Source organism: Bradyrhizobium sp. LB8.2 (assembly GCF_040548035.1).
Lineage (GTDB): Bacteria > Pseudomonadota > Alphaproteobacteria > Rhizobiales > Xanthobacteraceae > Bradyrhizobium.
Window position 1 is genome coordinate 1 of sequence record NZ_JBEPQV010000030.1, and the last position, 57,671, is coordinate 57,671.

A 57,671-nucleotide genomic window follows, 5' to 3' on the forward strand; every position below is an offset into this window, starting at 1 on the left:
AAACCGCCTTCGCGCAAAACAAGGCACGATAACGCATCATGGCAACCGCGCTGTCACCGCAATTACCGTGTCTCATTCCAGGGGTGCAGTCCAGCGGCGAGCCACGCCACGTGTATCCTGCGGCGCAAAATCATGCCGAGCACGAAGGGCCCCAGGAATACGGCCTGGGCCTTCACCGAAAAGGCCAACGCAAATGACACGACGCCATTTCGGTCCCGCATGAACAGCGCCACGGAAACCAGCGTGAAGAAGGTCCAGATCGAATCAGTCTGCCCCCATACTGCCCCGTTGAAGATCACCGTCGGTGCAAGCCAAACGGCACAGAAGCCCAGGGACGCGCGCAATGGCACCTTTGTAGCTTGCCAGACGATCTGGGCCACAGCGATCGCGCAGCCAAACTCGAATACTGCCGAGATCATCTTCAGGAGGGAAAGTGGCTCGCCTAGCCAATCAAATCGAGCGGCAATCAACAGGAGATAGCTGAAAAACGGGGTATAGTTGGTAAAAGCTTCGGCCAGCCCACCAACGCCGTGATCTCGAGCAAAGACATACCAGGGGATCACATACCGAATGGTGTCGTCGGTCGCGTGCTCCCGGGCGAAGTAGCGGAGCACGAGGCCCACAAATCCGCACCCGATCGCAATGGCAATTGCAAGCCGCCAACTCTTTGGCAGCGTCTTGTCCGGATTGACGTAGCGACCGGACTCGCGGCTCGCGTCGTTTCCAACAATCTCTTTTGTCACGGGATCACTCGTGCGGGATTTGTGCGCGACCATCGGCGCCCTCTGGCCGCCTCCATGAAATCAGGAACCATTGGATACCTGAGTTCCGGACGTGGTCGGCTTTCCTTTGCGCTCCGTCAAACACAGAGGCACTCCAAGCTTCGGGCGCGTCCATAGTGACTTCTTCAAGGTCGAAGCAAGCCTCTGGGCTCCAGGTTCGTGACCTAACCTGTACGAGTAACCAATTCATGGCTGGATAATGTCTAGCTTTGCATGTCTTGGGATTGCTACGAAAAGATTGTTTGGTTTGCGAATGCTTTAGAGAGACTAAGCGCGACGAATTGCAGCGATCAAACTTGGGGGCATGACGGCGGAGGCTGGAGTGGCATTACCGCTGCAGATGTCGCGTAAAAATCCGCACGACATGGCCCCTGACCCTCGGCGCCTCGTCGTAGAGGTCTGACGCGAGCCGCTCGATGGTCTCGCGCAGCGACATGAACTGCGCCTGCCGCGCGCTGCTTTCGGTACCCTGCATGCCCGCCAGTTCGTCCATCGCGGCGTCGCTGATCTGGCACTGCACGACCTCGCCGTCGTTCAGCATGGTGAAGAGAAAGGCCAGCCGTTCGAGATCATGGCCAATGATCCTGTCGCGCATGAGTGGCATCAAGTCGTCCCGGTCGAGCCCCCGCGCCGGACAATGCCTGAAAATCTGACGCCTTGTCACCATGCGTGGGGTGCGTTAGCCGAAGGCGCGGCCCACTCCCTGTCCCGAGCTGTCGTCGGAATTGGCGGGTTACGCTTCGCTAGCCCCGCCCTACGGTCTCAATAAACGAGAGCCGTGCCAGTAGGTTTGTCCAGCGCAATCGCCAGAGACTTGTACTCTTCGCAATCGCGGCCGCAGATCGTGGCGATACGACTTAGGTGATACATCGCCTGCTCGCGGTTGCCCTGCTCGAGCTGCCAGAGCCCATAATACTGCCAGGTCAGCACGTGATTCGGATCGGCCCTCAGCGCGCGCTCGTACCAGATCTGCGACTGCTTGTAGTCGCCGAGCTTGCGATAGGAGTAGCCGATGAGGTTGGCGACGTTCGGATGATCGTCATGGTCCAACGCTTTCAACTGCTCGATCGCAGCTGCGTAGTCGTTGCGCTCGTAGATCGTGTCATAGGCCACACGGTAGCCGGCCGCGAATGCGGGGTCACCGATGCGCGACTGGTTGTTCGGCTTCTTGCCTTTCTGGGTTGCCTTGGGGTTGGAACGTTTCGGGTAGGCTGGCTGCGCTTTCTGGTCCGAATAGGCGCCCGCATAGGGATCGGTGGAACTGACGCCACCGCCACCGCCGCCACCACCACCGCCTCCCGCGGCCAGCCCTGGCGAAGCGAATAACGTCGCTGCGAGCATTCCCGGCACGACAAATTTGATCATCGCTGTGATCATTGCTGCCTCCTGTTTCTGACAACGCAACCCAGACGACGTGATAACCCTGCTCCGACGGCGATATTCCGGAATGCTTGCGTTCTCACGGAGACGTCAGTGTCGTGCGTGCGACAGTCTTGCTGCCAGATCCTGCCGGCAATTGGGCGGGACGCGCTACTGGAACGCGACTTCGGCGAAACTGCGGAGCTTTCGCGAATGCAACCGCTCCGATTCCTGCTGCTTGAGCCGTTCCAGCGCCTTCAGGCCGATATCGAGATGCTGGCCGACGCGGCGACGGTAGAATTCACTGGCCATGCCCGCGAGCTTGATCTCGCCGTGCAGGGGCTTGTCGGAGACGCACAGCAGCGTGCCGTAGGGGACGCGGAAACGGTAGCCGTTGGCGGCAATCGCGGCCGATTCCATATCGAGTGCAACTGCGCGCGATTGCGACAGACGGCGGATCACCGCCGGGCCGGAGATCTCCCAGTTGCGATTGTCCACGCTTGCGACGGTACCCGTGCGCATCAGACGCTTCAGCTCGAAACCTTCGAGGCCCGTGACGTCCTCGACGGCCTCTTCGAGTGCGACCTGCATCTCCGCCAGCGCCGGGATCGGTACCCACAGCGGCAGCTCGCGGTCGAGCACATGGTCCTCACGCACGTAACCATGCGCAAGGACGTAGTCGCCGAGCCGCTGCGTGTTGCGCAGGCCCGCGCAATGGCCGAGCATCAGCCAGGCATGGGGCCGCAGCACGGCCACGTGGTCGGTGACGTTGCGCGCGTTGGACGGGCCGGTCCCGATGTTGATCAGGGTGATGCCGCGATAGCCGGGCTCGACCAGGTGAAAGGCCGGCATCTGCGGCGTGCGGGCGGGCGCAACGCCCGTCATCGCGCCGCCGCTGCGCGTGATTACATTGCCGGGAGCGACGAATGCCTCGAAGCCGGCTTCGCCGGACTGAAGCCGCTGCTGGCAGAGCTGCGCGAAGGCATCGACATAGAACTGGTAGTTGGTGAAGATCACGAAGTTCTGGAAATATTCGGGGTCCGTGCCGGTGTAGTGGTAGAGCCGGCGCAACGAGTAGTCGACGCGGGCCGCCCGAAACAGCGATAGCGGCTCGGGCGCGCCGGGCTGGAGTTCGAAAGTGCCGTCGGCGATGGCATCGTCCATGGTGGCCAAATCAGGCACGTCGAACGCATCGCGCAGCGATCCCGCGACGGCGAAGTTCTCGCTGGTGGTGATGGCCGCCTCGATGTTGATATCGCGACGATAGGCGAAGTGAACGGGGATCGGTTCGCCGGATTCGCCGATTTCGACCGGGACGCCGTGGTTCTGAATCAACAATCCGATCTGCTCGGTGAGATAGGTCCGAAACAGATCCGGACGCGTGACGCTGGTCTCGTGCACACCGGGCCGGGCGACGAAGCCGTAGGCGAGCCGCGAATCCAGCCGCGCATGCGTCGCAGTGGTGACGCGGACGAAGGGATAGAAGGCCCGCACCCGCGTCGTGATCGCCTCGCCGTTGACGTAAGCCTCGAACCAGTCGCGCAGGAACTTTGTGTTGCGCTCGTAGATCTCTTCGAGGCGGGCGACGGCGAGACCAGCGTGGGAGAAGGATTCGGTGGCGATGGACGGTGGGGATTGGATGGATTGCATTGTTCGACGCCGGGTTGCTGGGGCTGAATCGAACTATAGCAAGAACGAAGGCTCTCCGTCATTGCGAGCGTAGCGAAGCAATCCAGAAATTTCGCTGCGAAGGCAGACAGGATTGCTTCGCTGCGCTCGCAATGACGAATGGGATGACGCGCTTTCGCGCGTCACTTCTCCCGGAACGCCCGCATGAACTGGTCGTGCAGCGGCTTCATCAGATAGGACAGCATGGTGCGGTCACCGGTCTGGACGAAGGCCTCTGCCGGCATACCGGGGATCAGCTTGGAGTCGCCGAGTTTGGCGACCTCTTCCGCTGGCAACGAGACGCGGATGGTGTAGTAGCTCTGGCCGGTGCGCTGATCGGTGGTGACGTCGGGCGAGACGCGGCTGACGACGCCGTTGAGCTCGGGCGTGGTGCGCTGGTTGAAGGCGGACAGACGCAGCAGCGTCTTCTGGCCGATCTGGAGCTTGTCGATATCGACCGGATTGACCTTGGCCTCGACCTGGAGATCATCGGCCTGCGGCACGATCAGCATGAGTGCGTCACCGGCGGTGACGACGCCGCCGACGGTGTGCACCGTCGATTGCAGCACCATGCCGTCCTGCGGCGCGCGGATGTCAACGCGGCGAAGCTGATCTTCGGCCGCGACCTTGCGCTCGATCATTTCGCCGATCTTGTCGTTGGTCTCGCGCAAATCCTTCGAGACCTCGCTCACCATGTCCTTGTCGACCTGGATGATCTGGAGCTCGGTCTCGGTGATCTTGCCCTTGGCCTGCGCGCGCGAGGCGATGTATTGCGCGCGCTCGCCGTTGAGCCGGGCGGAATCGCGTTCGAGCGTGGTCAGGCGGGAGATCTGCACCAGGTGCTTGTCATAGAGATCGCGGACACCGACGAGTTCCTGCTGCACCAGCGAGATTTCCTTGTCCTTGGCTCTCTCCTGCGCGGAGAGCCCCTCGATCTCCTCGTTGAGCTGCTGGACGCGTTCGCGAAGCTGCGCCTTCTGGCCGGCGCGGCCGTTGACACGGACGTCGAACAGCTTGGTCTCGGCGGAGAGCAGGTTCTTGACATCGGGATCGTTGCCGCGCTCGAGCAGGACTTGCGGAAACTCCAGCTTGTCGATCCCGCGCTGCTCGGCCTGAAGCCGCGCCGTGCGCGCCTGCGCGGCGTCGAGATTCTTGGTGACGATGGCGAGGTTCGCCTTGGTGACGGTGTCGTCGAGCCGCACCACGATGTCACCTGCCTTGACCACGTCGCCGTCGCGGGCGCGCACCTCGCCGACCACGCCGCCGGTCGGATGCTGCACCTTCTTGACGTTGGATTCGACCACGATCTGGCCCGGCGCGATCAGCGCGCCCGAGATCTGCACCGTCGATGCCCAGCCGCCAAGGCCGACGGCCAGGACCAGCACGATCGCGAGACCGAGCATCAGGTGAAATCGGATCGATTCCCGCACCGTTCGCTTTGCGGCAGGCTTCCCGCCGCCGATCGCCATCGTGCTCATGCCTTGGCTCCGCTTTCGCTGACGATCTTGATCGGTGTCGGCGGCGTCACACGCGGCTGGAGTACCTGGGCGAGGACCTGTTCCTTCGGCCCGAAGGCCTGCATGCGGCCGTCGCGCAGCACCAGGATCTGGTCGACCGCTTCCACGCCGATCGGGCGGTGCGCCACCACGATGACGACGGCACCGCGCTCGCGCGCCCCACGGATGGCGCGGGTCAGTGCCTCGTCGCCTTCAGTGTCGAGATTGGAATTGGGCTCGTCGAGCACGATCAGGAACGGGTTGCCGTAGAGCGCGCGCGCCAGCGCCACGCGCTGCGCCTGGCCTGCGGAGAGCGAGGTGCCCTGCTCGCCGACCTGGGTGTTGTAGCCCTCGCGCATCTTGATGATCATCTCGTGCACGCCGGCCTCTTTCGCGGCAGCGATGATGCCGTCGGAGGTGGCGTCGGGATCGAAGCGGCTGATGTTCTGTGCGATGGTGCCGCCGAACAACTCGACGTCCTGCGGCAGATAGCCGATGTGGCGGCCGAGCATGTCCGACGACCATTGGTCGAGCGCCGCGCCGTCAAGCCGCACCTTGCCGCGAACCGGCTGCCAGACGCCGACCAGCGCGCGGATCAGCGACGACTTGCCGGAGCCGCTCGGTCCGATCACGCCGAGGCCGTTGCCGGCTTCGAGCGCAAAGGTGATGTCCTGGACGATGACGCGCTGGTCGCCGGGGGGCACCATGGCGACGCCTTCGACCGAAAGGCGGCTGGTGGGCGCCTGCAACTGGGTCGGCATCGTTTGCGCCGGCATCTGCTCCAAAAGACGGGTAAGGCGGTGCCAGCTCTGACGTGCCGCGACAAAGGATTTCCAGTGCGCGATCGCAAGATCGACCGGCGCAAGCGCACGGGCCGAGAGGATCGAGCCGGCGATGATGATGCCGGCGGTCGCCTCCTGGTGGATGACGAGATAGGCGCCGACGGCGAGCACGGCCGATTGCAGCATCATGCGCAGCACTTTTGCGACCGCGCCGAGACCGCCGGCGACGTCGCTCGCACGCTGGTTGCCGTCGAGATATTTTTCGTTGGCCTCGCTCCAGCGCGCGTTCATCCGGCCGGCCATGCCCATCGACACCATCACCTCGGCGTTGCGGCGGCTGGACTGGGCGATGTCGTTGCGCTGGGCGGCGAGCCCCATCGCCTCGCGCGCCGGCTGGCGGGACATGAACTCGGTGACCAGCGTCAGTCCGACCAGGATGATGGCGCCGATCAGCGCGGTGACGCCGATCATGACGTGGAAGGCGAAGCAGATGGCGAGATAGAGCGGCAGCCAGGGCAGGTCGAAGAACGCGCTCGGTCCCATGCCGCCGAGGAAGGAGCGGACATTGTCGAGATCGCGCAGCGGCTGAAGACCCTCGTTGCGGCTGCCAACCAGCAGCGGCAGGCGCACGATGGTGTCGAACACCCGCTTGTTCAGGGCTTCGTCCAGCGCGGTTCCGACCCGCCCCAGGATCCGGTTGCGGATCATGTCGAGCACGCCCTGCGCCATGTAGAGGAAGCTGGCGAGGACGATCAGGCCGACCAGCGTCGGAATGCTGCGGCTCGGCAGCACCCGGTCGTAGACCTCCAGCATGAAGATAGACCCGGTCAGATAGAGCAGGTTGATCATGCAGCTCATCAAGCCGACGCCGACGAACGCCGCGCGACAAGTGCGCAGCGCGTCACCGAGCTCTGAACGGCGGAGGCCGGGAACGGCTGCCATCAGTCTGATCTCTTTCGGGTGGGAGCCAAAGCCCCTGATTTCAAAGGCGAATTCAGGAGTAATTGACCCGGATTAATATCGCGTTTGCGCTCCTCGCCCAACGCAGCCGAATAATCCGGGACCCCTTTGGTCCACATCACCCCCGACCAGCCTCGCACGCAAGTCCGGAATCTCACGTTCTTGCGGCTTTTTCTTGCAGACATGTCACCTCTCCCCGGGCGGGGACAGGTCAAAAGTTCGATCAATTGAACTCGGGCGCCATTAGAACCGGCCGCCGCCGCGTACCAGCCGCACCACCAGCAGCAGGATGACCGCGCCGATCGCGGAATAGACGATTTCGGATATCAGCCCGGTGCCGATGTGAATGCCGAGCTTCGGGAACAGGAAGCTTGCGACCAGCGCGCCGGCGATGCCGACCACGATGTCGCCGATGATGCCGAACCCGGTTCCGCGCACCACCTTGCCCGCCAGCCAACCGGCAATCAGGCCGACGAACAGGATGACAAGCAGGCCTTCGTTGGAAATGTGCATAAGTGCGATCCCCCTCCGTGAACGGCCCCATGGAACTGGAGCCGGGATGAATGAGGTGTGAATGCTGCTCCCCGTTCCCCGGTCCAAATATTAGGACAGCGCGGTGACCGGCTCCGCCAGCACACACCTAGCCGCCCTGCCCGCTCCCACTTCCACATTCGCGGGCAGTTGCTCCATGCAGCGAGGCTGGGCCACGGCGCAGCGGGGGGCAAAAGAGCAGGTGTTGGGCTTTTCAGCCAGCGAGGGCGGCGTGCCGGGGATGGTTTCAAGCCGCTGCCCCCGCTTGGCGCCGTGGATGGTGGAGGCAAGCAGTCCCTTGGCATAGGGATGTACCGGCGAGCGGACGATGTCGCGAAGCGTGCCCTGCTCCACGATCTGGCCGGCATACATCACCGCGACGCGGTCGCAGATCTCGATGGCGACGCCGATGTCGTGGGTGACGAAGATGACGGACATGCCGAATTCACGCTGCAACTCGCGTAGCAGCAGCAGGATCTGGATCTGCACGGTGGCGTCGAGCGCCGTGGTCGGCTCGTCCGCCAGCAGGATCTTCGGCCGGCAGGCGAGCGCCAACGCGATCATCGCGCGCTGACGCATGCCGCCGGACATCTCGTGCGGATAGGCATCGAGACGACGCTTGGCGGAAGGAATGCGCACGACCTCGAGCATGTCGAGTGCTCTCGCGCGTCCCTCCGCATAGCTTTTGCCCTCGTGCCGCACGACGCTTTCGGCGATCTGCGCGCCGATGGTGTAGACCGGATCGAGCGCGAGCGCGGGCTCCTGGAAGATCATCGACACGGTCTGTCCGCGGAACGACGACAGCTGCTCGTCGTTCATGGCGAGCACGTCGCGGCCCATGACGTTGACCTTGCCCGCGATCTGCGTGCGCTTCTTCGGCAACAGCCGCATCAACGCGCGCAAGGTCACGCTCTTGCCCGAACCGGACTCGCCGAGCAGGCCCAGCACCTCGCCATCGCCGAGCGAGAGACTGAGATCGTTCACGGCATAGACCGTGCGCTCCCCGGTAAAGCAGATGTTGAGGCCTGAGATCTCGACGAGCTTTGTCATGACGGAAGTTTCGGCAGCCTATCGTGATAGTCGGTGACGCGCTGGAATGCCGCGCCGATGGTGATCAAGGTCGCCTCGTCGAAGGAGCGGCCGATCAGCTGCATGCCAATCGGAAGACCGCTCTTGGTGAAGCCTGAGGGCACGGTGAGCGACGGCAGGCCGAGAAAGTTCACCGGACGGGTGAACAGCGTCAGCCGCTGTAACAGCGCCGGCGCGTTCGGCCCGCCGCCGACGTCGCTCTCCTCGATCGTCGGCGCCGGCACGGGAGAAGCCGGTGCGATAATCGCGTCAACGCCCGCGGCCGCCGCATTGTGCGCGGCGAGCGCCGGGCCGCGCCAGCGCATCGCCTCGAGATAGGTGATGGCGGGAACGGCAAGACCGTTCTGAAGCCGCATCAGGACCTGCGGGCCGTAATCCTGGGCACGCTCGATCATCCAGCGCTTGTGGAACGCGGCCGCTTCGGCCGCGAGAACGAGCTGGCTTGCCGCGGACAATTGCCGCTGGTCCGGCAGCTCGATTGTGACGATGTCGGCGCCCTGGCGCTTGAGAACGGCGATGGTCTCGTCGAGCACGCGCGCGACCTCGCTATCGAGATCGTCGACATAGAAGGACGAAGGGACGCCGATTTTGAGACCTTTCAGCGAGCCCTTGGTCGCGCCGACATAGTCGGAAAGCGGCTCGTGGCTGCAGGTCGAATCCTGGGGATCAGGGCCGGCCATCAACGCCAGCAGCAGCGCGCAGTCCTCCGCGGTGCGGGCAAGCGGGCCGACCGTGTCGAGCGACTGCGACAGCGGCATCGCGCCGGCGCGGCTGACGCGGCCCACGGTGGTCTTCAGCCCGGTGACGCCGCAGAAATGCGCGGGCATGCGGATCGAGCCGCCGGTGTCGGAGCCCAGCGCCGCATAGGTCAGCCGCGCCGCGACCGCCGAGCCGGAGCCCGACGACGAGCCACCGGTGATATGCGCGACGTTCCAGGGATTGCGCACCGGACCGTAATGGGCATTGTGGCCGGTCGGCCCATAGGCGAACTCCGCCAGATGCAGCGTGCCAAGGCGGACCTGGCCGGCGTCCTTCAGGCGCTGCAAGGCGGTGGAGGTCACCGTCGGCACGAAATCGCGACGGATCAGCGAGCCGCAGGTCGCGACGCGGCCGGCGTCGTAATACATGTCCTTGTGCGCGAGCGGCACGCCATGCAGCGGCCCGCGGACTTCGCCTTTGGCGAGTTCGGCGTCGGCAGCGTCGGCGGCCTTCAGCGCGGCCTCCGATTCGATCGACATGAAGGCGTTGAGATGCGGCTGCCATTGCGCGATGCGGTGCAACAGCGCGCGCGTGACCTCATGCGAGGACACCTGCTTCATCGCGATCGCACGCGCGACCTCGGCGAGCGTCATCAATGCAGGCTCGGCACTCATTTCGACACCTTGTGCGTCTGCGCGATCGGATACAGCGAAGGCTCGAGGTCGAACGGCAACGTGCCGGCGATGGCCGCAAAGCCTTCAAAGGCAGGTCCGATGGAATTGGAGATGCGCGTCGCGATCTCGTCGTCGACGGGAACGCCCGCGACCTGTGCCGTCGCCTTGATCTCTTTTGTCGTCGGTCTCGTCATGCGGTTTCCTCCTTCGGCGAGCGGCTATGGCCTGAACCCGGGATCGCCATGTAGCACGCGGCCTCGTGGCCCATTGTATCGAGCGCGGTGAGCTTTGGTGTCGCATTTGCGCAGAGCGGCTCCGCAAACGGACAACGGGTATGGAAGCGGCAGCCGGACGGCGGATCGATCGGATTGGGCGGATCGCCCGTGATCGGCGGCGTCTCGGTTCGGCTATCAGGATCGGAGGACGGCATCGCGGCCAGCAGCGCACGCGTATAGGGATGCGCGGGCCTGTCCCACACCCGGTCGACCGGACCGAGCTCGACGACCTCGCCGAGATACATCACCAGCACGCGATCGCTGATGTAGCGGACGACGTTGAGGTCGTGGCTGATGAAGAGATAGGTCAGCCCAAACTCGCTCTTGAGATCGGCGAGCAAATTGAGCACCTGCGCCTCGACGGACTTGTCGAGCGCGGAGACCGCTTCATCGAGGATCACCAGCCGCGGCGACAGCGCCAGCGCACGTGCGATGTTGATGCGCTGGCGCTGGCCTCCGGAGATCTCGTGCGGGTAGCGATTGGCGAAATTTGCAGGGACCAGCCCCACCTTGCCCAGCAGCTCGCGCGCCAACGCACGCGCCGCGCCGTCCGCCATGTCGTGCACCTTCGGGCCGAAGGCGATCGATTCCTCGATGGTCAGGCGCGGATTGAGCGAGGCGTAGGAATCCTGGAACACCATCTGCATGCCGCGGCGCAGTTCGCGCAAGCTTAGCGACTGCCCGACACTCATGCCGTCATAGATGATGTCACCGGTATCGCGCGGCATCAGGTGCATCAGCAGCCGCGCGGTGGTCGACTTGCCGCAGCCGGATTCACCGACGATGCCGACGGTCTCGCCCTTGGCGACGGAGAAGGACACGTTGTCCACCGCGCGCACGGTGCGCTTTGCGGCGAACAATCCGCCACGAACCGGAAAATGCTTGGTGAGGCCATTGACCTGAAGCAGCGGCTGCGCGACGCCGCCGCGGTCCTCGACCGGTTCCAGCATCAAGACGGAAGCGTTGGTTTCGCTCATGGCTAGTTCCTGATGTCCATGGCGCTACGCAGGCCGTCCGAGAGCAGGTTGAAGCAGACCGAGACCGCGAAGATCATCGCACCGGGGAGCGCGGCGACCCAGGGGTTGACGTAGATCGCGGTGCGCAAGGTGTTCAGCATCAGGCCCCATTCCGGCTCCGGCGGCTTGGTGCCGAGGCCGAGGAATGAGAGGCCTGCCGCTAGGATCATCGAGACCGAAATCAGGCTGGTGGCATAGACGAAGATCGAACCGAGCACATTGCCGAGGATATGTACGCGCATGATGGTGAATGGACCGGCACCGGAGGCACGCGCGGCGTCGACGAAGTCCATGTTGCGCACGCCTGTCGTGACGCTTTCGGCGACGCGTGTGATCTGCGGCACGAACACGACGGTCAACGACACGATGGAATTGAGGATGCCGGCTCCGAGTGCGCCGGAGATCGCAATCGCCAGCAGCACGGACGGAAACGCGTAGAACACGTCGATCGTGCGCATGATCGCGGTGTTGAGTTTGCCGCCGACATAGCCGGCGACGAGGCCGAGCGAGGTGCCGATGCAGAAGGCGAGGATCACCGGCAAAATGCCGATGAGGAGCGACAGCCGCCCGCCATAGATCAGCCGCGCCAGCATATCGCGACCGAGCTCGTCGGTGCCGAGCGGGTAGCCTGATGTGCCGATGTGGCGCAGGCGCCGGATCATCGAGCCCTTGTAGGGATCTTCCAGACCGAGCCACGGCGCAACGATCGCAGACAGGAAGATCAACAGCAGCACCAGCGCGCAGACCATGCTGACCTTGTCGCGCCGGATGCGGCGGCCGACGGTCGCCCAATAGCCGCGCGCCCTGGTCGCGGGCGCGGCCTGAAGCGCCGCATTGCTTGTGACGGACAAAGGAAGCTCGCTCATCGCTAGCCCCGCTTGATGCGCGGATCGATCGCGGCTTGCGCGATGTCGACCAGCAGATTGAGAAAGACGAAGAACAGCGCCAGGATCAGGATCGTGCCCTGCAGCAGCGGCAGGTCGCGCTGGAAGATCGCGGAGTTGAGCAGGAAGCCCGAGCCCGGCCAGGAGAACACGGTCTCGATCAGGATCGAGCCGCCGAGCATGTAACCCAGTTGAAGCCCCATCACCGCGAGCGCGGTGGGCGCGGCGTTCTTGATGACGTGGCGGAACACACCGCGCTCATGCAGGCCTTTTGCACGCAGCGCCTCGACAAAATCCTGGCTGAGAATATCGCCGGTCAGCGCGCGCACCGTGCGGGTGACGATGCCCATCGGGATCACCGAGGTCGTTATCGCCGGCAACACGAGATATTTGAGATGCCCCCAATCCCAGGCCCAGGCGGTGGAGCCGCCGGGCCCGGCGCCGACCGCGGGCAGCCAGTTCAGCTGGACCGAAAAGATGATGACGAGCACCATGCCGAGCCAATAATGCGGCACCGAAACACCGGCGATGGCAAAGGACGTCGCCAGCTTGTCGACCCAGGTCTCGCGGAAATAGCCGGCGATCAGGCCGAGCAGGATGCCCATGGTAAAGCCGATGATGGCGGCGGCAACCGCCAGCGTGACGGTGTTGCTGACCGCGCGCATGACCTCGGCAAGCACGGGACGCCCGCTGGCGATGGAATTGCCGAGATCGCCATGCAGCGCGCGCATCAGCCACAGGCCGAACTGCACCGGCAGCGGGCGGTCAAAACCGTAGGCGGCGCGGAGTTGTGCGGCAAGCTCCTGCGACGCATCGGCCGGCAGCACCGCGACGAGCGGATCGCCCGGCGTGATGTGCACAAGCAGAAAGCACACCAGCGCGACGCTGATGACGATCGGGACGACATAGACGATGCGTCTGGCGATATAGGCAAGCACGTCGGATTCTTTCTTCCCTTCTCCCCTTGTGGGAGAAGGTGGCATAGGCCGCCTCAGGCGGCCTTTTTTTTAAGACGACGCCGAAGCAGAGCTTCGGCTACGGCGCCGGACGAGGGCTTGTTTCCGCGGATGATACTGCGTTGAGAGGTCCGCATTCGCGGAGAGAGACCCCTCACCCGGCTTCGCTAAAGCGAAGCCACCCTCTCCCGCAAGGGGAGAGGGTACAGCGAGTACGTTGCTAGCAGCTCACTACTGAATCGACACCAGCGAGAAGTCGATGAACCAGCTCTTCGGCTGCACGACGCCTGTCACCTTCGGGCTGATGGCGCGGGGCCCGACGTCGTGGGCGACGTAGAGGAAGGCGGCGTCGTCGACGGAGGCCGCGTGCAGTTCGGCGAGCGCGGCGTCACGCGCGGCGGGATCGAAGGTTTGCCGCGCCTTCTTCACCAGTTCATCGAACTTGGGATTGTTGATAAAGCCCCAATTGTTCGAGACCGGCGGCGCCATGCCCGATTGCAGGAAGCGCACCAGGGCGAAGAACGGATCCATCGCCGCATAGGTGACGTTGGTGGCATTCGAGCTATTGGCGCTGGGATCCTTGGCGCCGCGGCGCCAGTTGGTGAACAGCGTATTCCATTCGATGACGTCGAGTTGCACGTCGAAATAGCATTCGGCCAGTGCTTGCTGGATATATTCGTTCATCGGCAGCGGCTGCATCTGGCCCGAGCCGGACGCAGAGGTCTGGGTCTTGACCGTCAGCTTCTTGTTCGGACCGAAGCCTGCCTCCTGCATCAGCTTCTGCGCGGCAGCCTTGTCATACTTGATCTCGAAGGTCGGCTTTCCGCGCCAGGGATGGCCGGGTTCGAAGGTGCCGGTCGCGGGCACCATCAACCCTGCAAGCAGACCGTCCTTGAGACCTTCGCGGTCGATGCAGAGGTTTGCCGCCTTGCGCACGCGGATATCGTTCCAGGGCGAGCCTTCGACGCGCGAGAACTGCCATGGCCAGACATGCGGCTGCTCGTTGGCGTAGAGCTTGAAGCCGCGCTGCTTCAATTCAGGCAGCGCGTCCGGCGCCGGCGCCTCGATCCAATCGACCTGTCCTGAGAGCAGCGCCGCGGTGCGTGCATTCGCTTCCGGCATCGGCAACAGCACCATCTTGTCGACCTTGGGCACGCGCGCCTTGTCCCAATAGCTCGCGTTCTTGACCAGTTCAAGCCGCTCGCGCGGGGTGAAGGCCGCCATCTTCCACGGGCCAGTGCCCGCGGCGTCCTTGGCAAAGGCGGTCCATGCGGCCTGCGACTTCGCCTTGGCGTCGGCGCCTTCCGCCTTGTCATAAAAATGCTGCCACTTCGCCGGGCTCGCCATGAACAGGTTGGTGAGGTTGATCGGCAGGAAGCTGTCGGGCTCCTTGGTGGTGAGTTCGACCGTCATGTCGTCGATCTTCTTCGCGGACGCCAGCGTCGGCATACGCGACGCCGTAACGCCGACTTGGCTGGCATCGAATTGCGGCGCGTCCTGCTTCAGCACTTTCTCGACATTCCACACCACGGCATCGGCGTTGAACGGAGAGCCGTCATGGAAGGTGACGCCCGGGCGCAGCTTGAATGTCCATTTGGTCTTGTCGGCGTCGTCGACCTTCCACTCGGTGGCAAGACCGGGGATCACTACGCTGGCCTTGTCGGCCGAGGACAGGTCCCAGCCGGTCAGCGCGTCATACATGGTGAGGCCGGTGAAGCGGTTGCCTTCAAATCCCTGATCCGGCTGGCCCAGCGTGCGCGGAATATCGGCAGCGGTCATGCCGATCCGCAGCACAGTGTCGGCGCTGGCCACGCGCGGCCACGCTGCCGCACTCGTCAGAGCCAGCGCAGCCATCAGTGCCGCCCGCGTAGTCTTCTTGATAAGCATCGACTCAATCCTCTTCGTCTTTCGATGATCAATTTTGATGCAATCGTATGCAATGGCTGTGCCAATGGGGAAACTTATTCTGCGAATTGTCCCTGCGACGACAAGTCCTTGTGATCGGACGTCGGCGAGGGCCGCCCGCTGCCTATTCTGGCATCAAGATTGCAAGTTTGGCCCCGATTTCTCCCTGGGAGCTATGGGCCATGCGTATCCGACTGCCGACCTGTCTCGCCGTGCTTGCGCTGGCGTTTTCCGCAATTTCGGCGCGTGCCGAAACGGTGGTGCGCTACGGCATCTCCATGGCGGATATTCCGCTGACGACGGGCCAGCCCGACCGCGGTGCCGGCGCCTATCAGTTCACGGCCTACACGATCTACGACCCCTTGGTGGCCTGGGAGATGGACGTCGCCGACCGGCCCGGCAAGCTGGTGCCGGGACTGGCCACGGAGTGGAAGGTCGACGACACGAACAAGACCAAGTGGCGCTTCACCTTGCGCAAGGGCGTGAAGTTTCACGACGGCAGCGAGTTCGATGCCGATGCGGTGATCTGGAATCTGGACAAGGTGCTCAACGACAAGGCGCCGCAATTCGACAAGCGGCAGAGCGCGCAGGTGAAGACCCGCCTGCCCTCGGTCGCAAGCTACACCAAGATCGACGATTCCACAGTGGAGATCACCACCAAGACGGTCGATTCCTTCTTTCCCTACCAGATGCTCTGGTTTCTTGTGTCGAGCCCCGCGCAATACGACAAGCTCGGCAAGGATTGGGACAAGTTCGCGAGCCAGCCCTCCGGGACCGGCCCATTCAAACTGACGAAACTGGTGCCGCGCGAGCTCGCCGAGCTCACGAAGAATCCGGATTATTGGAACAAGAAGCGCATTCCCAAGGTCGACAAGCTCGTGCTGGTGCCGATGCCGGAAGCGCTGACGCGCACCAATGCGCTGCTCGCCGGGCAAGTCGACCTGATCGAGACGCCGGCGCCGGACGCCGTGCCGCAGCTCAAGGCGGCCGGCATGAAGCTCGTCGATAACATCACGCCGCATGTCTGGAATTATCATCTGAGCGTGCTGCCGGGCTCGCCCTGGACCGACATCCGCCTGCGCAAGGCGCTCAATCTCGCGATCGATCGTGAGGCAGTGGTCGGCCTGATGAACGGCCTCGCAAAACCCGCCAAGGGCCAGGTCGATCCATCCAGCCCGTGGTTCGGCAAGCCGAGCTTCGAGCTGAAATACGATGTCGCCGCGGCGAAGAAGCTGGTCGAGGAAGCCGGCTACTCCAAGGCGGAGCCGCTGAAGGCCACCTTCATCATCGCACAAGGCGGCACCGGCCAGATGCTGTCGCTGCCGATGAACGAATTTTTGCAGCAGAGCTTCAAGGAGATCGGCATCGACATCGATTTCAAGGTGGTCGAGCTCGAGACGCTCTATACGCATTGGCGCAAGGGCGCGGCCGACGAGATCAACGCCGGCATCACCGCCAACAACATCGCCTACGTCACCTCGGATCCCCTTTACGCCATCGTCCGCTTCTTCCATTCGAGCCAGATCGCGCCGGTCGGCGTCAACTGGGGCGGCTACAAGAACCCGAAGGTCGACGCGCTGATCGACGAGGCCAAGCAGACCTTCGATGCCACCAAGCAGGACGAACTGCTGGCCCAGGCGCATGCGCTGATCGTTGACGACGCCACGCTGGTGTGGGTGGTCCACGACACCAACCCGCATGCACTGTCGCCCAAGATCAAGCAGTTCGTGCAAGCGCAGCACTGGTTCCAGGATCTGACGACGATCGGGGTGGAGTGAGACGGCAGCTCAACCCTCTGCCGTCGTCCTGGCGAACGCCAGGACGACACCTCTTGTTGGGCGGCAGCGAGAGCCTCTCGCCCCCCTTACTTCGTCAGCAGCGCATACGCCCCGGTCCAGCCCTCCGCCGGCGGGTTGATCTGGAAATCCTTGATGCGGGCTTCGTACAGCCCGAACAGCTTTTCCAGCGTGTCGGCATCCTCGCTGCGACGACCGCGCTCGATCGCATCCAGCGCGCCCTGCCAGTCGCGGCCGCGATAGCAGGCAAGCATCTCGATGGTGACGTTGCGCAGGCGCTGGAACGGTCCAGAATGCAACACGTCGCCGCGGCCGGCGATGGCGTAGATCACTTCCGGCTCGGTCTTGCCCTTGACCATGATGAAGTCGAGCTCGAGGATTGCGAACTTGTCCTTGGCGGCGAGCGCGGTCCTCGAGCCGACGATGATGGGAAAGCCGTACTCTTTCGACTGACCTTCCAGGCGCGAGGCCAGGTTCACGCTGTCGCCGAGCACCGAATAGTTCTTCTTCAGGTCGGAGCCCATGTTGCCGACCACGCCGATGCCGGTGTTGAGACCGATACCGACATTGAGCGGGATGTAGACGTGGCCGCCATCGGCGGCTTCCTGCTCGCGGTCCTTGTTCACCGCGTCGATCTTCTCGAGCATCTGGATCGCGGCCTCGCAGGCGTTGACCTCATGCGCGGCATCGTCGAGCGGCGCGTTCCAGAACGCCATGATGGCGTCGCCCATATATTTGTCGATATAGCCCTTCTGATCGATGATCACGTCGGTCAGCGGCGTCAGGAAGCGGTTCATGAGCGCGATGAGCCCCTGCGGATCGTGCTTGTAGGTTTCCGATATGGTGGTGAAGCCGCGCACGTCGGAGAACATGATCGTCATCTCGCGCTCCTCGCCGCCCAGCACGAGCTTTTCCGGCGACTGGGCGAGCTGCTCGACCAGAACCGGCGACATGTATTGCGCGAACATGCCGCGGATCTGCACGCGCTGCCGCTGTTCGCGCACGAAGCTGGCGAAGATCAGCGTCAAATAAATCGCCGTGGTCGAGAGCAGCGGATAGGTGAAGTCGATGAGATAGCGATATTGCGCGTAGAAGAACCAGGACACGCCGATCAGGATCGCGGCGAACGTCGCACCCGCAAGCACGAGGCGTACCGGTCCGAGATTCGGCGTGAAGATGATGACCAGAATTCCGATGACGAGCGCCGCGAGCAGCTCGACGCCAAGCGCGTAGTTCGGCTGCGAGATCACGGCGCCGCTCAGCACGTTTTCGAGCACCTGCGCATGGATCTCGACGCCCGGCATGGTCGAGGACACCGGCGTGGTCTTGATGTCGTTCAGTCCGACCGCGGAAGTGCCGACCAGCACCAGCTTGCCGGAGAACTTGCCCGGCGGCACCGTGTTGTCGAGCACGTCGGCGGCCGAGACGTAGATCGAGGGATCCTGGCGGGCATAGTGCACCCATAGCTGACCGTTCCTGTCGGTCGGAATCTCCACACCCCTCAGACGCACGGCCCGCACACCAGTCTTGTCGGTCCTGACAAGCAGCGTCGGCGTGCCCGTGACGACGCGCAGAATCTCGAGGCTGAGCGAGGGCATGATCATGCCCTGGGCGCGCATGATCATCGGCACGCGGCGGATCAGGCCGTCGCGCTCGGTCCTGATCGAGAACAGGCCGCGGCCGGCAGCGACCTTCTCGATGACGGGCACGTTGCGCAGGAGGCCCGGGAATTCGAACAGGAAGCGTTCGGCGCCCTCCTCACCGACCGTCGCGACGCCGGTGAAGGGCAGCGACTTGTCGACCTCGGAGGATATGGCGTGCTGCCCGGTCTCGCCCAGCACCACGCGCGAGCGCTTGATCGCTTCGGACAGGATCTGGTCGTTGCTCGGCAGCTCGCGCAGCTTGGCGCGGGTGGCATCGTCCAGATCGCGCATCTGGCTCGCGACGATATCCGGGTTGAGCCGGTCGGCCTCCGAGAACACCACGTCGAAGCCGATCGCGACCGCGCCGTTATTGGTGAGGTTCTGGATCAAATCGGCGATCCGCGTCCGCGGCCACGGCCACTGGCCGAGCTTGGCGAGGCTCTTGTCGTCGATGTCGACGATGGTGACCGGCCGCGCCGTCTTGTGGCGCGGATCGATCAACTGAAACATGTCGAAGGTGCGGAGCCGCAATTCCTGGATCGGCGGCGGATCCCAGAGCCGGGCGCCGGCAAACACGACCAGCAGCCCAAGGCACATCAGCCGCGCAAACCCGAACTTCCGCGTAAACCACCGCCGCAGGATTTTGAGACGTTTCATGCCGGTCGGACTTCCTGGCCTGCATCATGCCGTGCGCGCCGATCATGGAGCGTCCGCGTGCAATTGGCCATCACCTGCATGCACAGGATTATGGATTTTTTGCCCCGGTCAAGGCGCAGGCCGGGCGCTCGTCAGGTGACATGGAAGATGAAATCGCTGGCCTTGAGATTCGCGGTCACATTCTGCAGCAGCAGCGATTCGCTCTCCAAGACCGGCTCTCCCTCATGCTGGCCGATCTCGTGGGTCCACGAAACCAGCATCTCGCCAGATTGCGATGCGATGGTGATATTGCTCCAGTCCACGTCAGAGAACTGCCGCAGATCGATCTTGTCGAGGCCGGCCGCAAAATCGGCGATGATGTGCTGGCCATCGGCCCCCGATGCGTTCGGCGAGAACACGAACTGATCCTTGCCACCGCCGCCGGTGAGCGTGTCGCCGGTCTCGGTCGCGAAGATGACGTCCTTGCCGCCGGTGCCTTGCAGCGTCATGCCCTGGCCGCTCGCGCCCTCGACGAAGATGAAGTTGATGGTGTCGTTATGGCCGGCGGAGTCGGCAACGGTCAGAGTGATCTGGTCGGTCGCGGGCGGCTGCAGGCATTCATCGGTGCTGGCGCCGGCCGGATCGTAGGTGATGCCCGCGCCGCCCGCGAGGGCCGCGTTGATCTGCGCAAGCGTACCGGACGCCGGATAGACACTGACGGTGCTGATATCCGGATTCGCTGTCGACACCGTGACGGTGAACGTGTCCGTGCCGGCGTCGGAATCGGTATCGGTGACCACGAGATCGGTGATGATCTCGTTGCTGTTCTCGATGATGTGCTCGACCTGGAAGCTCTCGGTGTCGATGACCGGACCGGTGGCGTCGCTGGCCCCGGTCACATCCACCGTGAGCATGGCCGTGCCGATCGCACCGTGCACGTCCGCGGTCTGGACAGTAAAAATATCCGCGTAGGATCCTTCCGCCAGCGCGTTGATCGCGGCGGCGCTCGGAACGTAGCTGTAGCTGCCGTCGGGATTGACCGTCAGCGTCCCGTACAGTCCCCCGGCTGTCGTCGCAGCATGGTGATCCGCATTGAGAACGGAATAGGTCAGGGTCGCCGTCTCGCCGGTATCGACATCATTGCCCGTCAGCGTCCCGATGAAATCGGAGAAGGTGTCGGCAGCGGCCGTATCCGTGAGCGCGCCGATGTGGAGATCGGACAGCGTCGGCGCGTCGTTCGTGCCGGAGATGTTGACGGTGACGACTGCGCTCGTGCCCGCGCCATCAGCATCCGACGGAACGATGGTGTATTGCAGCGACAGCGTCTGGCCGGCCGCGAGGAAATCGAAGGCCTGACCGCCCGAATTGAACTGCCACGTAAACTGGGTGCTGGTGGCCGTGCCGTCGAGGATCTCGCCGGGCGGGACGGTGAGGTAGTTCAGCAGGTCCGCATGCGACAGCCCGCCGACGCTGCCGGTTTGCAGCACGCCGTCGAGAGCAACCTGCATCTGGCTGACCGACACCGTGACGTGATCGATCGCGTCGACGTCGGAGACCGCCAACACGCCATGCGAAAGCTGGCCGGCATTGGTTTCCATCAGATCGGCAAGGTCGATATTGAGGCCTTGGGCAGGGTTGACCGAATTGGCGGCCGTGATCCCGCTGTCGTCGCCGAGCTGATAATACGCGGCCAGACTCGCCTCGCTGCCGGTGAGCGTGGTGAAATCGATCGTCTGGATCTGCGTCTGCGTGAGCGCGGTGGTCCAGACGCTGACATCGGCGATCGAGCCGAAGAAGCCCTCCCCTCCAAAGCCCGCTGCGCCTGGCTCGCTCGCGGCGCCAATCATCATGTAAGACGCCGACGGACTGCCGTCGATCGGGTTGACGCCCCATGACTGCGAATATTCGAGGTTTCCATCGAGATAGAGCGTGAAGGTGCCGTTGTCGCGGGTCAGTGCGATGTTGTGCCATTGCGAGGCCGTAAGCGCGACACCGGTATCCTCGATGTCGACGCCGCCTGCGAGAATCTGCAGCTCCAAGGTACCATCGACGTTGACGGTGCCAAGCATACCGAAGCCGGCGGTCGAGGTGTTGCCGTTGTAGAACAGGATCTGGCCGTGACCCGGATCGGCGCCCCCGCTCCAGTTCACCCGGCCGTCCAGCGTCACGTCATTAGTCGCGACCGTCGGCACGTCGCCGACCGCGATGGTCTTGCCGTCGAAGTTTATGTAGTCCGACGTGACATAGGAAACGGCCGGCGCATCGTTGGTGCCGGTGATCGTGACCGTGACGTCCTGGCTGACCTTGCCGCCCTGCTGGTCGTCGAACGTGACGGTGTAGACCTGAGTGATGGTCTGCCCCTCCGCCAACGACTGCAGCACGGGATCGCTATTGTCCAAGGTGAAGTGCCAGCCAAGTGTCGCAGCGGCGCTGGTATCGCTTGCGGATTCGGACACCGCGTCGATCGTGAAGGTGCCGATATTCGTGCTGTCGTCCTCGAAGCCCGGCAGGGCCGAGCTGACGGACGACGATTTGAACGACCACTCGGTCGTGTGGGTGTCGATCAGGTCGATGTCCTGGATCGCCAGCGTGCCGCCGGTCGATAATGACAAGCCGTCATCCTCGGTGACCGTACCCGTCGCCGCAGCAGTGTCGCTCGTGACCGTCGGCGCGTCGTTGGCGCCGTTAATCGTGACGGTCACGTCCTGCGAGACATGCGCGCCGTGATCGTCGGTGAAGGTGACGGTGTAGACCTGGGTGATGGTCTGGCCTTGGGCCAGCGATTGCAGCACCGCATCGTTGTTGTCGAGGCTGAAGTGCCAGCCCAGCGTCGCTCTGTTGTCGGCATCGGTGCTGAATTCGTACACCGACGGATCGATCGTGAAGCTGCCGAGCGGCGTGTCGTCATCGAAACCCGGCAGATGCGCGCTCGATGTCCACGACTTGAACACCGCCTGCGCCGTATGGGTGTCGATCAGGTCGAGATCCTGGATCGCCAGCATACCGTCGATCGACAGCGTCGCGCAGGCATCCTCGGTCACAGCTCCGGCAGCATCGGCAGCGTCACTCGTGATCATCGGCGCGTCATTGGCGCCGTTGATCGTGACGGTCACGTCCTGCGAGACGTACGCGCCGTGATCGTCGGTGAAGGTAACGGTGTAGACTTGGGTGATGGTCTGGCCCTGAGCCAGCGATTGCAGCATCGCATCGTTAGTGTCGAGGCTGAAGTGCCAGCCCAGCGTCGCACCGTTGTCGGTGTCGGTGTTGAACTCGGCGACGTCGGAATCGATCGTGAAGCTGCCGAGCGGCGTATCGCCGTCGAAGCCCGGCAGATGCGCGCTCGATGTCGCCGATTTGAACACGGCCTGCGCCGCATGGGTGTCGATCAGGTCGAGATCCTGGATCGCCAGCGTGCCGTCGGTCGACAGCGTCGCTCCGGTGTCCTCGGTCACAGCTCCGGTGGCATCCGCGGCACTGCTGGTCATCGTCGGCGCGTCGTTGGTGCCGGTGATGGTGACCGTGACGTCTCGGGTGACCGTCCCACCATGATGATCGTCGACCGTGACGGTGTAAACCTGCGTGATGGTCTGGCCCTTGGCCAGCGACTGGAGCACCGGATCGCTATCGTCGATCGTAAAGGTCCAGCCGACTGCCCCTCGCGTGCTGACGCCGGGACTCTCGCTCACCGCCGTGAGCGCGAACGTGCCGATATGCGAAGTGCCGTCGCTGAAGCCGGGCAGATGCGCGTTCGAAACCGTCGACTTCAGATCGAAACTCGCGGTGTGGGTGTCCGTGAGATCGGGATCGTTGAAGGTAACGGTGCCATTGGCGGCGAGCGTGGCCGCACTATCCTCGGTTACCGCACCTGTCGGGGTGGTGGAGTCTTCGACGATCGTCGGGAGGTCGTTGGTGCCCTCGACATTGACGTCTGCACCATTGATGGACACGGTGATCGGCGTGCTGACGACACCGCCGTGCCCGTCATCGACCTGCACCACATAATTGAGGGTCAGCGTCTCGCCTTCGGCGAGGAAATCGAAGAGATGGTCGGGAACGCTGTAGGCCCAGGTGGCCGAGCCGTTGTTGCCGTTTCCGGCGCCCTGCACCACGGTCAGCGGCACCTCGACGGCGGCGATCGCGGCGCGCTGCTCCGGCGTCAGCGTCGCGGTGATATCGCGCCCTTCGACATCTAGATATTTGAACGGCTGGGTGGACGAAAGCGCCGCGCTCACGATCGGCCGGTCCGTCAGATCGACATCGCTGAAGATGACTGTGCCCGTGATGGTGTCCAGAGCCTCGTTGCCGGTCCCGACCTTCTCGATGACGGTGCCACCCGACGTCGCGACGGTGGGCTTGTCGTTGGTGCCGGTGATCGTGATGGTGATCGTTCTGGTGGCGGTGTCCGGGCTCACGGTGAAATTGTTGGCGATGCGGACCGTGTAGGTCAGCGTCAACGTTTCGCCAGCCGCGAGGAAGTCGAAGACGTGGTCGGGGATCGTGTAGGTCCAGACCGCCGAGCCGGTGTTGGTGTTGCCGCCCTTGGCGACCACGTCGATGTTGATCAGCGTCGCCGCGATGTCCTGCTTCTGGAGCGAGGTGAGCGATGCGGTGACATCGTGCAGTCCGGCGTCCTTGTAGACGTAGTTGGGCGCGTCGCCGAGGCTCACGCTCACCGTCGGCCGGTCACCCAGGTTCTGGTCGAGGAAGGTGATCAGGCCGGAGATCGTGTCGGAATGCGTCGTGTCGCCAGTTGTGTTCGCGCGCTCGGTCAGCGCGAATTCCGACGTCACATTGCCGTTGAGATCGAGGGTGCGCGCGTCGGGCGGGCCGGGAATACGGTTGCTGGTCGACGTGGATGTGCCGGGGCCCTGCGGTCCCTGCGGATTGAGGTTCGCGAAGGTCGCAATCGCGGTGGCGCCGGTTGGCGTCTTGAGCAAGATATCGTAGCTGGTCTGTGTGATCGAATCGGTGAAGTTCGTGGTCAGCTTGGTGTTGGTGTTGTTGTCGGTGAACTTCAGCGTGAACACGTCCGTGATCAGCTTCTGGACGTCCGGCGACATCAGCGCATTGCTGATCGAGACGTTGCCGCCGCTGATCTGGATCATCTGGCCGGCCTGGTTGACCGTCGCGATCGGCAGCAGCGTGACCTTGTCGAACAGGATGTAGGAGCCGGTCGTGCCGTTCGGCTCGACCAGCACCTGGAAGCTCGCCTCCGGCTGCGGTTCACCGCCCCCGGCGGGAACGACGAAGTGGATCTGGCTCAGCACCGCCGTGCCGCGGATGCCCATGGTGGCGACCGGGGTGTCGATCTTCATGTCGCCATGCTTGGCGGTCTCGCCGGCAACGAAGGTGATGGTGCCTGCGACCAGACTAAGCAGCGAGGAATTGTTCGACCCGTTGGGGTCGTAGACCATCTCGTTCAGCACCATCCGCGCATTGGAGGACAGGCCGAACACCGTACCGTCGATGAAGGTGATGCCGAGCGTCGAGTCGCCGCCGGTCGAGACCACGTCGCCCTTCTCGACGTTGTCGCCGTTGTTCAGGATGATGGAGACTCCGTTGCGGACCGCGGTCGCGCTGCCGGACAGCTTGGTGACGTGGCCGATGACCTGGGCGGCGGCAATGCCGGACGCGGCCTGCGCATATTGGACGTGGCCCGTGAGCGCGTTGACGATGTCGCCGCTGAGGTGCGCGCCATCCGGCGACGAGAGCGCCGCGCGCTTGTCGCCCCTGAAATAATCGGGAACGATAAACTCGTGACCGTCGTGGGACAGCACGAGATCGCTGCCTGCGCGCTTGTACTCGCCGTTGAAGATCAGGTTTGGATCGGGAACAACGAACGCGCCCTCAGGCACGTGACCCTGCGCCTTCGCGATAAAAGGCTTGCCCGTAAAGGAATCGACATGGGCGTCGGAGGGCGAGTGGGAACCCGCGCCATCCAAGGAAATCGCGGCGTTAAATATGCCAGCGTAATTCAATCGGGCACCAAAAAAGGGTTAAAATCTAAGTAAGTATCGATCGCCTAAGCTTGCTTATCATTACCAAGTCCCTAGCGAAACCATCTATTGCTTGTGTGATTTCGCATCACCCAGCGGTCGACGCCCCTACCAGGCCCCGCCACCTTAGAGGAAGCAACGTATTTATCGAAATATCTGTAAGTATATGATTGCTTATCCGAGCCCATTTTCGGTACCATCTGTATTCGCTTGTATAAATTTTACAACGAATACTTGAGTTATCTATCGTTCGTGGTGCCCCGCAACATACTGCGGCAAATACGGAGCCAAATCTGTGACCCAATTAACAGAACCCGTGAAATAGCGGGTCGTTAGCCATAGGGCGCGGAATCGGCCGCGGCACAACCAGTACCTGCAATTCGTCCGATTTCGCGGCAGGCGGCCTCTTACCTAGTCCCCGATTCGTAAAATTTTACGCAATTGGGCCAGACCGGTTTCAGCCTGTTATCCGGTTTTGGGACCTCAGCCGGGCGCGTTAAGCAGAACAAAACAGCCCGTCTCGCACTATCTCCGCGAAAGCAACAAAGCCCGCACGACCAGATCGAGGGGGACCTGGCGAAGCCGGAAGGGGATGTCAGATGGAGACCGCTGCTCGCTCGCGCGCTTGGCGCGCAATTATTGTGCTGTGCGGATTGATCCTGCTCGGATCGGCCGCCGAGCTTCGCGCCGGCACGCTGCTGTCGCCGGGGGCCGGTGTCCTCGTGCGCAAATCCGCCGAGCCGTTCGGCGTGTTCGCCTTCGCCACCTCCGCCGGCGGCCTGCAACAGAAATGGTTCGCGCTGAAGTCCAGGCTCGATGACGACATGGTGCAGCTCGCGCTGTGCGACGGCGACCGGGACAATTGCGCTTCGCCCGCCGCGCTGAAACTGATCGCCATCGTCGACCAGGCCCGCAGCCGTGACGGCCGCGCTCTGCTGGGCGAAACCAATCGCGCCATCAACCTGGCTATCCGTGCCGCCAACGACGGTTCTGAGGACGTCTGGAGCTCGCCGCTCGCGACCTTCGCGCGCGGCGCCGGCGATTGCGAGGACTATGCCATTGCCAAGCTCGCCGCCCTGCGGCTCGCGGGCGTTGCCGCCGAAGACCTTCGCATTGTCGTGGTGCGCGACGTCAGGGCCGGCGAAGAGCATGCGGTTGCCGCCACACGGCTCGACGGCCATTGGCTGATGCTCGACAACCGCCGCATGGCAATGGTCGAGGACGACGCTGCACGGAGCTACCAGCCGCTGTTCGTGCTCTACCAGTCGGCCGTGATGAAATATGTCGACGAACCCGTGCGGTTCTCGATGGTCGCCGCCGAGACGCATTGATTGATGTTGTAGCCCGGACGGAACGCAGCGAAATCCTGGCTACGAGCCCAACCACCCCGCCACAAAGCCATTTCGCCGCGCGATCCGGGACGCTAGCATGGCCGCGGCTTTGCGGGGGCGACTGAAATGCGGTTCATCGTGCTGACTTTGCTTGCGCTGCTGGCTTTGCCGGCGGCACCGGGCTTCGCGCAATCAGGCACCTCCGACCGCTCCGTCGCCGACAGGCTGCCGCTGTTCGCCAGGAACAACTGCCAGCAGATTCGCGATCCCGGTAATCAATTGTTCTGCGGTGATGCCGAGCTTGCCGCCGCCGCAGAGAAGCTGAGCACGGGAATCGAGGCGCGGCTTGCCCGCCTGCCCGATCGCCTGCCTGGAATCGAGGAGAACGCGATCTGGATCCGCCAGCGCAACCTCGGTTGCGGCATCGTCGGCCAGACCGCAATCCGCACCGACGATTTCGACCGGGTGAAGGCATGCCTCCTCAAGGTGACCGAGGAGCGCGCAGCGATCGTGCGCGATCCGGATTTCGACTGTCTCGCGGCCAACACCGCAGCGGGTGCGCTGATCTGTGCGGACCCGTCGCTGGCGCTTGCCGAGACCGAATTGAACAGCCAGGTGCTCAGCCTGATCGGCAAGCTCGATCCGACAGCGGCACGCTTTGCCTTCGCCGAATATGGCCGGTGGACGCGGGAGCGCGATCGCAAATGCAATCTGGTCGGCAAGGAGAACGTGCCGCTCGGGGAGCTCGAGTCGGCGGAGGACTGTCTCGCCGGCTATCTCAAGCACAAGGCCGGCGAGATCGGCGCGGCGAAAGGCGATCCGAAAAAGGTGTTCGGCCGACAGGTCGTAGCCCGCTTGCCCGACACCGACGCCGTCGACTTCTGCGCCGCGCGAATCCACGCGGCCAATTCCTGCGGTAACTTCCTCCGCATCAACCGCGTCTACGCGCTCGACAGCCAGGTGACCGAGCAGGAGGCGCAGGTCACGGGCGAGATCGAGATGGTTGTGCTGGCGCCCTTCACCATGTGCAGCAAGGTCGCGTCCGCCTGCACGGGCACCTGCTGGGACGCCAGGACGGGTCGTCCACAGCCTGGCGGCGGCAACAAGGAGCGCTCCGCAGACGCCTTCAACGTCACACGCCGCCTCAGGATCCAGCGCACTTTTGCGTTTGTGAAAGCCGCCGACGGCTGGCGCTGCCGGGAAGACGAACTGGCCCCGGTGAATTCCGGCACCGCGGGCGGGGGATCGTGAACCGTCCTTAAAGAACGCCGACGCTTCGCATCGGCTATGGTGCCGGATGAGGGCAAGACTGTTCGCGAGGAGGGAACCTCTCACCCGGCTCGCCGCTTCGCGGCGATCCACCCTCTCCCGCAAGGGACGAGGGTGCACCGTTAGCGCCGCAAGAGCGATCCGATCAAAACATCAGATTGTCCTTCACCAGGACCCAGCGGCCGCCCTTGACCTGCTGCACCTGGGTGATGGTGTTGGCGAGGTGGTCGGTCTTGGAGAACTTGGTCGGCGGCGAGTTGAAGATGTCGAGGAACTTGTCGCCCGATTCCAGCGCGTCCAGCATCTTCTGGCCGGTCAGATCCTTGCCCGCCTTGTTGGCGTAGAACGCAAACGTCGTCACCGCGTTGTAGCCGATGATCGCCTGGGTGTTGGCATCGGTGTTGAACATCTTCTTGTAGTTGACGAGCCAGTCGTGGACCTTGCCCTTGGCGGTGTCCTCGTACGGAATCTCGAAGCCTGACGCTGCATAGAGGCCCTCGACGGCGTCCTTGCCGAGCGCCGGCACTTCCAGCACGTTGGTCGGCGTCGCCCCCAGGAAGGTGACGTCCCAGCCGAGCTTCTTCGCCTCCGTCATGGCACCGATGGTTTCGCGGATCACGGTGCCGAGCACGACGAGATCGCAGCCGTCGGACTTCATCTTGGCGATCTGCGCGCTGAAGTCGGAGGCGCCGCGCTTGTAGCTCGTCACCGACGCCGGCTGCAGCTTCATGGCCGTCAATTGCTGGGTGAAGCCGTCGAGCACGTTCTTTCCGTACTCGTCGTCCTGGTGCATGATGCAGGGCTTCCCAAAATTCTTCCACTCCACCATGTATTTCAGCGCGGCGCGCGTGCTCTCGACATAGGGCAAGAGGTTGTTGAACTTCAGCCGCTCCTGCGGCTTGGCCGGGTCGAACTTGAAGGTGAACTCGGCGGCGGTCAGCGGGAAGAGCTGGAGCACGCCGGCATCGAACAGGATGTCCTGCGCGGCCAGCGTCGGCGCCGATCCCATCGAGCCGATCATGACGAAGATCTTGTCGCGCTCGACCATCTTCTGCGAGGCCAGCACGCCCTTCTTCGGATCGTAGCCGTTGTCTTCGAGGATCATCCTGATCTTGCGTCCCTGGACGCCACCGGCCGCGTTGATTTCCTCGACGGCCATCTTCATGCCGTTGGAGACCGGCACGCCCCAGACCTTGATCGGCCCCGACAGATCCTGATGGGTGCCGATGACGATCTCGGAGGCCGAGATGCCTTCATTGGTGACCTTGGTCTGCGCTGCGGCGGGCAGACTGGTGAGCACCACCGCGCCTACCGCAAAGCCGAACGCTCTCGACGATCTCGACATTGACGTCTCCTCTCCTTGGGGCCCGCATGATGCGAAGGGTGGGGGCCATCACTCCTTCGCTGTTTTCGAACGAGATTGGTCAAGCCACCGCCCGCGCGAGGTACATCGCCTCGATATCGGCGGCATAGCGCTTGTTCACGAAGCCGCGCTTCAGCTTCATGGTCGGCGTCAGCTCCTCGTCCTCCGGAGTGAGCTGGCGTTCGATCAGATAGAATTTCTTGATGGTTTCGACGCGGGCGAAATTGGCGTTGACCGCTTCGATCTCACGCCAGATCAGGTCCTGGATCTCCGTCGCGCGGCACAGGCTAGCATAATTGGTGAATGGGATGTCGTGGTCCTGGGCGAATTTCTCGACATTCTCCTGGTCGATCATCACGAGGCAGGTGAGGTACGGCCGCTTGTCGCCGATCACCACGGAATCCGAGATGTAGGGCGAAAATTTCAACTGGTTCTCGATCTCGGACGGCGTGATGTTCTTGCCGCCGGAGGTGATGATGATGTCCTTCATCCGGTCGGTGATGCGGACGAAGCCTTCATTGTCGATGGTGCCGACGTCGCCGGTATGCAGCCAGCCGCGATGGTCGATGGTCTCGGCTGTCCTCTCCGGCTGGTTCAGATAGCCCATGAACAGGAAGTCGCCCTTGATCAAAATCTCGCCGTCGGGCGACAGCGCGACCTCACCCCACGACACAGCCTTGCCGACCGAGCCAAGCTTGATCCGCTCCGCCGGCATCATGGTCGCGACGCCGCAATTCTCGGTCTGCCCGTAGAGCTCGTGGATGTCGATTCCGAGCGCGAGATACCAGCGGATCAGATCCGGTGCGATCGGCGCCGCGCCGGTGAAGGCGACGCGGCAACGGTCGAGCCCGATCATGCGGCGGATGTTGCGGAATGCGAGCCGGTAAGCGATGCCGTTGGCGATGCGCAACGACAGCGGCGGCGCCTTTCCTTCGATCCTGCAATCGACCATGCGATAGCCGATGCCGATGGCGCGGCGGTAGACCCATTGCTGGAACGGCGTCGCATCCTTTAGCGCGATGGTGATGGCGGAATAGAATTTTTCCCAGATGCGCGGCACCGCGAGGAAGATGGTCGGCTGCACCTCGCGCAGATTGTCAGGCACGGTCTCCGGACTCTCGGCAAAGTTCATCACCGAGCCGAGCGCGACCGAGATGTAATAGCCGCCGATCCGTTCGGCGACGTGGCAGAGCGGCAGAAAGATCAGCCGATCGTCGTCCTCCCGCGCCGGGATGAAATCGTTGGCGTGCCGCATCTGATGCGTGACGCTGCGGTTGGCGTGCATGGCGCCCTTGGGCGGACCCGTAGTGCCGGATGTATAGACGAGGACCGCGAGATCGCCCGCGCTGCGGCTGTCGACCATCTCCTGCCACAGCGCCTCGCGGCCCGCCATGTAGTTGCGCCCGAGCGCGCGAAACTCGTCGAGCGACATCACCATGTCGTCGGAGAACCCGCTGAGGCCCTCCATGTCGAACACGATGACCTTTTGCAGAGACGGACAGCGCGCGCGGCAGGCCAGCACCTTGTCGAGCTGCTCCTCGTCCTCGGCAAAGATTACTTTGGTTCGGGAATCGTTGACGAGATATTCGACCTGGGACGACGCATCGGTCGGATAGATTCCGGAGGAGACGCCGCCGGCGCATAGAATGCCCATGTCGGCATGGACCCATTCCGGCACGGCGTTAGCGATGATGGAGGCGACGTCGCCGGGCCTGAAGTCGATGGCGTGCAGCGCGTAGGCGATCTCCTTCGATATCTCCAGCCATTCGCGCCAGCTCGTCGGCTGCCAGATCCCGAATTTCTTCTCGCGTATAGCCGGCCTGTCGCCCCGCGTCTCCGCGGCGCGCAAAAAGCTTTTCGCGATGGTGTCAGCGACCGTCAGCACCGCCTGTCGGGCCATGCACCTCTCCTCCTTGTCGCGTTCCCCTCCGCTGCCTGCCTTGCCGGCGGTCTATTGTTACGGACGGGTATCCTGCTTTAACGCCAAGTCTTGCTTTAACGCCAAGTCTTCTTCTTTTTCCAGCGCCGCTCGCCTCGCGCGCCCGCTTCCTTGGCGCCAAGGTAGAATTCCTGGATGTCCTGGGAATGCATCAAGCGGTCGCAGGTGTCGTTCATCACGATCCGGCCGATCTCCAGCACATAGCCGTAGTGCGCCGTCTCCAGCGCAACCTTGGCGTTCTGCTCGACCAGCAGGATCGACATGCCCTGCTCCTCGTTGACCCGGCGGATGATGGAGAAGATCTCCTTCACGAGTAGCGGCGACAGGCCGAGCGAGGGCTCGTCGAGCAGCAGCAGCGTCGGCCGGTTCATCAGCGCGCGGCCGATCGCGAGCATCTGCTGTTCGCCGCCGGAGAGCTGTCCGGCCGGTTGGTTGATGCGCTCCTTCAAACGCGGGAAATAGCCGTAGACACGCTCCAGATCTTCCGCAACGCCGTCACGATCCCTACGCGGATAGGCGCCCATCATCAGATTCTCGCGCACGGAGAGGAACGGAAACACCTCGCGCCCCTCCGGCACGTGGCTGAGGCCGAGCCGCACGATCCTGTCCGCCTCCATGCGTTGGATCGGCTTGCCCATGAACTCGATGGCGCCCTTCTGCGGATCGAGAATGCCGGAGATGGTCTTCAGCACCGTGGTCTTGCCAGCGCCGTTGGCGCCCAGCAGCGTGACGATACGGCCGCGCGGCACCTCCAACGAGATGCCGCGGATCGCCATGATCGGCCCGTAATAGCTCTCGATGTTGGAGAGCTTCAAGATGATATCGGGCGTGACGGCGGCGTCCATGCGTCAGGCTCCCAAATACGCGGCAATGACGTCAGGGTGCTGCTGCACTTCGGCGGGGGAGCCCGTGGCCAGCACCCGGCCGTAGTTCAGCGCAATGACGCGGTCGGAGACGCGGTTGACCAGCGACATGTCGTGCTCGACCATGAGCACGGTGACGCCGAGATCGTTCTTCAGGTCGCGGATCCAGAACGACATGCCGTCGGTCTCCTCGACGTTGAGGCCCGAGGACGGCTCGTCGAGCAGGATCAGCTTCGGCTCCGAGCACAGCGCACGCGCAAGCTCGATCACCTTGCGCACGCCGTAAGGAAGGCCCGAGATCAGCTTGTCGCGATAGGGCTCGAGATCGAGGAACTCGATCACCTGCTCCACCCTGCGGCGATGCACCTTCTCGTTGGCGCGCACGCTTGGCAGGAACAACAGCTCCTGCCAGAGCTGCGTGGTCGAATGCCGGTGGCGGCCGACCAAAAGGTTCGACAGCACGGTGGCATTCTCGAACAGCTCGATGTTCTGGAAAGTGCGGGCGATGCCGAGCCTTGCGATGTCGTAGGGCGGCTGCTCGGTGATGTCCTGGTCCTCGAAGAAGATGCGGCCCGAGGTCGGCCGGTAGATCCGCGAGATCAAATTGAAGATCGAGCTCTTGCCGGCGCCGTTGGGTCCGATGATCGAGAGGATCTCGCCCCTCTCCACCGCGAACGACACCGCATCGACCGCCTTCAGCCCGCCGAAATGCAGCGACAGATTCTCTGCGCGAAAATAGCTCATCGGTTGCGATCCGACTTCACGTAGATCTTCTGCCGCTTGAAGGTGGCGCGCTTGTAGAGTGGGAACAGCTGGAAGAAGAGTTTTATCTTCAGCCAGCGGCCGTAGAGCCCGAGCGGCTCGAATAGCACGAACAATACGATAATGATGCCGTAGATCGCGCCTTTCAGGCCGTTGAGCGAGGCGAAGGCCGCGACCTTGGACTGGATGTTGGCCGCGCCTTGCGTGCCTGCTCCGAACGTCGCGGCAATGCCGGCGATGATGCCGGGCATGTCGTCCTTGAGGTAGGTCAGGAACGGATCGATCATCACGATGAAGATCGCCCCCAACACCGCGCCGTGCAGGCTGAAGGTGCCGCCGATCAGGATCACGATGATGAACTCGATCGAGAGCTGCAGCGTGAACATCTCCGGTGAGATGAAGGAGAGCTTGTGCGCGAACAGCACGCCGGCGAAGCCGGTGATCGCCGCCGAGATCGCAAAGGATTTGACTTTGTACAGCGCGACATTGACGCCCATGCTGCGCGCCGCGGTCTCACTGTCGCGGATCGCGACGAAGGCGCGCCCGGTCGGCGAACGCAGCAAATTGAGGGTGCCGACGATGGTCAGCACCAGCACGGCAAGGCAGAGGAAATAGAAGGTCGGGCTGTCGCGCGAGACTGTGACCCCAAACAGCGCCACCGCCTTGATTCGCATGCCCTCATTGCCGTTGGTGACGCTCTCCCAGCGCGCCAGGATCTCTTCGACAATGAAGGCGAAGGAGATGGTGGCGATGACGAGATAAATGCCTTGCAGCCGCAGCGCGGGGAAGCCGACCAGCGCACCGATCAGACCGGTCAGGAGCCCGGCAGCGAGGAAATAGACCGGGAACGGCACTCCATATTTCTGCAAGTACGCCGCCGTATACGCGCCGATCGCGAGAAACGCCGCATGGCCGAGCGAGGCCTGCCCGGTGAAGCCCGTCAAAATCAGCAGCGCCACACCGACGGTCGCATAGATGCAGACGAAGACGAGCTGGCTCATCAGATAGCTGGAGAGCACATAGGGCGCGATCAGCAGCACGGCCAGCAGGAGACCGTATGAGACGAAATAGCCCGAGTGCGGGAACAACTTGATGTCGTCTTTATAGTCGGTCTTGAACAGGAAGCGCATGGCGTTCAGACCTTCTTGCGGACGTGACGGCCGAACAGGCCTTCGGGCTTCAGCAGGAGCACGGCGAGCAGCACGATGTAGGGCGCGACGTCCTTCCAGCCCTCGACCAGATAGAAGCCGGCCATGCTCTCGATGACGCCGATCAGGACGCCGCCGACGACGGCGCCGGGGATCGAGCCGAACCCGCCGAGCACGGCGGCCGGGAATGCCTTCAGGCCAAGCACCAGACCGACATTGGAATGGATGAAGGTGATCGGCGCCAGCAGCACGCCGGCGCAGGTCGCAACCGCAGCGCTGATCGCCCAGACGATCGACACCACGCGCTTGACCGGGATGCCCATGTAATAGGCTGCCAGCATGTTCTCGGAACTGGCGCGCATCGCGGTGCCGAGCATGGTCTTGTTGAAGAACAGCCAGAGCAGCGTGCAGAGGATGACGGTGGCCGCGATCACCGACAGCTTGTCGTAGGCGAGCACCAGCGAACCAATGCGCAGCACGCCCTGGCTGAACGGCGTGTCGATCTTGAAATCGTCGGTGCCCCAGATCATGCCGGCGACCGAGCGCAGGAAATAGCCGAGCCCGATGGTCGCCATGATGATGGAGAATTGCGGATAGCCGAGTATCGGCCGCACCACCACGCGCTCGGCCAGCATGCCGAACAGCGCCATCGCCGCCACCGCGCCGGCAAAGCCGACCCAGTAGTTCAGGCCCAACATGCCGATGAAGGTGAAGGCGAAGAAGCCGCCCAGCATCATCAAATCGCCCTGGGCGAAATTGACGACCTCGGTGGCCTTGTAGACGAGCACGAAACCGAGCGCGATCAGGCCGTAGACGCAGCCGAGCGCAACACCGCTGACCAGCTGCTGAACGAAATCCAGCATCGTCGCGCATCCTCCCGATACAACCGGCGGTTCTTCCTGACCGCCTTGCCGCATCTTGTGTTCAGTCGCTACGCAGTCGTTTCGCCGCGTTCGCGCCATTCGTCCCTTGGCCAATTCAAGCCTGAACCGCCAAGCGCTGTCAACAAACGGTGACTTGCCTTTAGTCCAATCCGGATGACGGAATTTGCGGCAGCGCGATTCACGGTGCCGAAACATCTTCGGATCATGGTCGCGAGCGATGCAAAACCGCAAAGTGTGGCCGTCATGAAGCCGGACGACTCGGCGCTCGAAGTCCTGGGGTTAACGAAGCGTTTTGACCGCCTGGCGGTCGATAGCCTCGATCTCACCATCCATGCCGGCGAATTCTATGCGCTGGTCGGCCCCAATGGCGCCGGCAAGACCACCACTTTGCGCATGGTTGCCGGCTTGCTGCGGCCCGATGCCGGCGCGGTCTCGATCTTCGGCATCGATGCGCTCCAAAACCCCGTCGCCGCCAAGCAGGTGATGGCGTGGGTCTCCGACGAGCCCATGATCTACGACAAGCTCACCCCGCTCGAATATCTCGAATTCGTCGCCGGTCTGTGGGGCATCGCACCATCGGTCTCGGAACCGGTCGCCGAGGGGCTGCTCGCCTCGCTCGGGCTCGAGCCGCACCGGCACGAACGCTGCGAGGGCTTTTCCAAGGGCATGCGCCAGAAGGTCGCTCTCGCCGGCGCACTGGTGCACGATCCCCGCCTCATCATTCTCGACGAGCCGCTGACGGGACTGGACGCCGTCTCCGCCCGCCACGTGAAGGGATTGCTGAGCGATCGCGTGCGCAGCGGCTGCACCGTCATCATGACCACGCATATCCTCGAGGTCGCCGAACGCATGGCCGACCGCATCGGCGTGATCGCAGCCGGGCGCCTGGTCGCGGAGGGCACGCTGACCGAGCTGCGCCAGCAGAACGGCCACGCCGACACCAGCCTGGAAGATCTCTTCATCGCGCTGGTGACGCTCCAGGAAGCCGCATGAGTTCGGCCACCGCGCTCTCCTGGTTTGCCCGCCACGAGCTCCGGCTCGCCTGGCGCGAATGGTTCGCCATGATGACCGGCGGGCGGCGGAAACGGGCGCGTGTCGCGGTGATCGGCCTGCTGTTGTTCGCGGCGCTGCTGCACGTGCCAGCCTGGGCGGTGATCGGCCGCTTCGCGGACCTGGAACTGCCGCTCGACAAATCCTCGCTGATCGTGATCTCGGCGACCATCTTTCTCGCCTGGACGCTGATGCTGTCACAGGCGATCGAATCGGTGACGCGGGTGTTTTACGCCCGCGCCGATCTCGACCTCATCATGTCCTCGCCCGCGACGCTGGCCAATCTGTTCTCGGTGCGCATTGCCGCGATCGCGCTCACCGTCACGGTGATAGCGCTGCTGTTCTCGACGCCCTTCATCGACGTGCTGGTGTTCGGGGGCGGCGCGCGCTGGCTTGCGGCGTTCGGCCTCGTCGTCGCCATGGGCCTGTCGGCAGCGGCGATCGCGATTGCCGTCACCATCCTGCTGTTCCGCCTGATCGGCCCGGCGCGGACACGGTTCGTCGCGCAGATCCTCGCCGCGATCATCGGCGCCGGCTTCGTGATCGCGCTCCAGGTCGCGGCAATCATGTCCTACGGCACGCTGTCGCGCTTCACCATCCTGACCTCGGGTAGCGTGGCTGACCATGCCCCCGACGTCGATAGCATCTGGTGGTGGCCGGCGCGCGCGGCCATATGCGACAGCGAAGCGCTGCTGCTGCTTCTGGCGCTCGGCCTCGTGCTGCTCGGGAGCGTCATGGCGATCTTCTCGGGCCGCTTTGCAGACACCGCGATCGATGCCGCCGCCTATGGCGCGTCCGGCCGCACAAGCGCGAAGGAGCGCGCGTTCCGCGGCGGGTCGCGGCAGCACGCGCTGCGGCGCAAGGAGTTTTCGCTGCTGTGGCGCGATCCCTGGCTGATCTCGCAGACCCTGATGCAGCTGCTCTATCTGGTGCCGCCGGCGCTGCTGCTCTGGCGCAGCTTTGCCGACAGCTCCGCGGCGCTGACGCTGATCACGCCCGTCATCGTCATGGCGGCGGGACAACTCGCCGGCGGGCTCGCCTGGCTGACGATCTCGGGCGAGGACGCGCCTGATCTGGTCGCGACAGCGCCGCTAACTTCGTCCAGCGTCATCCGCGCCAAGATCGAAGTGGTGCTGATCGCGATTGCCGGCATCTTCTGCCCGCTGATCGCCGCGCTCGCTTTCGTCTCGCCGTTCCAGGCCGCGGTCAGCGCCGGCGCGGTCATCGTCAGCGCGGCGTCCGCGACCGCGATCCAGCTCTGGTTCCGGGTGCAGGCCCGGCGCAGCCAATTCCGCCGCCGCCAGACTTCCTCCCGGCTTGCGACCTTCGCCGAGGCGTTCTCCTCGATCGGCTGGGCTGCCAGCGCAGCGCTGCTGCTCGCGCTGCCCATTGCCGGTCTCGTCAGCGGCCTGATCACCGCAGGCCTGGTCGCCATCACCTGGAAGTTCAGCCCGCGGCGGGAGTAGAGCCGGCTTGGCCTACCTAGCGCTCACTTGAAAGTAAGGCGATATTGCCTTACTTAAGCTTATCAGCGAGCGAGGATCCCTCATGGGCACGCTTACCGTCACGGTAAAGGGACAGGTCACGTTGCGGAAGGACCTGTTGGAACATCTCGGTGTGCATCCGGGCGACAAAATCTCGATAGAAAAGCTTCCTGGGGGGCGAGTTGAGGTGAAGGCAGTTCGGCCCACCGGAAAGATTTCGGATGCCTTCGGCTTCCTGAAAGGAAAGACGAACGGTCGATCGCTCTCGATCGAGGCGATGAACGCGGTCATTGCTGACGGCTGGGCCGGCAAGCGATGAAGATAACACCCGACACCAACGTCTTGGTGCGGGTGTTGGTCGGAGATGATGCCGAACAGGGCAAGTTGGCCGAAGCCCTTCTGGAGAACGCGGACCTAATAGCCATCTCGATCCCCGCATTATGCGAGTTAGCTTGGGTCCTCTCACGAGGCTACAAAACCTCTGCTGGAAATATCGCGGCTTCGATCCGGCACTTGATCAATGCCTCCAATGTAGTTGTCAACCGGCCCGTAGCTGAGGCTGGATTAGCGCTCCTCGACGCCGGGGGCGATTTTGCCGATGGCGTCATCGCCCACGAAGGCAACTGGCTTGGGGCCGATACTTTCGTGTCGTTCGACAAAAAGGCCGTGAAACTGATCGAGGCGAGCGGCGGAATGGCGCGGCTCGCCAGCACCACATGACGCGAGGATAATTCGTAGATACACTCATCAGATCGTCGATAAGCGGCGGACGGTTCCTGATGTCTCGACTATTGCTGACGGTCTGTGCGCTTCTCGGTTGGCTGGTAACATCTGCCCTCGCCCAGCAGCAACCACCCCAGCGCAGCGAGTGCCTGGCGATGGCGAATGCGGCCCCCCGCGTGACACCCGTCGCGTTCCGGCAGGCCGCGGCCTCGGCTGAAGTCCAGATCACCTATGCCGGCCATTCCACCTATTTCATCGACACGCCCGGCGGCTTGCGCATCGCCACCGATTATAGCGGCGCCTATCAGGTGGGACGGCTGCCCACAGCACGCACTACTCTCTATATCCCGACAGGCGCATTCCTCATGTGCTGCATGGCTGGGGCGAGGACGGCAAGCCGGCGCTGGTCTCGGAGCGCATCGGCGACACCTTCATCCGCAACGTCACCACCGACATCCGCCGCTATTTCGGCGACGATTCCGGCGCCGACATGATCCGCGACGGCAATTCGATCTTCATCTTCGAGGTCGCGGGCCTCTGCATCGGCCATCTCGGCCATCTCCACCACAAGCTCGACGACAGCCATTTTGCCCAGATCGGGCGGCTCGACATCGTAATGGTGCCGATCGACGGCACCTACACCATGTCGCTCGACGGCGTCTCCGAGATCACCAAGCGGCTGCGCGCCTCGGTGGTGCTGCCGATGCACCGCTTCGCGACCCCGCTCGACGAGTTTATGCGCCTCATCGGCCAACAGTTCGAGATCGACCGGCGCATGGAGCGAAGTTTCCGGATGTCGCGGGATGCGCTGCCGTCGAAGCCGACGGTGATTATCCTCGACGGCGTCTGACGCGCAATTTTCTCCAAGCCGGCCATCGGCCGGCCGTGCTGGTCTCCTGAGCAGAGGAGATCGACATGACAGACTTTGCGAGATTATTGCATGCGGACGGACCGAACCCCGAGCACGCGGCGGCGCTCCAGCTTTATGGCCGCTTCGTCGGCGATTGGGATGCCGAGATCAGCGCCCATGGCCCCCACGGAACGAAACACACCGCGCCCGGCGAAATCCATTTCGGCTGGGTGCTGGAGGGCCGCGCCGTGCAGGACGCCTGGATCATTCCGCGCCCGACCGGCAGCCCGGCCTTGCCGATCGCCGGCAATTGGTACGGCACCACGCTGCGGGTCTACGATCCGACCATCGATGCATGGCGGATTTCCTGGTTCGATCCCGGCCGTAGCGTATTCCGCCAACAGATCGGCCGTCCGCGCGGCGAGGACATCGTGCAGGAAGGCACGACCGAAGCCGGCGACCTGACGCGCTGGAGTTTTACGGAGATCACCGCCGATTTCTTCCACTGGCTCGGCGAGGTCAGGCCGGCCACCGCAACCGATTGGCGACTGGTAGTCGACGTGAGGGCGAAACGGCGCAGGTTTTGAGGACGGCGCCGCTGTGCCCGCGATGACGGGTGCGGTTGCGCAACGCGCGCTGCTGCGTGCGAGGACAAGGTGCTAGGCTCCCAGAACAAGAAGCATACATAAGGGGAGCGAACGCCGATGGCTGCAAGCAGTCTGCCCGCCAACACGAGCGGGCTATTCGTCGAGCCGCGCGAGGACTGGCTCGCGCTGCATCGGGAGGAGATCATCGATCCCTTACGGCCGATCGTCGATCCCCATCACCATCTCTGGAATCGCGGACACCGCTATCTGATCGAGGAGATGGCAGCCGATGTCGCCTCCGGCCACAACATCATCGCCACCGTCTATGTCGACTGCCGCTCGATGTATCGCGCGCACGGGCCCGAAGCATTCCGGCCCGTCGGCGAGGTCGAGTTCGCCAACGGCGTGGCCGCGATGAGCGCGAGCGGCGCTTACGGCAAGGCCGCGATCTGCGCCGGCATCGTCAGTCACGCCAATCTTCTGCTCGGCGACGCCGCAAAGCCGGTGCTGGAGGCCGAGATCGCCGCGGGCAACGGTCGCTTCCGCGGCATCCGGCATTCCTCGGCCTGGGACGAAGACCCCGCCGTCGCCGGCATGTATGCGAACCGGCCGAAGGGATTGTTGCAGGACCCCACGTTCCGCAAAGGCTTTGCCTGCCTCGCGCCGCTGAACCTCAGCTTCGATGCCTGGCTGTTTCATCCGCAGATCGGCGAGCTGACCGAACTTGCCCGCGCCTTCCCCGGCACCAGGATCGTGCTCGACCATTGCGGCGGTCCGGCCGGAATCGGCCGCTTTGGCGGGCGGCGCGAGGAGGTGTTTCCGCAGTGGCGCGCCTCGATCCGGGAGATCGCGAAATGCGAGAACGTGGTGGTGAAGCTCGGCGGGCTCGCAATGTGTTTGCTCGGCCACGACTTCCATTTACGCGACAAGCCACCGTCGTCCGAGGAGCTTGCCGCGGCATGGCGGCCCTATGTCGAGACTTGCATCGAGTCATTCGGGGTGAAGCGCGCAATGTTCGAGAGCAATTTCCCGCCGGACAAAGGCCAGTGCAGCTACCAGGTGATCTTCAACGCCTTCAAGCGCATCGCCGCGCCCTTGAGCGAGACCGAGAAGACGGCGCTATTCTCGCAGACCGCGAGCGACTTCTACCGGCTCGATTTGCCATGAAAAGGTTTGCGCCACGACGAAAAGAGGGGCCGGGATGTTGATCCCGACCCCTCTTCCGTCGTAGCCGCTGGGAAGCGTCCTTGAAACTGTTTGAGCTCTAACCGGCGCCCATCAGCGAGGCGGGGCCGCGCTCGCCGGCGGAGACGAACATCCGCTTGAGCCTGTTGACGACGCGGATCAGGAAACCGATCATCGCGGGATTGGTCTTGCGGCAGAAGGCGATCTTCTTGACGTGGCCTTCGACGTGCCACTTGGCATGCGCGCCGTCGCGGAAGAAAATGACGTCGCCTGGGCCGTAGCGCTTCGGCGGCATGCCGTCGCTTTCGAGCACGATCGATCCTTCCATGATCATGATCGTCTCGTCGATATCGTAATACCAGTTGAAGCGCCCCTCGGTGCAAGCCCAGATGATGGTCGAAGCGGTACCATCGGAGCTGGTGGACAGGACGCGCGAGCGCGACACCGGATTGCCCTCGATGATCCAGGACGGCTCGATCGGCCGCAGCTCGAGATCCACACTGCAACTACCGATTTCAATCAATGAGCGCGACATCTTTTTCCCCAGGAAATATAATATGACCGGCCGGGCTCGGCCCGGATTGTTTCAAAAGATGTTGGAACGCTAATAGCCGGCTTTTAATTCTTTCTTACGCGGGCCTCGACAATCAGCCGCAAGTTGCAGACCCGAAGCGGTTAACGTCGCGATTCCCCTGCATTTTCGTGCACATGAACCCATCTTTTCCGGGGTGCGACAAAGTGCGCGAACGTGACAATCGAAGGAGCCATGCCGATGCCCCTCACCCCGGAGGAGCCCTGGTTCACCGTCGACGGCATCGACAGCCCCCGGCAGATCGGCAGTGACGGCTCCGGCGGCGCGTTCGTGCTGCTGCCGTCGCAGAATGTGCTCTACGTCTCATCGGAATGCCGCGCGGGAATTATCGCGGAGAGTTTCGAGGCTTTCGTGCAGCTCGTCATCGCGCGCCCCTATTGGCTCGACATCCTCAAATTTTCCGCCGGCGGCGATCTCCCGGAGATGCGGCGTGCGGCCGATGAGCTGGAGGCGACGCTCGACGACCAGGACGACGTCAACGAGGCCCGCGAGGAAATCCGCAGGGGCCTCGACCTGCCCGACTCGAGCGATCCGGTCGGTGCGCTCTACGACGCGGTGGCGGCTTCCGACGCCATCGTTCGGGCCACCGACGGCAGCCCGTTCACGACGCTGTTCAACCGCTTCAGCATCGACAACAGCCCGATGCTGCGCAACGCGGCGGCGTGAGAGGGGCTTGAGGGTACTTGTCCGGCCTGCATGGTTCGAGACGCGCCGTAACGCGGCGCTCCTCACCATGAGGGTCTAAGATGTCGCAACGAAGCAAGACCTCATCCTGAGGAGCCCGCCAATGGCGGGCGTCTCGAAGGATGGGCCGCAAGACGCGTTACTTCGCCCATTCGCCCTTGCGAAACACCGGCACCTTGCTTCCGTCGGCGAGAATGCCGTCGATGTCGGTCTCGGCCGAGCCGATCATCCAGTCGATATGGATCAGGCTCTGGTTGCCGCCTTGCGCGGCGATTTGCTGCGGCGTGAGCTGCGCGCCGTTGACGAAGCACTTCGAATAGCACTGGCCGAGCGCGATGTGCGAGGCCGCATTCTCGTCGAACAGCGTGTTGTAGAACAACAGCCCGCTCTGCGAGATCGGCGACGAATGCGGCACCAGCGCGACTTCGCCGAGACGGCGCGCGCCCTCGTCGGTGTCCAGCACCTTGTTCAGCACCTCCGCGCCGCGCGAGGCTTTTGCGTCGACGATCCTGCCGTCCTCGAAGCGCACCGCGATGTTGTCGATCAGCGTGCCCTGGTAGGACAGCGGCTTCGAGCTCACGACATGGCCGTAGACCCGCCGGCAATGCGGCGTGGTGAAAACCTCTTCAGTCGGAATGTTGGCGTTGCAGCTGATTCCGTTCTTGGACAGCGAGGCCCCGCCCTCCCACTCGTGTCCGTCGGCAAGCCCGATGGTGAGGTCGGTGCCGGGACCTGAATACTGCAGCGCGCGAAAATGCTGGCCGTTGAGCCAGTTGGTGCGCTCACGCAGCACCGCATTGTGGCTCGCCCAATTGCCCATCGCGTCCTCGCGGTCGACGCGCGAAGCGGCAAAGATCGCATCGGCCAGCTTGCCGATCGCAACGTCTTCCGGATCGTTCGGAAACACCTGCTTCGCCCAGGACGGGCTGGGATAGGCGATGATGTTCCAGTTGGTGTCGAAATTGACGATTTTCTCCAGCGCCGGCTGATAGGCCATCGAATTGGCCTTGCTGGCGCGTGCCACCTTGGACGGATCTTCGTCCGACAGCAGCATCGGATTGTCCCCGACGATGGCGAGCCGCGCCGTGTTATTGGAGAATGCCTTCGCCATGCCATCATAGAGCCAGTTGGCGGCGCGATCGAAGCTGTTGTCGTGGCCGTGGCGGTAGCGCGCCAGCGTCATCTCTTCGTCCGAGAGTATAGGCGTCACGATGCCGGCGCCGGCTTTGTAGGCATGCACGGCGATCCGCCGCACCAGCGGCAACGCGATCGCGGGCGCCGTCAAGAGCACATCCTGGCCCGGCCGCAAGCCCAGGCCCACCTTCACCGCCACCTCGGCCAGCCGGTCGAGCTTCACGGGATCGATGGGAGGGGAGGTGATGCGTTGATCAGTCATGCCAGATCCTCTGCCGAACGTCTCTCACTCAATCTAAGTCTAGCATTGCGAGACACAAGTGTGCGAGTGCCTTGCGACACGCCAAAGATACGCAGTTTCATGCATTTTGGTTTTCAACGCGTTGCCGATTTCAGCACCCGGTCGACCATGGCGGGAGCAAGGCCGAGGTAATTTTTCGGTGATGTGAGCGCCTCGATCGTGGCACGGTCGATTCTGGCAGAGACACGGGCGTCGGACGAGAGCGCGTCCGCCAGCGTCAGGCCGTTCTCATTGGCGAGCCGGCAGGCGTCATAGACCACGTCATGCGCCTCCTGCCGCCCGATCTGCGGCGCGAGCCCCATCATGACCGCTTCGGCCACGATCAGACCGCGGCTGACGCCGAGATTCTCGTTCATCTTGCTTTCGTCCACGATGAGGCCGGCGAGCGCGAACTTCGCCTGGTACAAGGCGCCGGCGGTCAGCACGAAGCTTTCCGGAATCGCCATCCATTCGGCGTGCCAGGGCCCGGTGGCGCGCTCGAAATCCTGCACCATGGCATCCAGCATGAGGCCGGCGTGCTGGCGCACCGCCTTGGACGCAGCGAGCATCAGCTCCGAGGAGATCGGGTTGCGCTTCTGCGGCATGGTCGAAGAAGCGCCGCGCCCCTTGACGAAGGGCTCGTAGACCTCGCCGAATTCCGTCGAGGCCATGATCATGATGTCGAGCGCGATCTTGCCGAGCGAGCCGGTGACGAGTGCGAGAAAGTTCACGGTCTCGGCAAAGCCGTCGCGTGCGACGTGCCAGGTCGAGGCGGGAACGCCGAGCTTCAGCTCGGCGCAGAGCGCTTCCTGCACGTCAAAGCCCTTGTCGCCGAGCGAGGCCAGCGTGCCGGCCGCGCCGGCGAACTGGCCGACCAGGACGCGCGGCTTCAATTGTGCCAGACGTTCGGCGTGGCGGTCGAACATCGCAAGCCAGATCGCGGTCTTGTAGCCGAAGGTGACCGGCAGTGCTTGCTGGAGATGAGTGCGGCCCGCCATCGGCGTGTCGCGGTAGCGCTTCGAGATGTCAGCGAGGATCTGGCGCAGGGCGGCGATGTCCTGTCCGACGATCTCAAGCCCGGCGCGCAGTTGCAGCACCACGGCGGTGTCCATGATGTCCTGCGTGGTCGCACCCCAATGCACATAGCGGCCGGCCTCGCCACATTGCTTCACCATCTGATGCACCAGGGGCAAGATCGGATAGCCGACGACATCGGTCTCCTGCCGCAACAGGTCGAAATCGAGTGCGGCAACATCGGTCCGCGCCGCGATCTGATCGGCAGCATCCTGCGGGATCACCCCGCACTTCGCTTCCGCCTTCGCCAGCGCCACTTCGACCTCGGCATAGCGCGCGACCGTCGCAACGTCGGAAAACACCTCCCGCATCTGCGGCGTACCGAAGGCATCGCGGAACAAGATGGAATCGAGCACGGTGGTCGAGGCGGGAAAAGCGGGCATGAGCGTTTCTTCGTGGTTTGTGTTCTGTGTGAGGCAGCTTACGCAGACGGAGCTGTTCGGCAATGGACAAAGCCCCCTACTCCCGTCATTCCGGGGCGGGCGTAGCCCGGTGCATCCGGTCGCGACCATCCGGCTTCAATCGCCACATTCTCGTTGAAGTTGCATTCCTCCTCATAAACCGCATGGCAGCCATCACGCGATCGTGGTGAACCGGGCAGGCCCCTCGGCGGACTCACAGACTTCAGTCGAAATCCGTTTTGATTTTATTATTGCCGATGTCATTGTAAGGTCTGAGTCTTCGACGTGCAGTTTCTGTTCCGGGATCATCTGCTCGATACCGACTTGCGCGAACTGAGCCGCGAGCAGGTTCCCGTTGCCGTGGAGCCGCAGGTCTTCGATCTCGTCGTCCACCTCATGGAGAACCGCGACCGGGTGGTCAGCAAGGACGAGCTTATCGACAAGATCTGGCACGGGCGCAGCGTCTCCGAATCCACTCTGACCAGCCGGATCAATGCGGCACGCAAGGCGGTCGGCGACAGCGGCGCGAGCCAGGCACTGATCCGTACCATCTCACGCAAGGGTTTTCGTTTCGTCGGCGATGTCGAGACCAAGCGTGGGGCGACCGCGCCGGAACCCGGTTTCGGCGCGAAGGTTCTACAGGCCCCGCTCGCACTACCGGACCGGCCGGCGATCGCGGTGCTACCCTTCACCAACATGAGCGGCGACCGCGAGCAGGATTATTTCTCCGACGGGATCAGCGAGGACATCATCACAGCGCTGTCGAAGCTGCGCTGGTTCTTCGTCGTCGCGCGCAACTCCTCCTTCGTCTACAAGGGGCGCGCCGTCCACATGCACGAGGTCGCGCGAGATCTCGGCGTGCGCTACGTGCTCGAAGGCAGCGTGCGGCGGAGCGGCGATCGCGTGCGCATCTCCGCGCAGCTCAACGACGTCTCGACCGGCAGCCATCTCTGGGCCGAACGATACGACCGCGAGCTTGCCGACATCTTCGCCGTGCAGGACGAGATCACCGAGGCGATCGTCGCCGCGATCGAGCCGCAGCTCTATACCGCCGAGAGTTTTCGCGCCCAACAGAAGCCGCCGGGAAGCCTGGATGCCTGGGACCTCGTGATGCGCGCCTTGTCGCATTACTGGCGCATCACCCGCGAGGACAATGCCGCCGCGCAAGAACTGCTCGAAAAGGCCGTCGCGCTCGATCCCGCCTATGGCAAGGCGCTTGGCCTGCTCGCGACCAGCCACATCTTCGGCGCGCATATGGGCTGGGCCGGCATGGCCGCGACCGTGCCGGTCGCCGAGCGCGCGGCGCTCGCGGCGGTGGAGGCAGATCGTGAGGATGCCTGGGCCCATCACGGCCTCGCTTATACTTATCTATTCCGCCGCCGCTTCGACGACGCGCTGGCGGAATTCGAGCTGACGCTGGAGCTCAATCCGAACTTTGCGATGGCGCACGCCTTCCACGGCGTGACGCTGTGCTACGCGGGACGATGGCAGGACGGCGATGCCGCCGCGCGCCGCGCGCTGCGGCTCAGCCCGCGCGATCCGCTCGCGGCGATCTATTGCGGCGTTGCCGCCTATGCCCGTTTCATCGGCCACGACTACGAAGGCGCCACGCAGATGGCGCGCGAATCGATGCGGCAGCGCGCCGATTTCGTCGGCGCGCATCGCGTGCTGACGGCCGCCGCCGGAATGTCAGGGGATCCCACGCTCGCGGCTTCCGCACTGGAAGGCCTGCGCCGCGCCCAACCCGGCATCTCGCTCGCCTGGGTCACGCGCGAGCTGCCGATGCTGCGGGAAGAGGATCGCGAGCATTACCTCGAGGGATTGCGGCGCGCAGGGATGAGGTAGCTAACCTCTCCTCTCCCGCTTGCGAGGAGAGGAGAGGAGAGGAGAAGGGCACCGCTACTCCTGCATCATCTCGCCGCTGCCGCCGAACTCGGCCGGAAAATCCTTCAGCTTGGGCAGGCCGTCGCGCATCGGCAGCACCGTCTCGGCGTAGTTGACGTGAACGCCGGGCGCGAATGCCAGCGTAGGGATGGTGGCGGTGAAGACATCGACCAGGCCGAGCGGCGGATGGTTGGTCATGAGATGGCCGCCGCACTTCCGGCAATATTTGCGCTGGCTGAGCGGTGTCTTGGTAAAGGTCTCGACGTTCTGTGCGCCTTCGGTGATACGCACGGCTTCGGGCTTCCACAGGCTGAAGGCGTTCACCGGTCCGCCCGACCACGAGCGGCAGGAGCGGCAATGGCAATAACCCATCGCCTCCGGCGCGTTCGTGACCTCGATTGTGACCGCGCCGCAGAAGCAGCTTCCGACATGTTTCATTTGGTCGTCTCCGATGATGAAGGTTTAAATTCCTCTCCCCGCTCCTGTTTGCCGGTAACTCGGCAAAACGGATGCGGGGCCGCGACGAGCTTTGCTCGCACTGATAGCGTCGGGGTGAGGGGGATTCACCCCGAGAAACGTTGAAGGCCGGGTCGGCAAGCTCCGTTACGCGCCTCGGCGCCGCCGCGCATCCTCCGTTCGGCCGACGCGGCGGAAATGCGCGCCAACTATACTGACTTGCGCCAGGGAATAAGCATCGACACACGTTGTTTGTACTGCCGATACTCGTCGCCGAAGAGATCGACGAGGTCGTGCTCCTCCAGCGCAATGCCGACGAAGATGTAGAGCGTGGTCACGGCGGCGAACAGCAGATGGCCCGCGGTCATGACCGGCGCCGCCCAGAACGCGATGATGAATCCGAGATAGATCGGATGACGGACGAACTTGTAGAGCAGCGGCGTCTTGAAGCGCGGCGGCGACGCCTCCCTGCCGACGAGATGATTGGTCACCTGATGCAATCCGAACAACTCGAAGTGATTGATGATGAAGGTCGAGGTGAACACCAGGACCCAGCCCACCAGCGACAGCGTGACGATCGTCACAGCAAGATCCGGGTTCGCGACGTCCCATATGACCGTGGGCAGCGGACGCCACTGCCAGAACAGGAGGAGCAATGACAGGCTCGCAAACAGCACGTAGGTGCTGCGCTCGACCGGCTTGGGGACGTACTGCGTCCACCACGCCTTGAATTGCTGGCGCGCCATCACGCTGTGCTGGACCGCAAACAGGGCCATCAGGAGCAGATTGATGATGACGGCCTCGGCCGCGGGCGTGTCGGTTCCGGTGTCGATAGTCTTCGGCACCACCAGCCCCATGACGAAGCCGATGGCGTAGAGAATGGTGACGAAAAAAACGAGATACGCCGCAATTCCGTACAGAAAGGCGATGAACCTGAAAATGCGTGAGCCCGCAACCGGGCCGACGGGATGAACCTGATGATCAATTTGGGTCATAAACAGCTCCGTTGTGCCAAAACGCCGGCACTTCATTGGTCGCTGCACCATGCCGCATCGGAGTGCCGAAGACTTTTGCGGACGGTTGATTTTCGCCTGAGACGACTTTGATTTTTGCTTGAGACGACAGAAACGTGCGATTTCGCTTTGAAAACAACCTGCTCGACGGCGACCTGCGGGAACTGACCTGCAGCGGAGCCGCCGTTCCGTTGCAGCCGCAGGTGTTCGATCTCCTGCTCTATCTGGTGGCGCAGCGCACCCGTGTGGTCAGCAAGGATGACCTGATCAGCCAGATCTGGAGCGATCGGATCATTTCGGACTCCGCCCTGAACAGCCGAATCAACGCCGCGCGCAAGGCGCTCGGTGACGACGGTGCGAGCCAGCGGCTGATCAAGACCATTCCGCGCAAGGGCTTTCGTTTCGTCGGCGAAGTCCGGGAAGAATTGGCAGTCGCCCCGCCGTCCGCTGAGCCCGTCGCTGCCCTGCCGCGTGCCCAGACGGAGCGTCCGGCGATTGCAGTGCTCGCTTTCGAGAACATGAGCGGCGATCCCGCACAGGACTATTTCGGCGACGGGATCAGCGAGGACATCCTCACCGCGTTGTCGAAGCAACGCTGGTTCCTGGTGATCGCCCGCAACTCGTCCTTCACCTACAAGGGACGCGCGGTCCACATCCGGCAGATCGCCCAGGAGCTCGGCGTCCGCTACATCGTCGAAGGCAGCGTGCGCAAGGCGGACAACCGGGTGCGCATCACCGCGCAGCTCAACGACGCCACAACCGGCAGCCATCTCTGGGCCGAGCGCTACGATCGCGAGCTGGTCGATGTGTTCGCCGTGCAAGACGAGATCACCAACGCGATCGCCGCGGCGATCGAGCCGCAGATTCATGCAGCGGAAAGTTTTCGCGCCCATCGCAAGCCCCCTGCGAGCCTGGACGCCTGGGACCTGCTGATGCGGGCGCTGTCGCATTACTGGCGCGTGACGCGGCGGGATCACGAGACCGCGCGGACGCTGCTGGAGCGTGCGGTCGAGATCGACCCGAACTACGGCCAGGCGCTGTCGGTGCTCGCGGCGAACCACATGTTCGGCGTGCATCTCGGCTGGACCGAGCTTGCCGTGGTGGCGCCGGCGGCGGAGGCCGCCGCGCTCGCCGCGGTGCGCTGCGACCATGAGGATGCCTGGGCGCATGCCGCGCTCGGCAGTGTCTGCTTCTCGACACGAAGACTTGCGGACGCACTGTCCGAGTTCGAGCAGGCGCTCGCGCTCAATCCGAACTTCTCGCTGGCGCAGAGCTATTACGCGCTGGCGCTGTCCTATGCCGGGCGGCCGAAGGAATCGTTCGAGGCAGCGCAGAGGGCAATGCGGCTCTCGCCGCGTGATCCGTCCCTGGCGATCTATCACGGCATCGCCGGCTATGCCCGCTTCACGGAGCGGCGCTATGGCGAGGCCATCGCGCTCGCGCGCGAGGCGATCCGCCACCGCGGCGACCTCACCGGCGCCTACCGCGTGCTCGCGGTTTCTGCCGGCATGACCGGCGACGGCGTGCTTGCGGAGATGGCGCTGAGCGAGCTCCGCCGCACCCAGCCCGGCATCTCGCTGCATTGGATCGCGACGCAATTGCCGTGGGCCAACGAGGCCGATCGCGAGCACTATATGGAGGGATTCCGGCGAGCGGGCTTGCGTTAGACGATCCGCATGCCGGGTCTACGTCGGGCTTCCGGCGCAGATGGACGACGACGTCGAGAGCCGCGCAATCTCGTGGCCCGGGAGCGCCTCGGGCATTTTGGTGAAGGTCTGGCCCTGGCCTGAGGCGCAGATGCGCTCGCGCGACGGCCCGCAGCGCTCGAGCCGGATGCGGGCGCGGCCATCCTCGACCAGCCGGGTCCCGCTCGGATCGGGCGGCGCTGCGGCGCCGGCTTGGCCGCCAAACGCCATCACGGGACGCGCTGTACATTTTTTGTGCGAACACTGTCGAGACTTTCATCTTGCGGCGCCGAATGGGACTATGTGAGCCTCGATAGCGGATGGGGACTGGGATGGGCCGGCCGCAGCTTAGCGCGCCACGACGTGCGAAGCGTTCGCGGCTGGTCTCGCTTGAGAAAGATACGACATGTCGAAACGAGTGTTGCTTGGACTCCTCCTGGCCTGCGGCCTCACGGCCCCGGCGCTGGCGCAAGAGCCGAAAACAGGGGGCGCGATCAATGTCGTGATCCAGCCCGAGCCGCCCGGCCTGATGATGGCGATGGTCCAGAACGGCCCGGTGCAGATGGTGGCGGGCAACATTTTCGAAGGCCTGCTTCGCTACAGCCCCAAGCTCGAACCGCAGCCGGAACTCGCCGAGAGCTGGAGCGTCAGCGAAGACGCAAAAACCTACACCTTCAAGCTGAGGAAGGGCGTGACCTGGCATGACGGCAAGCCCTTCACCGCCGCCGACGTGCTGTTCTCGGTCGAGATGCTGAAGCAGACTCATGCGCGCGCCCGCAACAACCTCGCGCAGGTCGACAAGGTCGAGGCACCCGACGACACCACGGTGGTGTTCACACTGAAGCAGCCGTTCGGTCCGTTCCTCGGCATCTTCGAGGTCGGCTCGATGCCGATGGTACCGAAGCATCTCTATGAAGGCACCGACTGGAAGACCAATCCCTACAACAACGCCCCTGTCGGCACCGGCCCCTTCATGTTCAAGGAATGGCAGAAGGGCTCTTTCATCCGCCTGGTCAAGAACCCGAACTATTACGAGAAGGGCAAACCCTATCTCGACGATATTTACTGGCAGATCATTCCCGATGCCGCGGCGCGCTCCGTGGCGTACGAGACCGGCAAGGTCGACGTACTGCCCGGCGGCTCGGTCGAGAATTTCGACGTGCCCCGTCTCTCCAAGCTGAAGGACACCTGCGTCACCGGCGCCGGCTGGGAGTTCTTCTCGCCGCTGGCTTGGCTGTGGCTCAACAACCGCCAGGGTCCGCTCGCGGACAAGCGGGTGCGGCAGGCGATCATGTATGCGATCGACCGCGAGTTCGCCAAGGACGTGATCTGGAACGGGCTCGGCAAGGTTGCGACCGGCCCATCGGCCTCGACCATCAAATATTACACCGACGACGTGCCGAAGTACCCCTACGATCCCGCCAAGGCCAAGACGCTGCTGAAGGAGGCCGGCTACAAGGGCGAGAAGATCCGCCTTCTGCCGCTCGCCTATGGCGAGACCTGGCAGCGCTGGGGTGAAGCCGTGAAGCAGAACCTTCAGGACGTCGGCATGAACATCGAGACCATCGCCACCGACGTTGCCGGCGGCAACCAGAAGATCGGCGACTGGGACTACGACATCGCCTTCACCTATCTCTACCAATATGGCGATCCCGCGCTCGGCGTCGGCCGAAACTACGTCTCAAGCGCCATCGCCAAGGGCCAGGTGTTCAACAACGTCGAGGGCTACTCCAACCCGGAAATCGACAAGCTGTTCGCCGACGGCGCGGTGGCGACGCCCGACTCCAAGCGCAAGGAGATCTACGAAAAGGCGCAGAAGATCCTGGTCGAAGACGTGCCGGTGGCTTGGATGCTCGAGCTGCAATTCCCGACCATTATGCGCTGCAAGGTCAAGAACCTGATCACCACGGGCGTCGGGGTCAATGATGGCTTCAAGGACGCGTGGCTCGACAAGTGAGGAGACGCGCTCCGAACTCCCCTTACCTCTCCCGCTTGCGGGAGAGGTCGCTACGCTCGAAGAGCGTAGCGGGTGAGGGTTCTCTCCACCTGGCAATCCCTCTGCGGAAGCACCCCCTCCCCTGCCCTCCCCCGCAAGCGGGAGAGGGAGCGCACCGCCGCTGCGGCTGCGGCCACGCCGATCTCATCGCCATTTGATCATGCTCTCCTTCATCGCTCAGCGTATCCTGAAGGGCGTGATCGTCCTGCTCGCGATCGTCGTCCTCAATTTCTTCCTGATCCGGCTTGCGCCCGGCGACCCCGCGGTCGTGATGGCGGGCGAGGCCGGTGCAAGTGACCAGATCTTCGTCCAGCAGCTCAGGCAGAAGTTCGGCCTCGACAAGCCGCTGCCCGAGCAGCTCTTCGTCTACGTCAAGGGCGTCGTGACGCTCGACCTCGGCTTCTCCTTCCGCCAGCAGGCACCAGTGTCGAAGCTGATCCTGGAGCGGCTGCCGGCGACGCTGTTGCTGACGCTGACCGCGTTCGCGATCTCGCTGATGCTCGGCATCCTGTTCGGCACTTTCGCGGCGCGCTTCGCGGGGACGTGGCTCGACACTGCCATCACGATCTTCGCGCTGATCTTCTACGCCATGCCGCTTTTCTGGGTGGCGCTGATGGGCATCCTGTTGTTCTCGGTCGCTATCGATTGGCTGCCGAGCTTCGGCTACGAGACGGTCGGCGCCAATTTCACCGGTCTTGCCCATGTGGTCGACGTCGCAAGGCACCTGATCATGCCGGCGATGACGCTCGGCTTGTTCTTCATGGCGACCTACACCCGCATGACGCGCGCCTCGATGCTGGAGGTGAAGCGGCTCGACTTCGTCAAGACCGCGCGCGCGAAAGGCCTGTCCGATGCCGTGATCCAGCGCCGCCACGTGCTCCGCAACGCGCTGCTGCCCGTCGTGACGCTCGCCGGCGTCCACTCCGGCACGCTGATCGGCGGCGCCGTCATCACCGAGACCGTGTTCGCCTGGCCGGGCATCGGACGGCTGATGTACGACGCCCTGCTGCAGCGGGACTACAATCTGCTGCTTGGTGTCTTCGTGATCTGCTCCGCCATGGTCCTGACCTTCAATCTCATCACCGACCTGGTCTATCGCCTGGTCGACCCGCGCATCGAATTCACCACATGAAACAGTTCTGGAAATCGATGTTGATGAGCCCGAGCGGCGTCATCGGGCTCATCATCCTGCTCCTTGCGATCGGGGTCGCAGTGTTCGGCCCAATGCTGTTCCCGAACTCGCCCTGGCGCATGGTGCAGCGGCCGTTCTTGCCGCCGTTCACGCTCTCGACCGTACCGCTCGGCACCGACGCGCTCGGCCGCGACGTATTCGCCGGCATGATCTTTGGCGCACGCGTCTCGCTGCTCGTGGGCTTGGTCTCCACACTGGTGGCGCTGGTCGTCGGCCTGCCGATCGGCGCCATGGCCGGCTATTTCGGCGGCAAGGTCGACGACGCCTTGATGCGCTTCACCGAATTCTTCCAGACCATTCCGAGCTTTGCGCTCGCGATCGTGCTGGTCGCGATCCTGCAGCCCTCGATCTATTCGATCGTCGCCTCGATCGCATTGGTGAGCTGGCCGCCGGTCGCGCGTCTCGTCCGCGGCGAGGTGCTGTCGCTGCGCACGCGGGAGTACGTCCAGGCCGCCGTGGTGACTGGCCAGAGCAACACCTGGATCATCCTGCGCGAAATCCTGCCGAACACGCTGTCGCCGGTGATTGTGCTGGCCTCGCTGATGGTGGCGACCGCGATCCTCCTGGAATCCTCGCTGTCGTTCCTCGGCCTTGGCGATCCCAATCTGATCTCCTGGGGCTACATGGTCGGTGCCGGCCGCACCGTGATCCGCCAGGCCTGGTGGATCACCGTGTTTCCCGGCGTCGCGATCCTGATCTCGGTGCTCGGCCTCAATTTGATCGGCGAAGGCCTCAACGACGCGCTCAATCCGCGCTTGTCGCGGGAGGGACGCTAGAGATGACCGCACCGCCCGCCGTCTCCATCAAGAATCTGCGGATCGCGCTGCCCAAGGGCGCCGAGCGTCCCTTCGCTGTCGACGGCGTCTCGCTCGACCTGCGGCCCGGCAAGATCGTCTGCGTCGTCGGCGAGTCCGGCTCCGGCAAATCGATGTGCGCGCATGCGCTGATGGGCCTGTTGCCTGATACGGTCGCTGTCACCGCCGGCGAGATCCGGTTCGAAGGCCGCGACCTGCTCAAGCTCGACGATGACGGTTGGCGCGACCTGCGCGGCCGCCGGCTTGCGATGATTTTTCAGGAGCCGATGACCGCGCTCAACCCGTTGATGCGGATCGGCGACCAGATGGCGGAGATGTTCGAGGCACACGGCCTGCTCACGCCGAGGGAGCGGCGCGCAAGGGCACTGGCGCTGGCGCGGGAGGTCGGCCTGCCCGACCCCGAGCGCATCGTGCGCGCCTATCCGCACCAGCTCTCCGGCGGCCAGCGCCAGCGCGCCATGATCGCGATGGCGCTGGCGCTCGAACCGGCGGTGCTGGTCGCAGACGAGCCGACCACGGCGCTCGACGTCACGACGCAGGCACAGATCCTGAGGCTGATCCGCAACCTCCAGCGCAACCGCAACATGGCGGTGATGTTCATCACCCATGATTTCGGCGTGGTCTCCGACATCGCCGATCAGGTCGTGGTGCTCCGCCACGGCAAGGTCGTGGAGGAGGGGCCCGCTGCAACCGTCTTCAACGCGCCGCAGCACGACTACACCAAGGCGCTGCTCGCCGCGGTGCCGTCGATGGATCCGCCGGCGCGCGCGCCGCTGGACGATCAGGCCAGGGCCGTCGAGGTGATCGGATTGGACAAGACTTACGTCACCTCGGGCGGCTGGTTTCGCGAAGACCGCCGCGTCGACGCCGCGCGCGCGGTCAACTTCAACATCCTCAGGGGTGAGACGCTCGGCCTCGTCGGCGAATCCGGCTCCGGAAAATCGTCGGTGGCGCGGCTCGTGATGCGGCTGATCGAGGCCGACCGCGGCACGGTGCGGATCGGCGAGACCGATCTCACCTCACTCTCGGGCAAAGCGCTGCGCGCCGAGCGACATCGCATCCAGATGATCTTTCAGGATCCGTTCGCCTCGCTCAATCCGCGCCGCAAGGTCGGTCACATCATCGCCGACGGTCCTATCGCGGCGGGCACCGATCCGAAAGTGGCATTCGACCGCGCCCGCGATCTGCTCAGGATGGTCGGCCTCGATGCCGGCGCGCTCGAGCGCTATCCGCATGAATTCTCCGGCGGCCAGCGCCAGCGCATCGGCATTGCGCGCGCGCTCGCGCTCGAGCCTGAGATCATCGTCGCCGACGAAGCCGTCTCCGCGCTCGACGTCTCCGTGCAGGCGCAGGTCTTGAAGTTGCTCGAAGACCTCAAGGCACGCCTCGGCCTCTCGATGCTGTTCATCACCCACGATCTGCGCGTCGCAGCCCAAATCTGTGACCGGATCGCGGTGATGCAGCGCGGCGCCATCGTCGAGTTGAAACCGACCGCGCAGCTGTTCGCCGCGCCCGAGCATGCCTATACGCGCGAGCTGCTGGCGGCGGTACCGGGACGCAAGGAGCGCACGCCGGCGGCGTGAGACGAGCGGTATTCCGTTCTGACCGGGCGCCTATACTCGGCCGGATCGTCCTAGGAACAGGGCAGTCACGCGCTTGTTATTGCTCCATCAGCGTTGCTCCGGCTTCAAAGCGGCAAGCGGCGTCCTACATGCATGACATGACACACGTCATCTAATGATGACGTACCGACCAAGTTTTGGAGCTATCATGGGCGAAGTCATTCAGTTTGTCTCGAAATCGGAGCGCGAGCGAGAGCGCCTCATCCGAGAAGCACGCGCGATCTACGACAGCATCTTCCCGCCGGCTGATCCGGTCAGCGACCAGTCGAGCGGAGGTACTGCGCGTCGCAGCGACGGAGGCAATTTCGCGTGATCAAGATCATCGCCGTGCTCTGCAACCTCGCCTCTCCGGCGAATTGTCATGAGCAAACCGTCACCACGTCCGATTTCGCCGAGGTCTCGATGCAGTCCTGCCTGATGGGCGCACCGCAGCTCGCCGAATGGATGAACCAGCATCCGGCCGAGCGCCTCGCCGGATGGCGCTGCGTGATCGGCCAACAGGGCCGCAGGGGCGCCTGAGATCGCAGGGACCGGATCGAACGCCGCGGTCCGGTTGAACCGTGACGGCGGCGCATCTCCAAGCTAGGATGGCATTTATCTGCCTGGCCAAGGGGAAGCCGGATGGAGGTCGCCAGCCTCGTTCTTCCTGTTTTCGCGATCATCGTCACCGGCTGGCTCGCCGGAGAGCTCGGCTATCTCTCCCGCTCGCTTGCCGATGCCCTGGTGCATTTCGCCTACAACGTCGCGATGCCGGCGCTACTGATCGTGACGATCGCCCAGGAGCCGGCACGCAATCTGCTGGAATGGCGCTTCCTGCTCGCGTTCGGCGGCGGATCCCTGATCTGCTTTGCGCTGGTGTTCCTGGTGGTCCGCACGGGTGGCAAGCGCGATCTCGCCAGCAGCACCATCCATGGCATGGCCGCGGCGATGACCAATACCGGCTTCGTGGCCCTGCCGATCCTGCACGCGATCTACGGCCAGCCCGCCGTCCTGCCCGCGGCAGTGGCGACGGTGTTCGTGGCCGGCGTGATGTTTCCGCTCACCGTCGTCCTGCTGGAGAGGAACGCGCGCGGGCCGGCACATTCCGCCGGACTGGTGAAGCAAATCCTGCTCAATCCGATGGTCCTGTCGACCCTCATTGGTCTCGCATGGGCGATCACCGGCTTGCCAATTCCAGCGCCGGCCATCGCCTATCTGAACATGATTGCCGCCGCGCTCACGCCCTGCGCGCTGTTTGCCATCGGACTAGGTCTGTCGGTCGAGGGACTGCGGTCGAACCTGAAGGCATCGTTCGCGCTCGCTGCCGTGAAACTGCTGGTGATGCCGCTGATCGTCTACGGACTCTGTGTGGTTTTGAGCCTCAGCCCGCTCGACACGGTCGCCGCCGTCATCTGCGCGGCAGTACCGACGGCGAAGACCGTGTATGTGCTGGCGCACGAACACAAGGTCGAGGAAAAGCTGGTCGCTGCCACGGTCTCGGTCACGACGATGCTGTCGGTCGCGACATTGCTGGTCGCGCTCTATCTTCTCTCTGGCCTCGCGACCGGCACACGGTGACCGGTATTGGACGTTCCCTATCTGAGGGGCGGGTTGGTGTTGTTCCAGGTCGGGACCGCGTTGGTGACGCCGACCGATGGCGTATTATACACGCCGATTGACGGCGCCGTGACCGTCCCGACCGACTGCCCGGTCGACCCATAGGTCCTGGGCTGTGCCGCCGGCGATCCGGCGCTCCCATAGGTCGGAGCCACCACGCCGGTACTGTAAGATCGGCTCGAGCGGTGCTTTTTGGCTTCAGCCGCAAGCGGCGTGGCAAGCAGCCCGATCGCGACGAGTGCCGCAAGGGCGGGTTTGATGCTTGTCATGGCTGATCCCTTCATACGCTGCCGGCCCCTTGTGCCATTTGTTCACTCAATGGACGATTTCCATAGGCTCCCGTTCATAACTCCGTGCGCGGGCGAAGGTGCCGGAGCGCGACTGCCGTTTCCGCTCAGATCAATGCCGAACGTCCTGCGCAAGCTCGCTCCAGTCCAGGCATGGACGGCAGGAGATTCGCCTGCTAGCGGATTTCGGTGCCAGCACCGCGCCGAACGCGAAGAGGAAGAGGAAGTGCAATGTCTATTGCACGCCGGATCCCCGCTGGCGAGGTCACATGGATGACATCAGGGGCGGACTGCCTCGCCTTCGGATGGACCCGAATCAGCGCTAGTGCATTGACCTCAACGACTTCGCGCATTGAGGTGACATGACCGGCCCCG

Annotated in this window: 48 protein-coding genes and 2 pseudogenes (1 of these 50 running past the window's edge); 21 read left to right on the top strand and 29 right to left on the bottom strand. The window is 63.7% G+C overall.

Annotated features, from left to right (window positions below; genetic code table 11):
* Positions 1-62: 62 nt before the first annotated feature.
* From ABIB06_RS29295 to ABIB06_RS29360, 14 genes are all read right to left on the bottom strand, one after another.
* The gene (locus ABIB06_RS29295; protein WP_354051408.1) at positions 63-743 is read right to left on the bottom strand and encodes a putative hexosyltransferase; all 681 of its coding nucleotides are present in this window, start codon (positions 741-743) and stop codon (positions 63-65) included.
* Positions 744-1,110: 367 nt separating this feature from the next.
* Positions 1,111-1,386, bottom strand: coding sequence for a DUF1488 family protein (locus ABIB06_RS29300; RefSeq protein ID WP_345947009.1), 276 nt, complete (start codon positions 1,384-1,386; stop codon positions 1,111-1,113).
* 158 nt (positions 1,387-1,544) lie between these two features.
* Positions 1,545-2,159 (bottom strand): tetratricopeptide repeat protein, encoded by a 615-nt coding sequence (locus ABIB06_RS29305; protein ID WP_354051407.1) that lies wholly within the window; start codon positions 2,157-2,159, stop codon positions 1,545-1,547.
* 153 nt (positions 2,160-2,312) lie between these two features.
* Positions 2,313-3,791 carry an AMP nucleosidase gene (locus ABIB06_RS29310; protein WP_354069755.1) on the bottom strand — a complete coding sequence of 493 codons (1,479 nt, stop codon included), beginning with the start codon at positions 3,789-3,791 and terminating at the stop codon, positions 2,313-2,315.
* Positions 3,792-3,952: 161 nt separating this feature from the next.
* The gene (locus tag ABIB06_RS29315) at positions 3,953-5,287 is read right to left on the bottom strand and encodes an HlyD family type I secretion periplasmic adaptor subunit (RefSeq protein WP_247448453.1); all 1,335 of its coding nucleotides are present in this window, start codon (positions 5,285-5,287) and stop codon (positions 3,953-3,955) included.
* Positions 5,284-7,029 carry a type I secretion system permease/ATPase gene (locus ABIB06_RS29320; RefSeq protein ID WP_247448452.1) on the bottom strand — a complete coding sequence of 582 codons (1,746 nt, stop codon included), beginning with the start codon at positions 7,027-7,029 and terminating at the stop codon, positions 5,284-5,286. Before ABIB06_RS29320 ends, ABIB06_RS29315 begins: the two co-directional genes overlap by 4 nt.
* Before the next feature lie 261 nt (positions 7,030-7,290).
* Positions 7,291-7,560: a GlsB/YeaQ/YmgE family stress response membrane protein gene (locus ABIB06_RS29325; protein ID WP_247344183.1), complete on the bottom strand. Its 270-nt coding sequence runs from the start codon at positions 7,558-7,560 to the stop codon at positions 7,291-7,293.
* Between the two features lie 90 nt (positions 7,561-7,650).
* Entirely contained in the window at positions 7,651-8,628 is a 978-nt protein-coding gene (locus ABIB06_RS29330) for an ABC transporter ATP-binding protein (protein WP_354051403.1), read from the bottom strand.
* A complete protein-coding gene (locus ABIB06_RS29335; RefSeq protein ID WP_354051402.1) occupies positions 8,625-10,040 on the bottom strand; it encodes an amidase in 1,416 nt (471 codons plus the stop codon). The genes ABIB06_RS29330 and ABIB06_RS29335 overlap by 4 nt, the downstream gene beginning before the upstream one ends.
* Positions 10,037-10,234, bottom strand: a complete 198-nt coding sequence (locus tag ABIB06_RS29340; RefSeq protein WP_354051400.1) for a hypothetical protein — start codon at positions 10,232-10,234, stop codon at positions 10,037-10,039. The genes ABIB06_RS29335 and ABIB06_RS29340 overlap by 4 nt, the downstream gene beginning before the upstream one ends.
* A complete protein-coding gene (locus tag ABIB06_RS29345; protein WP_354051398.1) occupies positions 10,231-11,292 on the bottom strand; it encodes an ABC transporter ATP-binding protein in 1,062 nt (353 codons plus the stop codon). The genes ABIB06_RS29340 and ABIB06_RS29345 overlap by 4 nt, the downstream gene beginning before the upstream one ends.
* 2 nt (positions 11,293-11,294) lie before the next feature.
* Entirely contained in the window at positions 11,295-12,197 is a 903-nt protein-coding gene (locus ABIB06_RS29350; protein ID WP_354069757.1) for an ABC transporter permease, read from the bottom strand.
* A 2-nt stretch (positions 12,198-12,199) separates the two neighbouring features.
* Positions 12,200-13,153, bottom strand: coding sequence for an ABC transporter permease (locus ABIB06_RS29355; RefSeq protein WP_354051395.1), 954 nt, complete (start codon positions 13,151-13,153; stop codon positions 12,200-12,202).
* A gap of 249 nt (positions 13,154-13,402) precedes the next feature.
* Positions 13,403-15,058 carry an ABC transporter substrate-binding protein gene (locus ABIB06_RS29360; protein WP_354051394.1) on the bottom strand — a complete coding sequence of 552 codons (1,656 nt, stop codon included), beginning with the start codon at positions 15,056-15,058 and terminating at the stop codon, positions 13,403-13,405.
* A gap of 200 nt (positions 15,059-15,258) precedes the next feature.
* Here ABIB06_RS29360 and ABIB06_RS29365 point away from each other — a divergent pair, with 200 nt between their 5' ends.
* Entirely contained in the window at positions 15,259-16,854 is a 1,596-nt protein-coding gene (locus ABIB06_RS29365; RefSeq protein ID WP_354051392.1) for an ABC transporter substrate-binding protein, read from the top strand.
* Between the two features lie 86 nt (positions 16,855-16,940).
* On the opposite strand, the gene ABIB06_RS29370 is transcribed toward ABIB06_RS29365, so the two are convergent.
* Positions 16,941-19,172, bottom strand: a complete 2,232-nt coding sequence (locus ABIB06_RS29370; protein WP_354051390.1) for a CHASE2 domain-containing protein — start codon at positions 19,170-19,172, stop codon at positions 16,941-16,943.
* Positions 19,173-19,303: 131 nt separating this feature from the next.
* Positions 19,304-25,006: a VCBS domain-containing protein gene (locus tag ABIB06_RS29375; protein ID WP_354069759.1), complete on the bottom strand. Its 5,703-nt coding sequence runs from the start codon at positions 25,004-25,006 to the stop codon at positions 19,304-19,306.
* A gap of 740 nt (positions 25,007-25,746) precedes the next feature.
* Between ABIB06_RS29375 and ABIB06_RS29380 the strand changes: the two genes are divergently transcribed.
* Together ABIB06_RS29380 and ABIB06_RS29385 are read left to right on the top strand one after the other, a co-directional pair.
* A complete protein-coding gene (locus tag ABIB06_RS29380) occupies positions 25,747-26,478 on the top strand; it encodes a transglutaminase-like cysteine peptidase (protein ID WP_354051386.1) in 732 nt (243 codons plus the stop codon).
* Positions 26,479-26,604: 126 nt separating this feature from the next.
* The gene (locus ABIB06_RS29385) at positions 26,605-27,729 is read left to right on the top strand and encodes a lysozyme inhibitor LprI family protein (RefSeq protein WP_354051384.1); all 1,125 of its coding nucleotides are present in this window, start codon (positions 26,605-26,607) and stop codon (positions 27,727-27,729) included.
* Positions 27,730-27,892: 163 nt separating this feature from the next.
* Here ABIB06_RS29385 and ABIB06_RS29390 read toward each other — a convergent pair whose 3' ends face one another.
* The 6 genes from ABIB06_RS29390 to ABIB06_RS29415 form a co-directional block, all read right to left on the bottom strand.
* Positions 27,893-29,092: an ABC transporter substrate-binding protein gene (locus ABIB06_RS29390; protein WP_247344223.1), complete on the bottom strand. Its 1,200-nt coding sequence runs from the start codon at positions 29,090-29,092 to the stop codon at positions 27,893-27,895.
* Positions 29,093-29,171: 79 nt separating this feature from the next.
* The gene (locus ABIB06_RS29395) at positions 29,172-31,010 is read right to left on the bottom strand and encodes an AMP-dependent synthetase/ligase (RefSeq protein ID WP_354051381.1); all 1,839 of its coding nucleotides are present in this window, start codon (positions 31,008-31,010) and stop codon (positions 29,172-29,174) included.
* 95 nt (positions 31,011-31,105) lie between these two features.
* Positions 31,106-31,894, bottom strand: a complete 789-nt coding sequence (locus tag ABIB06_RS29400; protein ID WP_354051380.1) for an ABC transporter ATP-binding protein — start codon at positions 31,892-31,894, stop codon at positions 31,106-31,108.
* A gap of 3 nt (positions 31,895-31,897) precedes the next feature.
* Complete coding sequence (locus ABIB06_RS29405; RefSeq protein ID WP_354051378.1) at positions 31,898-32,656, bottom strand: ABC transporter ATP-binding protein; 759 nt, start codon at positions 32,654-32,656, stop codon at positions 31,898-31,900.
* On the bottom strand, positions 32,653-33,804 hold the full coding sequence (locus ABIB06_RS29410; protein WP_354051376.1) for a branched-chain amino acid ABC transporter permease: 1,152 nt from the start codon (positions 33,802-33,804) through the stop codon (positions 32,653-32,655). The genes ABIB06_RS29405 and ABIB06_RS29410 overlap by 4 nt, the downstream gene beginning before the upstream one ends.
* Positions 33,805-33,809: 5 nt before the next feature.
* Positions 33,810-34,685, bottom strand: a complete 876-nt coding sequence (locus ABIB06_RS29415) for a branched-chain amino acid ABC transporter permease (protein ID WP_354051374.1) — start codon at positions 34,683-34,685, stop codon at positions 33,810-33,812.
* Positions 34,686-34,949: 264 nt separating this feature from the next.
* Here ABIB06_RS29415 and ABIB06_RS29420 point away from each other — a divergent pair, with 264 nt between their 5' ends.
* From ABIB06_RS29420 to ABIB06_RS29450, 7 genes and pseudogenes are all read left to right on the top strand, one after another.
* The gene (locus ABIB06_RS29420) at positions 34,950-35,699 is read left to right on the top strand and encodes an ABC transporter ATP-binding protein (protein ID WP_354051373.1); all 750 of its coding nucleotides are present in this window, start codon (positions 34,950-34,952) and stop codon (positions 35,697-35,699) included.
* A complete protein-coding gene (locus tag ABIB06_RS29425; protein ID WP_354051371.1) occupies positions 35,696-37,222 on the top strand; it encodes a permease in 1,527 nt (508 codons plus the stop codon). The genes ABIB06_RS29420 and ABIB06_RS29425 overlap by 4 nt, the downstream gene beginning before the upstream one ends.
* A gap of 82 nt (positions 37,223-37,304) precedes the next feature.
* The gene (locus ABIB06_RS29430) at positions 37,305-37,559 is read left to right on the top strand and encodes an AbrB/MazE/SpoVT family DNA-binding domain-containing protein (RefSeq protein ID WP_354051369.1); all 255 of its coding nucleotides are present in this window, start codon (positions 37,305-37,307) and stop codon (positions 37,557-37,559) included.
* Positions 37,556-37,960 (top strand): type II toxin-antitoxin system VapC family toxin, encoded by a 405-nt coding sequence (locus ABIB06_RS29435; RefSeq protein WP_354051367.1) that lies wholly within the window; start codon positions 37,556-37,558, stop codon positions 37,958-37,960. Before ABIB06_RS29430 ends, ABIB06_RS29435 begins: the two co-directional genes overlap by 4 nt.
* A gap of 59 nt (positions 37,961-38,019) precedes the next feature.
* Positions 38,020-38,813 (top strand): annotated as a pseudogene (locus tag ABIB06_RS29440) (MBL fold metallo-hydrolase).
* 65 nt (positions 38,814-38,878) lie between these two features.
* A complete protein-coding gene (locus ABIB06_RS29445; RefSeq protein ID WP_354051366.1) occupies positions 38,879-39,400 on the top strand; it encodes a hypothetical protein in 522 nt (173 codons plus the stop codon).
* Between the two features lie 117 nt (positions 39,401-39,517).
* Positions 39,518-40,567: an amidohydrolase family protein gene (locus ABIB06_RS29450; protein ID WP_354051365.1), complete on the top strand. Its 1,050-nt coding sequence runs from the start codon at positions 39,518-39,520 to the stop codon at positions 40,565-40,567.
* 97 nt (positions 40,568-40,664) lie between these two features.
* Here the strand turns inward: ABIB06_RS29450 and ABIB06_RS29455 are convergent, their stop codons facing one another.
* Complete coding sequence (locus tag ABIB06_RS29455) at positions 40,665-41,120, bottom strand: cupin domain-containing protein (protein WP_354051363.1); 456 nt, start codon at positions 41,118-41,120, stop codon at positions 40,665-40,667.
* Positions 41,121-41,357: 237 nt separating this feature from the next.
* Here ABIB06_RS29455 and ABIB06_RS29460 point away from each other — a divergent pair, with 237 nt between their 5' ends.
* On the top strand, positions 41,358-41,843 hold the full coding sequence (locus tag ABIB06_RS29460) for a hypothetical protein (protein ID WP_354051361.1): 486 nt from the start codon (positions 41,358-41,360) through the stop codon (positions 41,841-41,843).
* Between the two features lie 157 nt (positions 41,844-42,000).
* Here the strand turns inward: ABIB06_RS29460 and ABIB06_RS29465 are convergent, their stop codons facing one another.
* Together ABIB06_RS29465 and pcaB are read right to left on the bottom strand one after the other, a co-directional pair.
* Complete coding sequence (locus ABIB06_RS29465; protein WP_247448432.1) at positions 42,001-43,257, bottom strand: aminopeptidase; 1,257 nt, start codon at positions 43,255-43,257, stop codon at positions 42,001-42,003.
* A gap of 113 nt (positions 43,258-43,370) precedes the next feature.
* Positions 43,371-44,732 (bottom strand): 3-carboxy-cis,cis-muconate cycloisomerase, encoded by a 1,362-nt coding sequence (gene pcaB, locus ABIB06_RS29470; protein ID WP_354051359.1) that lies wholly within the window; start codon positions 44,730-44,732, stop codon positions 43,371-43,373.
* Between the two features lie 303 nt (positions 44,733-45,035).
* On the opposite strand from pcaB, the gene ABIB06_RS29475 reads away from it, so the two are divergent.
* Positions 45,036-46,595: a winged helix-turn-helix domain-containing protein gene (locus tag ABIB06_RS29475; protein WP_354051357.1), complete on the top strand. Its 1,560-nt coding sequence runs from the start codon at positions 45,036-45,038 to the stop codon at positions 46,593-46,595.
* Between the two features lie 54 nt (positions 46,596-46,649).
* On the opposite strand, the gene ABIB06_RS29480 is transcribed toward ABIB06_RS29475, so the two are convergent.
* Both ABIB06_RS29480 and mddA read right to left on the bottom strand, forming a co-directional pair.
* Entirely contained in the window at positions 46,650-47,072 is a 423-nt protein-coding gene (locus tag ABIB06_RS29480) for a GFA family protein (RefSeq protein WP_354051355.1), read from the bottom strand.
* Between the two features lie 227 nt (positions 47,073-47,299).
* Complete coding sequence (mddA, locus tag ABIB06_RS29485; protein WP_354051354.1) at positions 47,300-48,085, bottom strand: methanethiol S-methyltransferase; 786 nt, start codon at positions 48,083-48,085, stop codon at positions 47,300-47,302.
* A 134-nt stretch (positions 48,086-48,219) separates the two neighbouring features.
* On the opposite strand from mddA, the gene ABIB06_RS29490 reads away from it, so the two are divergent.
* Complete coding sequence (locus tag ABIB06_RS29490; protein WP_354051352.1) at positions 48,220-49,770, top strand: winged helix-turn-helix domain-containing protein; 1,551 nt, start codon at positions 48,220-48,222, stop codon at positions 49,768-49,770.
* Between the two features lie 126 nt (positions 49,771-49,896).
* Here ABIB06_RS29490 and ABIB06_RS29495 read toward each other — a convergent pair.
* A pseudogene (locus ABIB06_RS29495) lies at positions 49,897-50,019 on the bottom strand (DUF2147 domain-containing protein); the annotation flags it as partial.
* A gap of 175 nt (positions 50,020-50,194) precedes the next feature.
* On the opposite strand from ABIB06_RS29495, the gene ABIB06_RS29500 reads away from it, so the two are divergent.
* The 7 genes from ABIB06_RS29500 (at position 50,195) to ABIB06_RS29530 (ending at position 56,970) form a co-directional block, all read left to right on the top strand.
* Positions 50,195-51,745 carry an ABC transporter substrate-binding protein gene (locus ABIB06_RS29500; RefSeq protein ID WP_354051350.1) on the top strand — a complete coding sequence of 517 codons (1,551 nt, stop codon included), beginning with the start codon at positions 50,195-50,197 and terminating at the stop codon, positions 51,743-51,745.
* 199 nt (positions 51,746-51,944) lie between these two features.
* The gene (locus ABIB06_RS29505; RefSeq protein ID WP_354051349.1) at positions 51,945-52,916 is read left to right on the top strand and encodes an ABC transporter permease; all 972 of its coding nucleotides are present in this window, start codon (positions 51,945-51,947) and stop codon (positions 52,914-52,916) included.
* Positions 52,913-53,752, top strand: coding sequence for an ABC transporter permease (locus ABIB06_RS29510; RefSeq protein WP_354051347.1), 840 nt, complete (start codon positions 52,913-52,915; stop codon positions 53,750-53,752). The genes ABIB06_RS29505 and ABIB06_RS29510 overlap by 4 nt, the downstream gene beginning before the upstream one ends.
* A 2-nt stretch (positions 53,753-53,754) precedes the next feature.
* A complete protein-coding gene (locus ABIB06_RS29515) occupies positions 53,755-55,374 on the top strand; it encodes an ABC transporter ATP-binding protein (protein WP_354051346.1) in 1,620 nt (539 codons plus the stop codon).
* Positions 55,375-55,561: 187 nt separating this feature from the next.
* Positions 55,562-55,726 (top strand): hypothetical protein, encoded by a 165-nt coding sequence (locus tag ABIB06_RS29520; protein ID WP_247344290.1) that lies wholly within the window; start codon positions 55,562-55,564, stop codon positions 55,724-55,726.
* Positions 55,723-55,932, top strand: coding sequence for a hypothetical protein (locus ABIB06_RS29525; protein ID WP_247344293.1), 210 nt, complete (start codon positions 55,723-55,725; stop codon positions 55,930-55,932). The genes ABIB06_RS29520 and ABIB06_RS29525 overlap by 4 nt, the downstream gene beginning before the upstream one ends.
* Before the next feature lie 102 nt (positions 55,933-56,034).
* Complete coding sequence (locus ABIB06_RS29530) at positions 56,035-56,970, top strand: AEC family transporter (RefSeq protein ID WP_354051343.1); 936 nt, start codon at positions 56,035-56,037, stop codon at positions 56,968-56,970.
* 17 nt (positions 56,971-56,987) lie between these two features.
* Here the strand turns inward: ABIB06_RS29530 and ABIB06_RS29535 are convergent, their stop codons facing one another.
* A complete protein-coding gene (locus tag ABIB06_RS29535; protein ID WP_354051342.1) occupies positions 56,988-57,278 on the bottom strand; it encodes a hypothetical protein in 291 nt (96 codons plus the stop codon).
* 380 nt (positions 57,279-57,658) lie between these two features.
* Here ABIB06_RS29535 and ABIB06_RS29540 point away from each other — a divergent pair, with 380 nt between their 5' ends.
* Positions 57,659-57,671: the 5' portion of a hypothetical protein gene (locus ABIB06_RS29540; RefSeq protein ID WP_247344301.1), read on the top strand. It continues 308 nt past the right edge of the window; 13 of the gene's 321 nt are visible here — the first part of the coding sequence; the start codon lies at positions 57,659-57,661; its stop codon lies off the right edge, out of view.

Bases quoted from the DNA above. Each gene is read 5' to 3' on its own strand.
- ABIB06_RS29505 (WP_354051349.1), top strand. From the start codon at position 51,945: ATGCTCTCCTTCATCGCTCAGCGTATCCTGAAGGGCGTGATCGTCCTG.
- pcaB (WP_354051359.1), bottom strand. From the start codon at position 44,732: ATGCCCGCTTTTCCCGCCTCGACCACCGTGCTCGATTCCATCTTGTTC.
- ABIB06_RS29380 (WP_354051386.1), top strand. From the start codon at position 25,747: ATGGAGACCGCTGCTCGCTCGCGCGCTTGGCGCGCAATTATTGTGCTG.
- ABIB06_RS29385 (WP_354051384.1), top strand. From the start codon at position 26,605: ATGCGGTTCATCGTGCTGACTTTGCTTGCGCTGCTGGCTTTGCCGGCG.
- mddA (WP_354051354.1), bottom strand. From the start codon at position 48,085: ATGACCCAAATTGATCATCAGGTTCATCCCGTCGGCCCGGTTGCGGGC.
- ABIB06_RS29405 (WP_354051378.1), bottom strand. From the start codon at position 32,656: ATGAGCTATTTTCGCGCAGAGAATCTGTCGCTGCATTTCGGCGGGCTG.
- ABIB06_RS29330 (WP_354051403.1), bottom strand. From the start codon at position 8,628: ATGACAAAGCTCGTCGAGATCTCAGGCCTCAACATCTGCTTTACCGGG.
- ABIB06_RS29320 (WP_247448452.1), bottom strand. From the start codon at position 7,029: ATGGCAGCCGTTCCCGGCCTCCGCCGTTCAGAGCTCGGTGACGCGCTG.
- ABIB06_RS29530 (WP_354051343.1), top strand. From the start codon at position 56,035: ATGGAGGTCGCCAGCCTCGTTCTTCCTGTTTTCGCGATCATCGTCACC.
- ABIB06_RS29335 (WP_354051402.1), bottom strand. From the start codon at position 10,040: ATGAGTGCCGAGCCTGCATTGATGACGCTCGCCGAGGTCGCGCGTGCG.
- ABIB06_RS29500 (WP_354051350.1), top strand. From the start codon at position 50,195: ATGTCGAAACGAGTGTTGCTTGGACTCCTCCTGGCCTGCGGCCTCACG.
- ABIB06_RS29465 (WP_247448432.1), bottom strand. From the start codon at position 43,257: ATGACTGATCAACGCATCACCTCCCCTCCCATCGATCCCGTGAAGCTC.
- ABIB06_RS29345 (WP_354051398.1), bottom strand. From the start codon at position 11,292: ATGAGCGAAACCAACGCTTCCGTCTTGATGCTGGAACCGGTCGAGGAC.
- ABIB06_RS29430 (WP_354051369.1), top strand. From the start codon at position 37,305: ATGGGCACGCTTACCGTCACGGTAAAGGGACAGGTCACGTTGCGGAAG.
- ABIB06_RS29520 (WP_247344290.1), top strand. From the start codon at position 55,562: ATGGGCGAAGTCATTCAGTTTGTCTCGAAATCGGAGCGCGAGCGAGAG.
- ABIB06_RS29535 (WP_354051342.1), bottom strand. From the start codon at position 57,278: ATGACAAGCATCAAACCCGCCCTTGCGGCACTCGTCGCGATCGGGCTG.
- ABIB06_RS29360 (WP_354051394.1), bottom strand. From the start codon at position 15,058: ATGCTTATCAAGAAGACTACGCGGGCGGCACTGATGGCTGCGCTGGCT.
- ABIB06_RS29400 (WP_354051380.1), bottom strand. From the start codon at position 31,894: ATGGACGCCGCCGTCACGCCCGATATCATCTTGAAGCTCTCCAACATC.
- ABIB06_RS29415 (WP_354051374.1), bottom strand. From the start codon at position 34,685: ATGCTGGATTTCGTTCAGCAGCTGGTCAGCGGTGTTGCGCTCGGCTGC.
- ABIB06_RS29410 (WP_354051376.1), bottom strand. From the start codon at position 33,804: ATGCGCTTCCTGTTCAAGACCGACTATAAAGACGACATCAAGTTGTTC.
- ABIB06_RS29315 (WP_247448453.1), bottom strand. From the start codon at position 5,287: ATGAGCACGATGGCGATCGGCGGCGGGAAGCCTGCCGCAAAGCGAACG.
- ABIB06_RS29365 (WP_354051392.1), top strand. From the start codon at position 15,259: ATGCGTATCCGACTGCCGACCTGTCTCGCCGTGCTTGCGCTGGCGTTT.
- ABIB06_RS29455 (WP_354051363.1), bottom strand. From the start codon at position 41,120: ATGTCGCGCTCATTGATTGAAATCGGTAGTTGCAGTGTGGATCTCGAG.
- ABIB06_RS29480 (WP_354051355.1), bottom strand. From the start codon at position 47,072: ATGAAACATGTCGGAAGCTGCTTCTGCGGCGCGGTCACAATCGAGGTC.
- ABIB06_RS29395 (WP_354051381.1), bottom strand. From the start codon at position 31,010: ATGGCCCGACAGGCGGTGCTGACGGTCGCTGACACCATCGCGAAAAGC.
- ABIB06_RS29325 (WP_247344183.1), bottom strand. From the start codon at position 7,560: ATGCACATTTCCAACGAAGGCCTGCTTGTCATCCTGTTCGTCGGCCTG.
- ABIB06_RS29420 (WP_354051373.1), top strand. From the start codon at position 34,950: ATGAAGCCGGACGACTCGGCGCTCGAAGTCCTGGGGTTAACGAAGCGT.
- ABIB06_RS29445 (WP_354051366.1), top strand. From the start codon at position 38,879: ATGACAGACTTTGCGAGATTATTGCATGCGGACGGACCGAACCCCGAG.
- ABIB06_RS29515 (WP_354051346.1), top strand. From the start codon at position 53,755: ATGACCGCACCGCCCGCCGTCTCCATCAAGAATCTGCGGATCGCGCTG.
- ABIB06_RS29425 (WP_354051371.1), top strand. From the start codon at position 35,696: ATGAGTTCGGCCACCGCGCTCTCCTGGTTTGCCCGCCACGAGCTCCGG.
- ABIB06_RS29460 (WP_354051361.1), top strand. From the start codon at position 41,358: ATGCCCCTCACCCCGGAGGAGCCCTGGTTCACCGTCGACGGCATCGAC.
- ABIB06_RS29310 (WP_354069755.1), bottom strand. From the start codon at position 3,791: ATGCAATCCATCCAATCCCCACCGTCCATCGCCACCGAATCCTTCTCC.
- ABIB06_RS29450 (WP_354051365.1), top strand. From the start codon at position 39,518: ATGGCTGCAAGCAGTCTGCCCGCCAACACGAGCGGGCTATTCGTCGAG.
- ABIB06_RS29370 (WP_354051390.1), bottom strand. From the start codon at position 19,172: ATGAAACGTCTCAAAATCCTGCGGCGGTGGTTTACGCGGAAGTTCGGG.
- ABIB06_RS29340 (WP_354051400.1), bottom strand. From the start codon at position 10,234: ATGACGAGACCGACGACAAAAGAGATCAAGGCGACGGCACAGGTCGCG.
- ABIB06_RS29390 (WP_247344223.1), bottom strand. From the start codon at position 29,092: ATGTCGAGATCGTCGAGAGCGTTCGGCTTTGCGGTAGGCGCGGTGGTG.
- ABIB06_RS29350 (WP_354069757.1), bottom strand. From the start codon at position 12,197: ATGAGCGAGCTTCCTTTGTCCGTCACAAGCAATGCGGCGCTTCAGGCC.
- ABIB06_RS29435 (WP_354051367.1), top strand. From the start codon at position 37,556: ATGAAGATAACACCCGACACCAACGTCTTGGTGCGGGTGTTGGTCGGA.
- ABIB06_RS29300 (WP_345947009.1), bottom strand. From the start codon at position 1,386: ATGCCACTCATGCGCGACAGGATCATTGGCCATGATCTCGAACGGCTG.
- ABIB06_RS29305 (WP_354051407.1), bottom strand. From the start codon at position 2,159: ATGATCACAGCGATGATCAAATTTGTCGTGCCGGGAATGCTCGCAGCG.
- ABIB06_RS29510 (WP_354051347.1), top strand. From the start codon at position 52,913: ATGAAACAGTTCTGGAAATCGATGTTGATGAGCCCGAGCGGCGTCATC.